Source organism: Gimesia sp. (assembly GCF_048260065.1).
Classification (GTDB): domain Bacteria; phylum Planctomycetota; class Planctomycetia; order Planctomycetales; family Planctomycetaceae; genus Gimesia.
On sequence record NZ_JBLXHC010000026.1, the window covers coordinates 1 to 56790 of the forward strand.

Below are 56790 nucleotides of genomic sequence, written 5' to 3' on the forward strand. Positions count from 1 at the left end.
TGTTCTGAACCGCCGTGTACGGAACCGTACGCACGGTGGTGTGGGAGGACGGGGGAGCAATCCCCCTCCTACCCGATGCCCGCAGAGTAGAGCTTCGTTCGCCAGTCGTCAGATTAGTGACAAAGCGGATAACCCTTACTGTTTGACAGTGGATGAAGAAGCCTGTCTGCAGTGGTCGATTTTGATTAAAGAGAAACAGGCGTTGTTTTCCTGCAGTTTCCCTGTTGTTGAAATCGGGTGTGCTTATTGTGTCAGTCAATCAGAATCAGAATGACGAATCCAGTATCGGCTGGATGATCTCACTCACATTCTGGATCCTGTTATTCGTTTCCGCCAGCCTGTTTGCGGCGGTGGTGCTGGCGCCCCGTTATCTGGCTTATCTGAACTTGCGCAATGAGTATCTGACCAACCAGGTGCAGCTGGTTTCGCTGGAAAATCAAGTGGAATATCTGAAAGAGATCGCTCACTCACTGGAGAATGATCCGGAATTCCGTTCTGAAGTGGCCCGAGTCGAATTTGATGCTACCAGTCCCGGGGAAGAACGTATTGCCGTCGAGCCGGACCATGCGCTGGATGTTCCCCAGTGGAATCCCAACCAGAAAGCGTCTGTCACCAGCCGTGCCTGGTATATTCCCATGCTGGGGGTGCTCAGTGATAATCAGAAGGTACGGTCTTCGATCCTGTTGACGGCGGCAGTGATCATCGTACTGGCGTTTACGTTTCTGCACGAATCCCAGACGCCTCAGCTGGAAACGGTGACCCGATCCACGCGAAACCTGTTCGCGGTACTGCTATCGCGTTATCGCGTCCCTGAAGAAGACCCGGACGAAGAAGAGTACTGATTGTGCCGGCTTTGATCGTTGAGGCGGATTGTAGCGTTCTGTTCGATTGTGCCGTGTGGTCTCCTGATGATAGTCCTGCCCATTCTGCTCAACAGCCTTGTTCTTCGGGTTGTGTCTGCAATAGCTGCCTGCAGGGGGGAATCTTACTTAAAGCAGCTTGACAAAAACAAAATCATTCTGGCTGATGTAAGTATCCAGACGATTTGAATTAGTAGTCACATTTAAGCCTGTACCCGGGTTTGCTGCAGCGTCTTTCGGTCCCTCAAAGATTGAGGTGATACCAGGCAGGACGCACCCGAAAACAGGACGTGCTTCAGAAGATTCATCAATGAGGATAGCGCGGTATGATCAAGGAGTTGGACAGTACGATCTCTCTGGTGACAGAATTGAGATTAAGACGCTGGGCCCGGACACACTATGTCACAGCCGATCAGCGGAAAGAAACTTGGAATCCTGTCGTATTAGATGAAATGAACATAAAGGATCAGGAAATGTCTGAATCAGAAGAGAACAGTATGAACGTCCGTGTTTCGTCGATGTTCGTACCCCTGGCTCCTGCTGTCAACAGACGTCTGGATGAAGCACACGTTGAAGCCTCCGCACCGCATATCATCAAAATGCACGATGTGGCCGCCCGTCGTCGCGATCATCTGGTTGAAGATCTGATGGCTGAATAACTCTCAGCAAAAAACAAAGCCTGGTATGATCTGTTACTTTCTGGGGCCGACATAGTCGTTCACGAAGGCATCCAGAAGTAACACATCCAGGCGATCCATCTGCTCTGACTTTTCATCACCGGTCTGCAGAGGCGGTTCATAGTCGGCGGCTGATGTGATGCGAATCCGTTTCGGCTCGATCCCTTTCTGAATCAGGTACAGCATCACGTTCCGTCCCCGCTGGTAGGTCAGAACCAGTTTGTCGTGATAAGGGGCATCTGCCGGCAGTGGTTTGATCGAGGTGTGGGACCGCAGTTCGATTTTGTTTGGTTTCCCTGCCAGCTCGGGAATCATCTGGTCCAGTTTTTCCCGGCGCTTGGGATCCAGGTCGATCTCGATCTGGTTGTAATACAGGGTGCGTCCCACCTGGACCGGCACCCCTTCGCGTGTTCGATAGACGCGGACATCATCTCCTTCCAGGGAGCGGGTTTTGATCCCCCCGCGACCGCGCTCGGGACTGTCTGTGTAGGCCCCCAGCATACTCATCTGTTCAACCAGCGAGTTCATGGGGAAATATTTACCCGGCGGCGAGATCGGACCGGTCCGATACCCCGTATATGACTGAATGGATTCCAGGATCGCCCGGTATTTTTCATCATTCACGATTTCGCTCAACGAAACCAGCATGATGAAGAAGGTGAGCAGCAGTGACATCATATCACCGTAAGTCACCACCCACTCCGGGACTCCCGGTGGGCCATCGTCTTCCATGACAATCTGCTCCTGGAGCGGTTTTATAAAGTAGGTTAACAATCGGCAGATTCTGCCGCTCGGTTTTGAGCAACCGATTCTCCTGTTAACAGAATCGACAGAGAAGCCGACGAAACTTACCCGGTTTTTTCAAACCAGCCGACTTCAACCGGTTTTTTAAGCCGGGTGAATGTCAATGACGGGGCCCTGACTATAATCTCCACAGGCACAAAAAGTGCCTGAGTTCATTGACGAATACAATAAATATCTACAACATTAGGGTTTAAGCAGGAACGGTCAAGTCAGCGCAATCATGTCAGACGAAGTTCTGAGCTTCGGGTCAAAGAAAAGGAAGTGGTCAAAGGATGTCGAGCCCCCTCATCGTGCAGCAGTCCGAGTTTATCGCGTTATGTGATCAAATCCTGGACGCGGGCATCGTTGCATTCGATACCGAATTTGTATCAGAGTTCACCTATCGGCCTGAACTCTCGCTGCTGCAATTTGCCGTCAATGGTCAGGCTGTCGCCGTCGACCCTTACGAAATTGAAGATTTGTCCCCCTGGTGGGACATCATGACAAATGATACGACAACCGTTGTCGTGCATGGCGGTCGTGAAGAAGTTCGTTTCTGTCGCCATTTCTCCGGGAAGAAGCCTCAAAAGCTGATCGATCTGCAGATCGCGGAAGGCCTGCGCTCGCGGAGTTTTCCCATCTCGTACACCGCGCTGGTGGCGCGTGTGCTGAATGAAAAAGCGGGCAGTAAAGAGACCCGAACCGACTGGCGACGACGCCCGCTGACTCAACAGCAGATCAAGTATGCTCTGGATGACGTCAAGTTCGTGCTCAAGATCTGGAAAATCCAGGAAAAAGAGTTGATGGAACTGGGAAGGCTCGACTGGGCCGAAGCCGAGTTTCAACGGATGATTGACGAAGTGGATTCCGAATTCCACCGGGAGAACTGGCGTCGCGTTTCCGGGTTGCACAAACTGAAACCGCGCGAGCTGGCGATTGTACGTGAACTGTACGACTGGCGCGATGAAGTGGCTCAGGAAAAGAACCAGCCGGCACGCAGAATTCTCCGCGATGATCTGTTAATCGAACTCGCACGCCGCAAACCAGCTACGCCTCAGGATCTGACGGCGACCCGGGACCTGAACCGTAAGAATATGTTCAAGCTGGCCCCCGAAGTGGTACAGCGAATTGCGAAAGCACAACAGACACCCAACGATCAGCTGCCGCAGTTGATGGAAAATCCGAATACACAACAGAACCAGGACGAACAGGTCATCGGTAAACTGTTGGGGATCGCGCTGGCAAACCGTTGTGCCGAGATGAATGTCTCACAGACACTCGTAGGGACATCTGCCGACTTGCGGCACCTGGTTCGCTACCACGTTTACAAAGAAATTACAGACGAACGTCCGCGGCTGATGGCAGGCTGGCGTGCAGAGGTCTGCGGTGATCTGTTAACCGATGTCCTTGATGGGAAAATATCAATGCGGGTGGCTGATCCGGAATCGGATCATCCGCTGCATTTCGAACGACTCAGCTGAAAGCAATAAAATGCTCTCGGTGCAAGACAGGGAGGTTTTCGATGAAGTCTGTTGCAGGGTTGGCAATATTACTGGTTTGGGCAGCAGTGTGTACGGCGGCAGAGCCGGCTCCCGAAGAAGACTATGAACTCATCTCCGGGATCTGGGTCCGCAACGATCACGATGCTAAAGGATCGCCGCTGCGAGTCGAACAGGAGTTAACCCGCGATCTCTCAAAAGTCACCGTCTACGACAGACTGGGACGACGCGTGCATCACCATCAGGCAAAGTACCGTCTGCAGCGCATGGAAGATGCCCGCCTCTTCATCTATTACGATCTTGAAGTTCTGGAAGGCCCGAACAAAGGCAGGAAATCACCGGCACCGCAGTCCTTTATTTATCGCGTCAAGGACGACCGGTTTATCCAGGTCGAAGGCATCCTCAATGATGACAAATTATCCCCAAAGTTGATGATCTGGTGGAAGAACAAACCGGTCAATCCGCCGCGCGAAAGCTGATGGAGTAACAAATCGTTACTCTAAACCAGCGATGATTTTGCCCGCCAGCGTTTTCCGGTCTTCCGGCTTTGATGCGGTCATCAGGGATTCATAATCCTTCTGGACAGCGGAGGCTTTCTCAGGTGCCTGCTTCTGCAGTTCTTCAAAGTCGGCACGCAGCACATCCAGTCCACTTCCGCCTTCGCCGGTATCAGCGACAACCTGCAGATTCGATTTGAAGGAAGCAATGATGGCTGCGGAGGAAGGAACCTCTGGTTCTGCCTCGCCGGAACAGCCTGTCATCACAGGGAACATCAGTGCCAGACCCGTCAGGAGCGCAAAGAGTGATTTCATGTATCTTGCTTTCAATTATCAGATAAGGGATCAGCCTTGTGTGGAAAAACAGCATGAGAGTCGAAACTCCCATGCTGCTCATTGAATCTTAAAACACTTTTCAGACAGTGTGCTCTAGACTGTGTCCAGTTTTACTATAGCGTTTCCAGGGTTATCAGGCCCGGGTAGATTAGATTGAGAGACGCTATACTGAAACGTAGTGTGCTCTAGAACTCGCCCAGAACGTTTCCGTCCTGAATCGCACCCAGATTCTGCCAGGTTGTATTATCAATGTTGGCACTGATGAACCGGGTGGCACCGTCGCCCATCAGGACATGCGCACCACCGACGTGACGGCTGCGGGCAGGGAACAGGCCAGGGGCATCATTCGTTCCACAGCTGGAGCAGGTCACACAGTTCGGGTAGATCGAGTTCGGGTTGAGCAGTGTGTTGAACACGGTCAGACCGCCGTTACCGTAAACCCAGTTGGAACCAGTGTCGCCACGAGGTGCAGGAGAAGCCGGGGGCGAATTCTTTTTCGCCAGGCAGGATGCACCCCAGTTTTTGACATCGTTGTAGTTAGGGAAGGAGCTGGCAGTACTTCCTCTTGAACCAGCGCGGATGGTATCCCCTTCACCAATCAGGGAAGCATCGTTGTTACCGTCACCCTTCATCAGTTCGCCGGCTGCAATGATATTGGAACTGCCGTCCGTGAGATCACGGATGCGAATCGCTTTACGATAGTTGAACATCCCCACCTGGTGCTGCAGGTTTTGGGGAGTGGTGTTGGTCGAGGGACCAAAGCCAAACCAGAAGATCGAGGGACCGGCACAGACGGCATAGTTGTTCCCTGGACCGGATCCATACCCGCCACCATTCTGAATGCTACTCGGATCAGAGGGACACAGGAAGGCCGGAATGACGGCTCGCTTGACTGTATCATTGGGTGCCTGGTTAGGGGCCAGTGAGAAGTTGAACTGGTTGTAAATATTCGCCTGGTCCATGAAGGGGAGCAACATGGTCTGGGCTGAGAACGAAAAGTACGAATAGTTACCATACCCGTAAGTAGAGTCATTCTGTTTTTCGAAGTTTGCACGTGGGAAAATACCATGGGTTTCATGATAGTTGTGCATCGCTAACCCGAGTTGTTTCAGGTTATTTTTACACGCACTGCGACGGGCAGCTTCACGAGCCTGTTGAACTGCAGGCAGTAACAGGGCAATGAGGATTGCAATAATGGCAATCACAACCAGAAGTTCAATCAGGGTGAAACCCCGATTTCGACGTGACGTAACTTGAGCGTTCATGACAGGCTCTCTCCAGTTTGCAGGATTAGACGCAGGATAATTTCGGGTTTTGTGAGCGAGCAAGACCCGGCAGGATTACTTAAAAAAATTTCAGGGGGGGATCCAGGTAGGAATCAGTTTTACTGTCGCTCAACAAGTAATTTTAGCATCCGCTAAAACCAGAGGACAGCAGTTAATTTCAAAAAACGTTGATCCAACGTGGGGTCCAGATTCTAGCAATTTTGAAGAAACGGAGAAATGCAATAATTAGGGTTGTTTATTTATCAACCGCTCTGCCTCTTCCAGGTGCTTTTCAAACTTTTCCTGCTCTCTGCTTTTCTCGACGCGCGCATTATCCAGCATGGGATACAGATGGTCCCGCGTAGCCCAGTACAACTGCTGCTTCACCGGGAATTCTGATGTAACAGTCGCTTCCAGTTTTTTGATGATGGGATCGATTCTGGTGTGGACACTCTGCTTGAATGACTCCCATTCCGCATCGCTGGCTCCCTTTTTCTGGAGTTCCAGAAATTCCAGATGAACGGCTTTGATCTTTTTGTATTCCAGATTGCGTCCCTCCATCACCAGTAGTGTATAACCGACAACCAGCGCCAGCACTGCCAGTACGATCATGAAAGGAAATCGTTTTTTACGGGCAGGGAGGGGAGATTCTGTATCCATTTTTTTTAACCGGGGAAAGTTTCAAAAGGATATGATTAATGCGGTAAAGACAAACGCGATTTGTACAAAGCTTTATCCTTACTTCTTATTCATCAGTCGTTCCGCTTCCTTCAGGCACGTTTCAAATTTTTCCTGATCGCGAGAGGGTTCCGGCCCCGGGTTTTCCAGCATCTTAGGGAGATAGTCGCGACCTGCCCAAAGCAGTTGCTGCAGCGCAGGGTAGTCTGAACCGGCGGTATTATCCAGCTCTTTTACGATAGGGCCCAGTTCGGTATCGGCTTTGGTTTTCAGAGCCGCGTATTCACCAGGACCGGCCTGCTTAGACTGTAATGCCTTGAATTCCTGGTAGAAGGCCTGGAACTTGGCAAGTTCTTCTTTACCACTGGGAGAAAACAAATCACCCAGGGGAACAAAAAACAGGACTGCGACTAACGCGACAACGCCTACGACTCCGCCTAATATTTTGGGATCCATCAATGGTCCCAGAGCTTCCAGCGGGTTTGAACGCTGGACCTGAATTTTCGGCTTCGCTCGTGCCGCCGGTGGCACTGCTGCGGCGACAGGAGTGGCAGGCGCAGCTGGCATTGGTACCGGTGCCGCTGCAGGAGTCGCCGCTGGTTTCGCTTCTGATTCAGCAGCAGACGTGTCTGCTTCTACTTCCGGTTCTGCTGCCTTCGGTACAGGCTTTTTCAGTTGCAGCGCTTCAATCTGCCAGGCTTCAAACCATTCCCCTTTGCGGCCCAGCTTCAGCAGGTCTGTCGGTTCAACACGTTGCTGTTCGGCCCACATCTTGATCTTGTGTGCTTCAATCGGACCGTAACCCATGCCTCCCAGTTTGCAGTACCACTTCTGTTTCGAACGGACTTTCAGAATCGGTGGCGGGGGAGGCTCTGGCGCCTTCTCTGGTTCAACCGCTTCTTCTTTCGATTCAGTCTGCTGCTCTTCAGCAGCTTCACCTGAGGCTGGTACCAGTTCTTCGACCGAATCCTCTTCCGAGTCAATCACGTCCAGATCAGTGCCGGACGAACTCAGGAAGACCACTGTTCGCGCGGGAACCCACTCTGGTTCAGCAGAAGATTTGACTTCGTCGTTCGGCGCCAGCTCACCATCAAACAGCATGTGCATCAGGTCGTCAGCTGACATCGGACCCAGTTCATGGTTCAGAACGCGACAATACCACTGAATCTTCTGATGCTTGCTCCGCACCGCTTCCAGAGTCGCAAACCGGGGCAACTGGGATTCCAGCTCACTCGAAAGTTTGTCTTCTTCTTCGACGATCGAAAAACCATCCAGGTTGGGAACATCAGGTTCCGGCTCAACGCCAAATGAGGAATCTACGATGGAAAAATCATCGAGTGAAGGGATTTCACCACTGGAAGAGGAATCGAACAGACCTCCCATCTCCTCAGCAGGGAACCAGTTTCCGGTTTCACCACTGCGGATTTCCATATGAGGAGACAGTTCACCCTGTTGTGCCATGGTAAACAGTTCTTCAAATGTAATTGGTCCTTCGGTTTCCGTCGAACGTTTAAAGTACCAGCTGTCGCGTGCCATTTTGAGCTAACAATCTTCGTACGCATGTTTTGAGAGGGTGTATTCAAATTTGAGCAGGGGCACACATTGACAGGCGCGCCCTGCCTCTTATTTTAGCGGTCAGGGTAGGGCACATACCTATCGTTTTCCACCGTATTTTTCCAAAAACCGGCAAAAACCAGCCAGAACCATGCGGATCGGTCTAATCTGACCGGGCAGCACTCAGATTCCCCACAGAGAATCGCAGAATGTGGGTCGAAGTTGAGTCCCGCAGTGCCGATCACTCACACTCGAACCAGGCAATCCGGAGCGTAACTGAGGTTTACGCTGTCGCTGGAGTGGAACCGCGTTTCCAACTGAGCAGACTCATGAAGAACAGAAAGAGGACACAAAAACAGCAGGCACCTGCGAACCAGTCACCGAATCGGGTGTAGAGACTGCTGCGGTTATCCAAGGGAACCTCATCGATGACCACGGCGTTCAGCGATTTGTTCCAGCGTCCGGTTTTCGGGTTCACCAGTGTGCTTCGTTTCTGATTATCCCAGTCGAGGAATAAATCGGGTTCGCGAATCATACCATCACCATCGATGACCGCCGAGATCCCCGTGTTTACGGCGCGGACCATGGGGGTCCGATTTTCCACACAACGGAACGCAGCAGTAATCAGATGCTGATCCAGTTCGCTCGAACCGTGAAACCAGCCGTCATTGGTCAGATTCACCAGGCAGTCCACAGGTTTGGCTGACTCGGAAGTGGCCGCTGGTTTCAGCATCGTACGAACCAGGTGAGGTACGGTATCTTCAAAACAGATCAGCGGTGCGAAGTTCCAGTTCTTGTATTCGAAGTTGGCAACATGTTTACCCGGGTCAATTCCAAACCCGGCACCATAGGGAGAGAACACCTGCAGGAAAGGCAGGGTGTCTTTCAGAGGCATGTATTCACCAAAGGGAACACGATGAATTTTATCGTAACGACCGTGGATGCCATAATCTGGACGAACGAAGACGGCGGAGTTGTATTGTTCTATTTTTTCATCACCGGCGGCGATGACATCCACGCCGATCACCAAAGCCGCATTCGCTTCCTGGCTCATATTCCCCAGGACTTTGTGTACCGATCGATCTTTCCATTTATCCAGTGGTATCGCCGAAGCGACTTCATCCAGTTCTTCCGTCGTCTTTCCGTTGCTTTCCAGTAGCGGCCAGCGGAACATTGTTTCCGGCCAGACGACCAGGTCGGGCTGATCACGTACCGCGGCGCCCATCAGTTCCAGATGCTTCAGATAGATCGACCGCCATTCATTCGGATTGTGTTTCACTGTTGAAGGAAAATTCGCCTGAATTAAAGCGGTACGCGGACCATCCTGAAATTCTGCCTGCGAACGACGAACATAACCGTAGCCGAGAACGGCAAAGAACAGGCTTAAGCAAACTGCAGTCTGCAGGACCTGCTTTCCGCCGATCTCATTCAGTTTCTGATCATCTTCCGTCAGTTTCATCGGAAACAGTTTCAGGCGGATCAACAGTGAGTTGGGTAGCAGGCAGGCAAAACAGGCTGCCATCATTACCACAATAAAACTGACGCCATACGCGCCGGTGAGATCACTGATCTGAATCAGTTCGATCCAGCGATATTGTGTGTGGCCGATGTAGTACCAGGAAAACCCGGTCAGCATGTAAGCGCGGATGTATTCCAGCCCCACCCAGACAACCGGGGCGGCGACAGGCAGGGGGACACGAAACTGATGGACGGCAATCCGCGACAGTAAAACAAACACGGGAAAATAGCAGGCGACATAAATCGCCAGCGCAATCCAGGCGATATACATGGTCGGGTCCCCCAGTCGCATCCACTGAAACGCGGATACCGTGAACAGCAGCCCGCCGGAATAGATGGCCGTGTACATCAACCGTGTTCGACGCGGGATGCGGACCAGCAGCAACATGGGGATCAGGCAGACCCAGCCCAGCGGACCAAAGTCGACTGGTGTGAAACTCGCCCACATCAGGACGGCTGTCAGTAATGAAACAAAAAATGCGCCTCGCGCCGGAGCCGGAGAAGTTCGTGCCGTATTGATGATATTCTGCACGTCCTCACCCAGAGGCTGGTTTTTTGATTCATTCGGCTTTGAGGGTAATTGATCAGACACAGGATGTGGTTCTACAGATTCATCAGAGTGAGATTGTTCGAAGGTTGATGTCGTTAAGCTCATGATTTCCATCCTTGGAATTCGGTGACTGCCGACTGAGGTTTTCAAAATCCTCTCAGTCAGGGAAACATCCTGTTTCCTCGAAACCGGTCCGGTTTTTTATTCGTACGATGTAACTTACTACGTCAATTTTTTGATCCTGAATGGGGGTAATGACGGAGATTACCCACCTTCGTAGTCTGATTGGCGTGATTTTTAATGAAATCAGCGATTTAAGAGTAGATCAATCAGGGCGGAAACTCGCGTTGCTACCATAAAAAGACGTCAACTTTTAAACCCGCCTGATAATGTTGATTTCCCGTGGGGAATAACGCGACCGAATTTGCTTTCACTGTTGAGTTCAAATCGGCGGAACCCATTGTTATTAAAGGGGAAACGACCGCTTCGCCTGTCTCCCATTCCAGTTGCGCCGGCTGATATGTGGGCCGATTTCCGCTGGTGTGAAAGTCGTGATTGAGTCGCGCCTGTATAACATGAGGCTGGGGAGCAGGAGCGCCCATGAACTGACGGATCGCAGTTCGGACGAATAATTCGAAGCAAACCATGCTGCTGACAGGGTTTCCGGGTAATCCAAAGATGTAGCAGGGATTCCCTTCCGCCCGTTCCAGAAGACCGAACCAGAGCGGTTTTCCCGGTTTCAGGTTCACCATATGAAAGACCTGTTTGACTCCTGCCTGCTCCAGTTCGGAGGGAACCAGATCCAGTTCACCTGCAGAGACCCCTCCCGACAGCAGCAGAAAATCGCTCTTTAAGCCTTCCTGAATTTTGGATCGCAGATGGCTTCGTTCATCGCGGGCAATGCCCAGTGGTTGTGGTTTTGCATCCGCCTGCAGAATCTGTGTGTGCAGCATGACCTCATTCGAGTTGCGAATCTGTCCCGGCTGCGGACTCTCTTCAGGAGCCACAAGTTCATCTCCTGTTGCCAGGATCGCGACCGTGGGAGCAGGTCTGACCATCACAGTCGGGCTGCCGGTCTCTGCCAGGGCACCAATTTCCTGCGGTCGCAGCAGGGTACCGGCAGCGAGCACAGGGGCACCCGCTTCGAGCACGGATGCCTTGGGAAGCATGTTTTTTCCCGGCGAAACCGTGCCTGTGTCGATCTTTACCGCGCGTGCTGCTTCATCAATCTGGCAATGTTCAATCTGCACGACGGCATCGGCCCCTTCAGGCAGTGGAGCCCCCGTCATGATCTGTGATGTCTGTCCTGACTGCAGCGCCATTGATGGGACAGAGCCGGCGTAAATGACTTCCTGGATCTGCAGTGTGGCTTTCCCATTCTGAAAGTCACTGCTTTTCACGGCAAACCCGTCCATCAGTGCTTTATCGAAGGGGGGGACGTTGAGATCACTGACCGTGTCTTCTGCCAGTATGCAATGCCAGGCATCGAATAACGATCGCTGTTCGGGAGGGGCGGGTTTCACGGTTTTCAGGATCAGTTGAAATGCTTCTTGAGCTGACAGCATGCGCGTGCTCCCTCTCCTGTTTTAAGAATTGCTGAGTTGTTCTGCCGGCATCTGCAGGAAGTTTTTCAGTAACGTCAGACCATCCAGAGTCAGAAAACTTTCGGGATGAAACTGAACGCCATGAACTGAGAAATCACGATGCTTCAGTCCCATGACTTCTTTGGGGTGCCCCTCTTCTTCCACCCAGGCACAGATTTCCAGTTCGTCGGGACACGAATCTTCCGGCACAATCAGGCTGTGATAACGGGTAGCCTGAAAGGGAGAGGGGAGATTCTGAAAAACGCCCGTTCCATTGTGGTGGACCAGGGAGACTTTTCCATGCATCAGCCGCGGAGCACGCACCACCTGCGCGCCAAAGACTTCCGCGATACACTGATGTCCCAGGCAGACGCCTAGAATCGGGATCTTACCGGCAAAATGGGCGATGATCTCTTTCGAAAGACCGGCTTCACTCGGGGTACACGGACCCGGGGAGATGATTATTTTTTCCGGTGCAGCCGCTTCGATTTCCGCAATGGTGGTCTGGTCGTTCCGCACCACCTCCATCTTCAGGCTGGAATCAATTTCGCCGAACCGTTGTACCAGATTATAGGTAAATGAATCGTAGTTATCGAGAACGAATATCACGTTACACCTTATCAATAAAGTATTTACAGTTTCACCGCAGTCGTATTCCGGCCCCTTCCAAGACTGGTCTTCCAGTCACATCGAGGACACAGATGCCAAATCGAGGCAGGCAAACGGTTTGACCGCCGTTCATCATAATCAACTATCTGGGGAAAAGCGACTTGAGTCAGCGGTTTCATTTCAACCTGTCATTCCGCGGCTTCCTCAGAGAATTAGACAAGCTGCTAACTGCTTTGTTCTTAAGAATTTTGATGTTGACGAGAAATGGCCAAAATTGTTATGACCCCACTCCTTAAGTGCTCAAGTCATTTAAGAGTCTGTTTTTATGTATATTGTTTCTGGCGGTGCTGACCAGCTGTCAGAGTGAGAACCTTTGAGGGTTAATGTTGAACTCCATACCGAAATCGAAATGGCTGCGGAACCATTCCGTCACGCGTCGCCAGCTCTTTTGGATGGTGGTATTTTTGCCGATCTTTTGCGCGATCTACTACCTGTCTTTCTGGCTGCGCTTCGAAGGTTCTCTCAACATCGATGGTGTTCTGGGTGAAAATGGATTTCGTATGTTTCGTGCCACGGTCCTCTGGGCGGTCGGGCTGAAAACATTCACCTTCTGGGGTACCGGCGTTTATAAAATTCGCAGTCGTTACATCACGACGCGTGACGTCTTTAATCTGGCCAGAGCAGCGACCATCAGTTCTGCTGCTCTGGTGATGGTTGACTATCTTGTCTTTCCACAGTTCATGCTGCCCCGTTCCGTATTTCTGATCGACTGGGGTTCTACCATCCTGGTCGTCTGTGGCTTTTGCGCCGTGATTCGCATGGTGCAGGACAGTGGCCGTATTCTGCGTCAGCAGGAAAACTGCAAACCGACATTTATTTTAGGTGCCAATGAATCTGGTGCCGCTTTACTGCGAATGATTGAACGCAATAAAAACTCCAGCCTGCGGGTTGTCGGTTTTCTGGATGATCACACCAGTCGCATAGGTACGCGGATCAATAATGTTCCCGTTCTCGGCTCACTGCAGGAAATGTGTTCCCTGGCGGAAAAATACGAAGTGTCGGATATCCTGTTGCCCGCGGATGAATTTCCGGGCAAAACGATTCGACAACTGGTCGAAGCAGGAAACTCTGCTGAGATTCGCGTGCAGGTGTTGCCCAGCTATCAGCAACTGCTCTCAGGCAAAGTCGAAATGAAACCCCGCCCGGTCTGTATTGAAGACCTGCTGGGTAGAGAACCGGTGCAACTTGACATGCCCAACATCCGCAACTGGATGGATGATCGCGTGTTGATGGTTACCGGGAGTGCAGGAAGTATCGGCTCTGAGATCTGCCGTCAGCTCCTGCAGTTTTCTCCACGGAGACTGATACTCGTCGATCGTTCCGAGAACAGTCAGTTCTATCTGGAACGCGAATTGAACAAACTGGGATATGCCGGTCGATTTGATGTCGTCATCGCCGATATCAACGACTCCAAACGAATACGGGCCGTCATGCAGGAATTTCGGCCCGATATTCTGTTTCATGCCGCCGCCTACAAACATGTTCCGCTGATGGAGAGCAATCCCGGCGAAGCGGTAAAGAATATTGCCCTGGCAACAAAGCGTCTGGCAGACCTGGCTGAGGAATTCGAAGTCGGTTCCTTCGTGATGATCTCTTCTGACAAAGCCGTGAACCCTACCAATGTCATGGGAGCCAACAAACGCATTGCCGAACTGTATGTGCAATCTCTGGCGGCTCGTTCGAAATGTCATTTTGTGACCGTCCGCTTTGGAAACGTGCTGGGCTCTGCCGGCAGTGTCGTGCCGATCTTCACACAGCAGATTCAGAATGGCGGCCCGATTACCGTGACCGACGAACGCATGCAGCGGTTCTTCATGACCATTCCGGAAGCCTCTCAGCTGGTGATTCAGGCAGGCGCCATGGGACGCGGCGGAGAGATCTTTGTGCTCGACATGGGTGAGCCGGTCCGCATCACCGACCTGGCAGCCGACCTCGTGCACCTTTCCGGACTCAAACTGGGCGAAGACATTGAAATCGAATTTACCGGGCTCAGGCCGGGTGAAAAACTTTACGAAGAACTGCATGTCGACGGCGAAAAGCATCTGCCCACATGCCATCCCAAAATTATGGTTGCCGAAAAAGTCACCTTCAGCGAACAGTTCATTCTGGAAGCGTTTGAGAGACTATCGCAACTCACGGAACAGACTTCACCGCTGATCCTGGCTGAGATCCAACGCATCCTGCCGGAGTTTCAGCCTTCTTCGAACAAGCCTGCACCTGCATCGGTAAAACGCGCTGCGTAATTGCCGGACCTGTTCTGTTCGAATCGAGCCCCTCGTCTGTTTTTCAGCCTGCGCTTTTCTTCACCGACTGAATCTGTTAGTTATAAGATGAAGAGAAGTGATCGTTTTATGGGAAATATTCCGTCTTCCACAGAAACGAAGGTTGGTTATGAACAGTGCGCTACGGTTTTTAATCCCGCTGACTCTGCTGACGATCAGCATCACTGGTTGCAGTAACAGTCCTGATTCCGGCTCCTCTCCGTCAGGCTCGGAAGAGACTTCAGGCAGGCTGTTCGGTGCCTCCTTTCAAACCATGAATAACCCGTTCTTTGTCGATCTGGGTGAAGGTTTGAAAAAAGAACTCGCAGCGAACGGCGACCGATTGGTCATCCTCGATGCGCAGTTCAACTCGCTCAAACAGAAGAACGATCTCTCCGATCTGATCCTGCAGAACGTCGCCGGCATTTTTGTGAATCCGGTTAACTGGGAAGGCCTCAAAGGATCTTTGCTCGAAGCCAGCCGAAAAAAAGTGCCCATCATCATCGTTGATGCGCCGGTGAAAAAAGCGGATGAAGATCTGATTGTCTGCACCGTGGCTTCCGATAATGTTCTCGCCGGCGAACTGGCCGCTCAGGCACTCGCGAAAGTGAATCCCAAAGCCAGACTGGTTGTACTGCATCTGTCGGTCAACAAAGCCTGTATCGATCGGGTCGAAGGGTTCAAAACCGAAATGGAAAAACATCCGGAGATGAAAATTCTGGATGTCCAGGAAGCCCAGGGAACAACCGAAGGGGCGCGCCCGGTGATGCGCGACTTGATCGGCCGCTACCCCGATCTGGATGCTGTCTTTGCGATCAACGATCCGAACGCGCTCGGCGTCATTTCGGCACTCGACTCGGCCAACAAGCTGGATCAGGTGACGATTGTCACCGTCGATGGTTCGCAGGCCGGGATCAAAGCAATCCAGGCGGGCAAGCTGCATTCCACCTCGGCCCAGTTTCCCCATGAGATCGGCAAGATCGCTGCGGAAAAAATGCTGGCGCACCTCAAAGGAGAACCGGTCGACAAAGATGTCAAAGTACGCGTGGAACTGATCACAGCCGAAAATGCGGAGCAGTATCTGGAGCCTCAGTAAATCATGTCTGTCGCCAGCGCCGCGCCACTCCTTCGACTTCAGGGGATTACCAGACGCTTCGGAAACGTAACGGCTCTGGATGATGTGAGTTTCTCTGTAGCAGCAGGTGAGATTCATACCCTGCTGGGAGAAAACGGCGCCGGCAAAAGTACGCTGATCAAAATTCTGGGAGGTATCTACCAGCCCGATGCCGGCGAGATCTGGTCGGGTGAAAAACAGGTGCAGCTCCGGCAGGTCACAGACGCCGATCAACTCAAAATCCTCTTGATTCACCAGGAACTCTCGCTGGCTCCCAATCTCACCGTAGCAGAAAATATTTTCCTCGGTCGTGAACCGGTCCGGTTTGGGTTACTGCAACGAAAAGAAATGAATCGACGTGCCGCAGCATTACTCTCGCGACTGGGACTCACCGAAATCAGGGATGTCACAGCCGTCGTATCGCAGCTCAGCACGGCGCATCAGCAACTGGTAGAAATCGCCCGGGCACTCTCGCAGGAGGCGCGGGTTTTAATTCTGGACGAGCCGACATCGTCATTGTCAGAAACGGAAGTCGAAGCCCTCTTTACCACGCTGCGTCAACTGAAAGCACAGGGGGTTGGCATCATTTATATTTCGCATCGCATGGAAGAGATCACGCGCCTCTCAGATCGGATCACCGTGTTGCGCGATGGCAGGACGGTCGGTACTGCCAGGGCTGGAGAGATTGAACCGGCCACGCTGATTGAATGGATGGTGGGCCGCGACATCAAAGAGCATTTTCCCCGCCCCCCTTATGAGCCGGGTGAAATCGCATTGAAAGTAGAGGGGCTCGGTTCGGCTTACGTGCACAATGTCTCGTTCGAAGTCCGTTATGGGGAAGTGCTGGGACTGTCGGGCCTCGTCGGAGCAGGCCGCACCGAACTGGCCCGCGCCCTGTTCGGCGTCGATCGTATTCTTGAGGGGACGATCTCTATCGATGGAAAAACCGTGCAAATTCACAGCCCCCGGGATGCTTTGAGGCAGGGACTGGTTCTGGTTCCCGAAGATCGAAAACACCAGGGGCTCATCACAGAACAGTCAGTGGCGTTTAATATCACACTTCCCTGGCTGAAAAAATGGATTCACGGCTTACGCTTTAATGAAAAGAGTCGCAGAGAAATTGTCGGGCGCACCATCAATGGATTTGGTGTGCGACTGTCCGATCCCGAACAGCCTGTTCGCGATCTTTCGGGGGGCAATCAGCAGAAAGTTCTCGTCGGTCGCTGGATGGAAGAGCCACCGAAAATCTTAATCCTCGATGAACCCACGCGAGGCATTGATGTCGGCGCACGCGAAGACCTGTATCGACTGATTGGTGAACTGGTCAGGCAGGGGATGGCGCTGATTCTGATCTCATCTGACCTGGATGAGGTTCTGAATATTTCGCATCAGGTCGGCACCTTTCAATCAGGACGACTGACGGGCGTTTATCCTGCAGAGAGTATCACCGCAGCACAGATCATGCAGAAACTGACAGGAGAGGAAGCGTGAAGGTAGTCAGACAAATGGTGCCCCTGCTGGTGGCAATTGTGATTTTACTCCTGCTGTTTCGCATCTGGGTTCCCACATTTTTAACTCCGGAAAACATGCTGGACCTGACGCAGCAGATCTCCGTTAATACAATCCTCGCGCTGGGGATGACGCTGGTGATCCTGATTGGCGGGATTGATCTCTCTGTCGGCGCCATGGTGGCACTGGTGGGAACGACGACCGTGTATTGTCTCTCCACCATTTCCGGAGACACGCAGAATGTCTTTTACCTGGTGCTCTCGATCCTGGCCGGTCTGGGAGTGGCGGCGATTTTTGGAACCTTTCATGGCATCGCGGCTGCAAAAACGGCAATGCCTCCTTTCATTATTACGCTGGCCTCCATGCTGATTGCCCGCGGTTGTGCACTGCGTTTTAACAGCGGCTTGCCAATTCCAATTGGAGATCAGCAGACGATTTTACTGGCGATTGGCAATGGGCGACTTTTTGGCGTAGTGCCCGTTCCTGTCGTGGTCATGCTGACCCTGTTTGTTGTGATGGCGCTGCTTCTGCACCGTACCCGTTTTGGCCAGCATGTTTATGCGCTGGGAGGTAATCGTGAAGCAGCCTTGTATGCAGGCATTCCCGTGGTTCGGGTGGAAGTGACGGTCTACCTGATCTGCTCGCTGCTGGCGGGGGTCGCGGGCATGATTCACACTTCCCAACTGTACTCTGCGGAGCCTGGTTCAGGAGAAATGTTTGAGCTGACGGCCATCGCAGCTGTGGTTGTAGGGGGTACCAGCTTTACCGGCGGCAGGGGAACCATTTTTGGCACCTTGATTGGCGCTGTTATTATCGGTATACTTGATAAAGGTCTTAATCAGGCTGGCATTCATTATTCACTGCAATACATAGTAAAAGGGGCAGTGATTCTCATTGCCGTTTATATTGATGTGCGACGCAATCGATCGACGGTTTAAGTGAGAATCATTTCTTTGTGTGGGTTGTAGTGAATACGCAGGCAGAGAAGTCTGCGAAAAGGTTGTCATTTTTTATGACGAGTGCAAAGTCGTGAGCTAGACTTGCTGTGTACGGATGGGCTGGGACTGCCCTGAAGTACCTGTTATTGTGTTTTGCCCCTTACACAAAGATCGTCGCCATGATTACTTCAAAACCACACTATATTCGCCGTTACCTCATCACGGTTGTCATACTTGTTCTCATCACACCATTTCTGATTTATGGTGCCCACAAAAGCGTGGAAAGTATGAGTATTGCCCCTGAAAAGTGGGCGCCCGACTCCATGCAGTCCAGAAAGAATTACGATCAGTTCTCCAAAGATTTTGAGAGTAACGATCTGATTCTCATCAGCTGGCCCGGTTGTACCGTCGATGATCCGCGTTTGATCGAATTTGAAAAGCAGATCAACAGCCCGCGCGAAACCGATTTCGGCGAAACACACGAAACACTGTTCGACCGCATTGTCAGTGGTGCGGGAACGTTGAATTCGCTGACCTCACCCCCGCTCAAACTGCCGCGCGATGAAGCGCTGGAGCGGTTGAAGGGCGTGCTCGTCGGAAAAAATCTCAAAGACAGTTGTGCCGTCATTATTTTAACTTATCGGGGTAATGAATTACGGTCGCAGTCCATTAATCATGTACTGGATGTGGCAGAAGAAGTCTGCCAGCTCCCCCGTGAAGACTTTCATATCACCGGACCTCCCGTGGACGGAGTTGCCATCGATCAGGCAAGTATCCACAGCGTTAACGTATTTGGTGCATTATCAGCCATACTGGCTACGCTGCTCTGCTGGTTCTGTATTCGCTCCTGGATGTTGACGGGTACGATCCTGCTGGCCGGGCTCTTCGGTCAGGGACTGGTACTGGCGATGATTTATTACATGGGTTATTCGCTGGATGCGGTTTTGATTATCACTCCCACGCTGATTTTTGTACTGACCATTTCAGCCGGCGTACATCTGGTCAACTATTATTATGACGAATTATTTGCTGAGAATGCAAAATCAAAATCAGACGCAGAAACCGCGGTCCGCAACGGATTTTCCAAAGGCTGGTATCCCTGTCTGCTGGCCGCTGTGACAACAGCGATCGGCCTGGGCTCACTGATGGTCAGTCAGATCAGCCCGATTGCATTGTTCGGCCTGATCGCTTCTGTCGGATTACTGATTACACTGGGCGTACTGCTGCTGTTGCTCCCCGGAGCCATGCAGCTCTGGCCGCCGCAACAGATTTTGAAAATGAACCGCGAAGGAATTACTGCCCATTCGCCGCGGTACTTCAACCGTATTTCCTCGTTACTGGAAAATATTCCCCGTCTGCTCGAACGATATTCGGCTCCGGTGTTTCTATCACTGGTGCTGCTGATGGTGTTCTCAGCTTACGGGTTGCTCTCAATTCGCTCGTCAGTCGATGTGCCCTCCCTGTTTCCCAAGGGAAGCCAGGTACTCAGCGATTACAAGTTTAACGAAGATCGCATGGGACCGCTGATTCCGGTCGAAGTGATTCTCGAATTCGACAAAGACTGTAAAAAGACATTCCTGCAGCGTTTGCGGATCATCGACGAGATTGAACAGACCATCAATGACATCGATGGTTATACCGGTACCATGTCGGCAGCGACATTTGGACCTAATCCTGTCGAACATAATGGTTTCGAATCGATCTTCCGAAAAGTGGTGACGAATAAAAAATTACAGGAGAACCGCGAAGCGGTAATCAGTTCGGTTTATCTGTCGGACAACGGCGGAAGAGAGTCATGGCGCATCAGTGCCCGTGTGCCTGCTTTGGGACAGGTTGATTACGGAGCAGCGCTGGCTCGACTGAAGACGACATTACAGCCTGCATTGCAGGAGTACGAAGAAGACGGCGTACATCTGACGGCGTACTACACCGGAATCATGCCGCTGATTCACACCGTACAACAGTTGATTTTACAGGACCTGACCTGGAGCTTCCTGACGGCATTCGTGCTGGTGGCGCTGATGATTATCATCGTACAGCGCAGCATTTTGACCGGTTTACTCAGCATGCTGCCGAACATTTTCCCGATCGTTGTCGTATTCGGGATAATGGGCTGGCTGGATATTCCCCTCGATATTGGTGCCGTCATGACGGCCAGTGTCGCGCTGGGAATTGCCATCGATGATACACTGCATTTCCTGTCATGGTACCGTCGTGAAAAAGGATTGAACCAGAGCAGCGAGCAGGCCGTTCGATCCGCCATGAAGCACTGCGGTCGCGCGATGATTCACACCACGTTTATCTGTGGGATGGGACTACTGGTCTTTGCCTTCAGCGATTTCATTCCGACACAACGGTTTGCCTGGATGATGCTGGCTCTGCTGACGACTGCGTTGATTGGTGATTTACTCTTCCTGCCGGCAATGCTGGTGCAGCCATTCGTAAAACATCTGCAGTTTGCCCGGGAGCGATTCCCCAAAGGGATGGAAATCAGAACAACCTCATATTCTACAGAGTGAATTCGGAGTTCCGTATCAGAGTGCGTCCAGACTTGCATGCTGTCCCATTTTATGCAGCATTTCGTGACGTTCCTGAATGCGTTTGACTAGTTCAATCCGTTGCTTTTCGTGGCGTTTTTCAATACGGCGTTGTGCCTGATAGAACGCACGTAACAGGGATTTCTGATCCAGATTGCCGTCCTTGAATTTTGAGGTCAGTTCTTTCACTGCCTCTGTTTCCAGGCCGTTCTTCAGGATATCGTCTTCCAGGGAGAGAAAGATTCTTGCACTGCCCGGATCTCCCTGGCGTGCGGTTCGACCCGTCAACTGGCGATCAATCCGCGCCGATTCATGCAGCTCAGAACAGATCACATGCAGTCCACCCTGTTCGGCGACCCCTTCACCCGGGATGATGTCCGTTCCGCGTCCCGCCATATTCGTGGCAACGGTAATGCGGCCCGGCTGTCCGGCCTCTTTGATGATGGCGGCTTCATTCTCATGATTTAACGCATGCAGGACTTCATGCTCCAGTCCGGCCTGCAGCAGCAGAGCAGAGAGTTCGTTCGACAGGTTCACCGAACGCGTTCCAATCAGGACTGGTCTGCCCTGACGATGCATTTCTGCCGTCTCCTCGACAATGGCGTTCCATTTTTCTTCCGCTGTCAGAAAAATCCGTTCCGGATACATTTCACGCCGTGAGGGACGATTCGTGGGAATACTGATGACGGGAGTCGAGAAGACTTTTTTCAATTCGCTGGCTGCGGATTCGGCGGTGCCTGTCATTCCTGCCATGCGGGGATAACGGGCAAACAGTTCCTGCACGGTGGTCTGGGCTCCGACTTTGGTGGGGGTTGTGACTTCCAGTCCTTCTTTCGCTTCAATCGCCTGGTGGATCCCGTTCTGCCACATCCGGCCTTCCGCGATGCGACCTGTGAATTCATCGACGATGGAAACTTTTCCATCCCGGACAACGTATTCGCGTCCTTTGTGAAAGTAGTTCTGTACGCGCAGTGCCCGTTCGGAAGCCAGGTAGGCTGTCCCGGTATCCAGTGAAACAGGAGCGTCTTCCTGCATCAGCATTTCCCGCACGAGACGACGACCTGCTTCTGTCAGTTCCATTCCCTTCTGGGGGCCATGATCGATGTAGTGTTCGTTTTCCGCCAATCGCGATGCCTGTGCAGCACCCCATTGGCAGACGCGTTTCATCTGCTGTTCTTCTCGGGTGTCCTGCTGGCCGATAATCAAAGGCGTACGCGCTTCATCAATCAGGATACTGTCGGCTTCGTCGATAATGACCATATAAGGAGCACGGGGATTCACCAGCAGTTTGGCGGTTTTATCGTTCTGTCGGCCGAACAATTGCTGGCGGCGTGTATTGATTGACTGTTTCTGGCCTGGAATACTCAGCAGATCACGCAGATAGTCAAACCCGAATTCCCGCGCCGTGCCATAAGTAATGTCACAATCATAGGCTTCACGGCGGGCAGACGGAGAAGAATCTGCAGTCACCACACCCACGGTCATCCCCAGTGAGTGATACACGGGGCTCAACCACGCAGCATCGCGTTCAGCCAGATAATCATTCGCCGTGGCGATATGCATGCCCGCTTCGGGTAAAGCATTCAGGCAAAGTGCCAGGGCAGCTGTCAGGGTTTTTCCTTCCCCGGTCTGCATCTCGGCGATCGTACCTTCATGCATGGCGATCGCACCCAGGTATTGTACCGGGTAGGGGGTAATTCCCAGGTGACGCTGTGTCTGGACGCTGACGATGGCAAACGCTTCCGGCAGGAGATTCGTCAGCGATTCACCACTCTGAACCCGGTAACGCAGAGAATGCCATTCATCAAATAACTGGGAATCGGTCTGCGAATGGTAATCGTCCCGCAGCGCCTGGATCTGGTCGATGATATCCCACCAGAGCGACGGAACTTCATTTTCGCCTGTCAGCAGAAAACCACGAATTCGATTTGTCAGTGAGGTGATAAAGTTCGCCACGATGACTGTTGTAATCCCGACAATAGTAAAGAAAGTTTGGTTTTGATTATATTAACTGAATCGCATTACTGATTCGATCCTTTTTATCCCACTGGCGGGATTCAGTCCCTGAAAACGGTTGCCTGTTGCTTTTTGGCAACCGCTTTATCAAGCGAATGTGGTGTTCAGGCAACAATTTAGGGATTTGAAGTGCGAATTCAGTTCGATTTGAGTGAATTACAGAAAAACGCATCTTTCATGCCGCTGGACAGGGAGGAAATCGCAGAGCAGTGCTTGAGAAAGGGGGAGAGCGAGATGTCGCCAGTCTGGCAACCCCAGCGAAGAGTCGATGATACCGGCAGGAGGTTCAGTGACGTCGCTGCTTTGGGCGGGATCTTATTTGGGGGCCTTGGACTTCCGCTGACGGTCTTCCAGCCGTTTCCCGTTTTTGGTGGTGGGGGCGCTGACCAGCGGATTTTCTGCGCCGTCCAGGGGCTGTCCCGGTTTGATCTCAGCCAGTCGCTGTTGGGCCCGTGCTCCATATTCGTCGGAGAGTTCGAAGCCGACAAACTGTCGTTCCAGTTTCTTCGCGACCGCCAGAGTCGTGCCACTCCCCGAAAACGGATCCAGGACGACTTCCTCGGGATGAGAACAGGCGCGAATGATGCGTCCCAGCAGCTGTTCGGGCATCTGACAGCCATGCCAGCCTTGTCGCTCTTTGAATGTTCCATTGATCCGCGGGAAGTACCACGTATCTTCTTCCGCCTGGAAACTCTCAGGAATGTCCTGAGGTCTTAAGATCCAGGTATCGTCGGGCAGGCGGCCTTTCGGGTTGGCGCGTTTATCGCCGTAGACCAGTTGTCGCGCAGAGGGGACACGGATGGCCGGATCGTCTGCGTTGAAAGTAAACTGTTTCGAATCTTTCACCATATAAAACAGGTGCGCATGAGAGCGGCTGAATTTATTTTTACAGTTCACACCAAACGTGTAATACCAGATCACCCAGCTGCGGCAGGTCAGGCCCAGTTCGCGCTGCATCATGACTTTCAGCTCAGCGGCATACTCATCTCCAATGGCCAGCCAGAAGGTACCGTCGGGCTTCAACAGCCTCACGACTTCTTTCAGCCAGAGTTGGCACCAGTCCAGATACTGCTCACTCTCCAGACGGTCTTCGTACTGATCGTATTCGTAACCGATATTGAACGGAGGATCGGCAAATGCCAGGTCGATCGACTCCGCTTCCAGTTCCTGCATGCCTGTGATGCAGTCCTGAATATGTATCTGATTGAATTTGGTCATAGGGTAACAGTCGCGGCCGAGAGGAAAGCGGGGAAATCAGTTCTTTCTGCGAATGCGTTTGTAACGAACATTACAGCCAATCGCAATGGTTTCCGTCGTTTCCGGCTGTTTCCCGTTTAAGGCTGCTTCGATTGCTGCGGAAACGTAGTCCTGTTTGACTTTGCTGGCGTCGGTGGAATCGTCCATCGCGCCCATATAGACAATCTTGCGATCTTTGTTCAGCACAAAAAACTCTGGCGTGCGTGTCGCTCCGAACTCCTGACCGATTTTCTGGCTCTGATCAAACAGATAGGGAAACACGAATTTCTTTTCTGTCGCCTGCTCTTTCATTTTTTCCAGGCTGTCCGCGGGTACCAGATTCACGTTCACGGCGATCACCGCGACGGGGGAATCTTTCGCAGAATATTTTTGCGCCAGCTGGTTCAGACGGCCTTCATAATCCACTGCATACGGGCAGCTGTTACAGGTAAAGGCGATGACCAGAACTTTTTTATCCTGAAACGAATCACTCGAGTACGATTTTCCGTCCGTTGCCGGCAGCTCGTCCCACGTAGGCGCTTTGTCACCCACGTCCAGCACGGGATTATATTTTCCAGCCCTCAGTGGAGACTCACTGGTAATGAAACAGCAGGCCGCGACAGCCAGCAGGAGTAATAATTGTCGTGAAGCAGACATCAGTTCAACCTCAAAAATAGTTTGAGAAAAAATCCGTCATCGTTTTACCAGGGAACATCAAAGCGAATGCGTTCCGCCAGCTCTTTCAACAGGTTGGCATGGTCACGGTGTACGAGCAGACCTTCACTTAACGAACGCTGGGTCTGTTCCCATTCCAGTTCGCCCGGCAGGCGGACCGGTTCATTTTCATTGACCGTGTTCAACTGGTGAATGGCTTTGATGGCGGAATCAAGCTCGGCATCAAACTGTTCTTCTTCGACAAACTGTTTCAGATCGATGACGTAGAAGAAGTGTTCCGAGCCTTCGATTTCCGGCGGCTTGGTTTTGTTGATGGGCATTTTACCGCCCGCCAGTGCGCCGGTCAGGATCGAGCTGATCATGGCCAGACCATATCCACGTGGACCTGCAGCGGGCAACAGCGTTTTCACCGCAGAGGAATCCGTGGTTTCTTTGCCTTCACTGTCCAGAGCGTAACCAGGCGGAACAGGCAGCCCGTACATGGTCTGTGTTTCCAGTTTGCCCCAGGAGGTTTTGGCACATGCCATATCCAGAACAAAGGGAGCCCCTTCGCGTGTCGGCACGCCCCAGGCGATCGCATTATTGGCGGTGGCGGCCTGTGTACTTCCGTGGGCGGCTACAGTGGCTCTGCCTGTGTTCGTGGTGCAATAACCGATCATGCCTGCGCGAACCGCCATCAGAACATAGACGGCGGCGGCGCCAAAGTGATGGCTGTTCTTGACGACAACGGTTCCGGTTCCGACTTCCCCGGCTTTTTTAATCGCCAGTTCCATGGCCCGGGTCGCTGCGACGTGCCCCATCGATTTGCTGCCGTCCAGGACGGCGATGGCCGGCGTTTCTTTGAGGGTCAGGATCTGCGCCCGGGGATCGATGTCACCCATGTCCATCGAGTCAAGATAGCGTTCGGCGGTGCGACTGCCGTGCGAGTGAATGCCGCGCAGGTCGGCTTCAATCAACCGGTCGGCAGCGATTTCCGCTTCGACCTCGAACATTCCCATGCGGACAAACAGCTTGATCAGAAGTTCTTTGAGAGGCTCCAGAGGAATCTGAACTTCCTGGGATCGATCCTGAGGCGGTGCAAAATGATCCGACGACATAATAGTGACTCTTTAAGTAGGGGGCAGTAACCGCGTGCTTCCTTAAGAACGCGGGAGGGAAATTGTACGTTCATCATATAATAACCGTCCGCCAATTCCAGCCTGATTGTACTGCAGCCCTGCGTGGCTGTGAGAATTTTAATATTCTGTAAAACCGTGTGAGCCTGCACAGGGCATACAGATCATCATCAGCCTTCAGGGTTTTCTGCTCTGCCGAGTCTATTTCGTCATATTGACATCAAATGTATTCTCGCCTTCACTGATGGCGAAGGTTAATTCGCTTTTTTGCGGGTCGCGATATTTCTGGGGGATATTTTTATGCTCTTTTTTGGTCGAAACCGGGATGGCGTCCTGGGGGGGCGCTTCAGGAGGAGGCAGGATCGATACAGCATAGGTTCCTGTTTTTAAGGGTTCTAAAATCTCGTACTCTCCTTCCCCTGTGAGATCTGCCGACGCTCCGACACCCAGTTCGGAGGAATAAAATGATATGACTCCCTCTGCGAGAGGGGTCCCTTCATAACTCACTTTGCCTTTGACCTGGCCTGTAGGAATTTCCGGCTCTCCGCCGCAACCTGCCATCAAAAAAACGAATCCGGAGAGTACGCAGCAATATTTGAAACTCAACTTCATGGTTCATACCTTAGTCATTGATGTCTGATGTGATTCAACGGGAGGCGTTGCCATCTGAATGCGCAGGACGTCGAAGAAAGACGCCTGTGCCATTCAATGGTGTGCCAAATGCAAGCAGCCTGTCACAAGAGCGTTCCAGGTCTGCAGGGGAATTCCCGTCAGACTGGAAGACGCTCTGGTTAAATGTGATGCGCTCTAGAATTCTCCAATCACCTGTCCGTCACTTCGTGCACAGAGTTGTCTCAGTGTCAGGAAGTCGAGATTCTCGGAAACAAAACGGACGCCTCCATCAGCCAGCAGGACATGAATACCGCCGGTGTGATAGGAATTGAGAATCGTATTTCCGGAGTAGGCACTGTTTGAACGGGGAACGGTACTGCCGCCCGCCTGTCCGGATTTGGCGTTGATCGAAAAGGCAACCGTGGTTACCCCTGCCACGTGATGCGCGCCGGTTCGCGCCACAACATCACCTGAAGAAGACCAGCCGCGCCAGCCGCCATGATAGTTGGTACGCCAGTCATTTCCCGAAACACTTCCCGACTGTTCCGCAACGATGATCGTATTGGATGTGCCATCTGTCACATCGCGGAAACGATAGTTCTTGCCGGGGACCAGTAATCCGTTATTGCAGTACACGCCGTAATCAGCGCCTGTCGAGCAGACACCACTGGTACCTGCGGGGTCTGGAGTCGCGCCACTGATGCCGACATAGTCATGACATTGTAACCGATCGTAATTGCACATGCTGCCTGATGGGTTATTCGGATCCAGTGGACTGGAAGGACATTGAAAAACAGGAATCTTGATTCCCACGATGACCATATTCGTATTCGTGGCCTGTTGACCGTAGCTGCTTGATGAATTACAGCCGGATGCCCAGTGTCCGGAAACATTCAACTGATTGAAAAGGGGTGCCTGATCCATACTGGGAAGCAAACCGTAGCGCCAGTTGGGACGATTGCCGGGGAGGGCGCCTACGGGAAACGCACTGTAGGTTTCATGATAATTATGTAATGCCAGGCCGATCTGTTTCATATTATTTTTACAGGTGCTCCGTCTTGCTGCTTCCCGGGCCTGTTGGACGGCGGGAAGTAACAGAGCAATCAGAATGGCAATAATCGCGATGACGACCAGCAGTTCAATTAATGTAAATCCTCGTTTCGGTTGGTTTGGCGGGTTCATTCAGGTGCCTCTTCAGTAATTAAGGGGATTTCAAGGGAGGGAATAAAAACGTTAGTATGGACAGGGAACGGAGGGCATTCAGCGGAGTTCCCTGGCCTCATCGGTGTGTCTGCAGGAGATTTCAAGGGTGGCCCAGAAACAGGGGATGGATCTGGGATCAGGTGGGTTAAGATTGTTACTTAAATAATGTTAAGAATATAAACACCGATTTATGTTCTCGCAATGACAATTTGGAGCATGCGCGTAGTTTTCGGTGTTTTATAGAAAGAATATTCCGTAAGTTCTATTTTAGTAGTATGTTACGAAAATTGGTCCTGGCGAGACTACATTCTGAGGGATCAGATGAGCTCTGGTTTCGATCCCATGCGCACCGGCCTGGTTTTGAGAGGGGAAGTCATTTGGCAGACAGATCGACGCGAATGATTTCTCTGTCGTTGCGGGCGAACACACTTTTCATGGCGAATGCAGGATGCGACCAGATCGTCATGCGTCGCTGGACCCGCCTGGTCGGTTCGATCAGTCTGGCCCGGCTCAGTTCTTCGTATCCTTCGGGCGTCAGATTCGCAATGATCAGGTCTCCCTGTTCGTTGTGCAGAAAGTAACGGTCTTCGTGGGGAATGATAAACGCGTTCCACCAGCGGCCTTTTCCGGTTGCCTGTTCTGTTTCCCACAGTCGGTTACCATTTTTCGCATCCAGGCCTCTTAACTGCCCGTAGCTGTCGACGCCGTAAATATTCTTGCCGTTGAAGACAGGCGTCATCATGATCGGGTGCAGCCCGTCGGTATTGATTTCACTGTCACTCTTGCCTGCCCAGACAATTTTTGCCCGATTGCCGTCCGGCGAAACTTCGATCATACGCGGACCGTTATAAAAGCTGGCGACAAACAACCGGTTTCCGACTTTGCGCGGCGTGGCGATCGTCAGGCCGTAACGTACTCCATAGGGAACCTCCCAGATCAGCTTCCCGTTTTCGGGATTGAGCGCTGATACCGCTGTCGGATGCCAGACGATCAGTTCGCGCTGGCCGCCAAATTCAAAGATAACCGGAGGCGCGTATCCGACGGCGGGGTCTTCCAGTGAACGCCAGAGCTCTTTGCCGGTCTTCCTGTCAAAACTGACGACGAGTGAATTCTGCTGACCTCCCACCAGAGTAATCAACTGGTCTCCGTCCACCAGCGGTGAAGCGACCATCCCCCAGGTGGGGAGTTGCGTTCCATACTCGGTCACAAAATTCTTGCCCCAGAGCACGCTTCCCTTTTTCGCATCCAGGCAGAGCAGATGTCCCTGCGCACCGACCGTATAAACTCGACCATCGTGAATCACTGGTGTTGAACGGGGGCCGGCGGGATAGCTGACCGAGTATTCGACGGGATACTCATGTTTCCAAATGATTTTCCCGGACTCTGCATCGAGACATAATACGCGTTCAAAACTGACGCGCTGTTTGAATATGCGATCGGTCACAAACACACACCAGCGCGCATCGACTTCTGCGACCGCTGGTCCTGCGTAACCTTCTCCGATGCGGGTTGACCAGACGCGAGGCAGCACGCCGGTCGTGGGAAGCGTTTTGACGATTCCGGTTTCCCGCCAGACCAGATCGTGTTCCGGTCCTCCCCATTGAGGCCAGTCGTCACTGAAAGCCTGCTGCGATACAAAACTGAAACTGAGGACAAACGCGAGCAGGCTGCGTGTGATAGTCATAATTACCTCAACGGAGAACAGATTGATTTATTTCACTTCGTGGACGAGGAGCATGTCATGTCCCTGCGCAGTCCAGTCGGTCCCGGAGATCAGGACGATCTGGCTTCCGGTTGACAGGAACCCATGTTTTTTGCCGTAACTGGCGATGTACTTCAGGATTTTGGACGGCGACTTATCGACCACATCGGTCAACAGCGAAGTGACGCCCCAGTACAAAGTCATGCGTCGCGCCGTTGCCGGGCGATCGGTCAGCGCGACGGTCGGGACGGTTCGCCTCTGTTTCGATAACGCCATCGCGGTTTTGCCTTCATGCGTGCAGGTCACCATCAGATCGGCGTCCAGTTTTTCCGCAGTGATCCCTGCGCCCATCGTGACGGCTTCCGTCACTTCGCGGGCATACAGGCGACGATTGCTGGTCGTATCTTCGGAATGTAGATTGGAAGACAGAATGCGGGCCGCCTCTCGCACGATGCGGCTCATCATCTCGACTGCTGCCAGTGGACTCACGCCAACCGCTGTTTCGCCCGAAAGCATGACGGCATCGCTACCGTCCAGCACCGCATTGGCCACATCACTGGCTTCGGCACGGGTTGGGAATGTGTTGAACTGCATGCTGTCCAGCATCTGTGTCGCTGTGATCACAGGGATGCGATATTGATTGCAGAGATGAATGATCCGTTTCTGGATGACGGGCACGCGTTCGATATCGACTTCGACGCCCAGATCGCCACGGGCTACCATGACGGCATCGGTCAGCTTCAGAATCTGTTCGATATCACTGACCGCTTCGATTTTTTCAATCTTCGCGACGATATGGGGCTCATCGACCGGATTCAGTTTTTCAATCTCATTTTTCAGCTGAGTAATATCGTCGGCGGAGCGCACAAAACTAAGGCCGATGTAATCCAGACCATGTTCGACGGCCCAGGCCAGGTCTTTCAAATCCTTCTTTGTGAGACAAGGCGTACTCAACTGCACGCCGGGCAGATTGACTCCCTGTTTGCTGCGGATGATGCCTTCCCGTTCCACCACACATTCGACGTATTCATCATCCAGAGATTTCTCCACGACCCGCATTGCCACCATGCCGTCCGCCAGCAGAACGGGATCGCCCACGCGCAGGTCGCTGATCAACGATTCGTAAGTACACGTCAATTCCTGGGGATTGTCAGATTCCATTCCCTGAATGAAGCGGAATCGCATGTCCTGTCGACACGTGATTTCATCACCGGGCAGCACACCCAGTCGGATCTTGGGACCAGAGAGGTCGCCTAAAATGCCGATGGGCTTTTCCAGTTCCTCTGAGATCTCGTGAATATTTTTTACAATCTCCGCCAGCCATTCATGCTTACCGTGAGCGAAGTTCAGCCGAAACAGATCCACTCCCGCAATCACCAGTTTCTTGAGCATTTCCCGAGAATCGGAAGCGGGACCGACTGTTGCGATAATTTTCGTTTTTACGAGTGGATGTTCCGCGTAGTGTTTGTCGTTCATCATGAACCTTAAAAAGAATTGAGAGAAAGCAGATCGTAGCGTGCGCATGGATCTGCTTTAAAGCAGCTGAGTTCAGTTATTTCCATCTGTCTGAAACCATTTCTGATTCACCTGATTGACTGGTTCTCCCGGTCTGGCGATCTGGAAATTCCCTTTCAGGCTGACTGTCGTCGGGCGAATGCAGGTTTTATCGTTGCAGGCCTGGTACTTGACGTTGAGTTCCAGTTGCTCTGCTTTCCCTCCTGCTGCAGCGGGAATTGTCAATGTGCCCCGAATGATGGCCTGTTTCTCGTAAACCTGCAGCGGTTCATCGAAGCCTTCCACCGTAAATGCGTGGCCGGCCGGATATTTGATTTGAGACAGTTTCACCTGCTGAGTTGATTTTACGGTGAACGTGGTTGGTACCATGAAATCGGGCTTGGCGGGATTCGCATTTATGTGCCAGCCTTCATCGATTTTGAGTACAATCGCCACCTGGCAGGTTTTTCCCGCGGGCAGCTTATCAACGGAAAGATATGCCTTTGCGGTTACCAGATTTTTCTTGGGAGTAACCTGACCCAAACCAGCGAGTGCGAGTAACTCCAGCCCGGGTGTGACGCTGGCCAACTGCTCGGAGTTTGCTTCAAACTGCTGCAGCGACCCTTGTGCAAAACTCGTTTCTGTTGCGGGAATCATCAACGTCGATTGTTTCTGATCAGCGGGTGTTTCCAGGAACTCTCCCACTGCCTGCACCAGCTGGGCACAGCGGTCGGGATAGCGTTTAATCACGCGTCCAAACAGCTGCAGCGTCTGGTCTGCGTGCTGTCGATATTTCGGATCGCCGGTCAGCTGCGATAACTGAATCAGGTTCCGTGTGCTGATACTGTTGCCGGAAGGGATCGCGGCGTCGTATGCATTCTTGGTCCGGGCAATTAACTGTTCGTGATCATGTGTCGTGAAGAAGAAGCCATGTTCTTTCTGATCCCAGAACAGTTTGATCTGCAGGTCAGTCAATGCCTGTGCCTGATCGAGCCACTGCTGCTTGCCGGTCGCTTCATAGAGAGCGAGCAGTCCCTGGACCAGAAAGGCATAGTCATCCAGATACGCATTCAACCGGGCCTGGCCGGCGCGATAGCTGCGATACAGGTGCCCCTGATCGTCGCGCATCTGATCCAGTATGAACTGTGCCGCTTTTTCGGCGGCGGCTGTGTAGTCAGGACGTTTCAGAATGCGACCTGTGTTGGCCATGCCGGTGATCATCAGACCGTTCCAGCTGGTCAGGATTTTGTCGTCTTTCAACAGGGACTTTCGTTGATTGCGAACCGCATGCAGTTTCTCACGCATCGTCGCCAGTTGTGATTCCAGCGCTGCCGGAGTCATCTTCTGTTTTTCGGCGAGTGCTTTGAGAGTCGTCACGCGATGCAGTACGTAACCATGTTCAAAGCGAACCGGTTCGTTCAAGCCATAAAATTCAGCGAACAGGGGATAGCCGTCTCCCAGAATCTTTTTCAGTTCTTCCTGAGACCAGGCATAATGTTCGCCTTCCACGCCGTCGGTTTCTGCATCCAGAGCGGAATAGAAGCCTCCCTGGGGATCGGTCAGCTCGCGCAAGACAAAATCGATGATGCCTTCCGCGACCTGTTTGTATTGTGCGTTGCCTGTCTGTGCGTAAGCGTTCGCATACAGCGATGCCAGCTGCCCGTTGTCGTACAGCATTTTTTCGAAGTGAGGCACATGCCAGTAGCGATCGGTACTGTAACGATGAAAGCCGCCTCCCAGATGATCGTAGATGCCGCCATTCGCCATTGCGTCGAGCGTCTGGTAAAGCACCTTTGCTGATTCCGCCGACGTACTTTCAGCGACCGGCGATTCAATGTCGTACTGCAGTAAGACCAGCTTGGACGACGTGGGGAACTTGGGTCCATTCGGACTGACTTCCGAAAAGTCAATGCCGCCATACTCGGGATCAAAACTGGCATTGATGGATCGCACACCCGCTTTGACCAGTCTATCTTCGATCGGAATGGCTTCGCCAGCCCCTTCTTCTTTCTGCAGCCGGGCGACTTCTTTGGCGATGATCGTGGCACTCTGCTCTACCTTGGCTTTATCGCCGCTCCACAGTTCATTTACTTTTGCGAGGACGCGGGGAAAGCTCATCTGGCCTCCCTGATCGGTCGGCGGGAAGTAGGTGCCCCCTGCAAAAGGCTCGCGATCGGGAGTTAAAAACATCGAAAGCGGCCAGCCTCCATTATCAGGCGCACCAATCAGATGAAAGTAAACGCTTAAGGAGGTCATATAGATGTCGTCGATGTCCGGCCGTTCTTCGCGATCGACTTTGATGTTCACAAAGTTCTCGTTCATATACTTCGCGATTTCGGGGTTCTCAAAAACCAGCCGTTCCATCACGTGGCACCAGTAACAGCTGCTGTAACCCACCGACAGAAAAATGATTTTGTTTTCCTGCTTCGCTTTTTCAAAGGCTTCCGGTCCCCAGGGATACCAGTCGACAGGATTGTGCTGGTGCAACAACAGGTACGGGCTGGTCTCTTTGGAAAGACGGTTGGTAAACATGGCTTTGTTTTTCGTCTTTGCTGATTCGGTTGCTTTGGTTTTCGAATCTTCGCCGGCCGGCTTTTCACTGGCAGACAGGTTCGCTGGTTTCCAGTTGGAAACAAAGAATAAGATGGTCAGCAGCAGAACAATCCACCATTTCATATTTTTATGCAAATCCATTTTATGATTCCTTTGGGGGGGCGGGCAGATCTCTCGAGACCCGATTTATTTTTCAGACGGCGCCAGCCAGCAGTTATTTGTCTGATCCGGCGGTGGGTAACATTATCTTATCCAATACCCGTCCAGTCGACTATTTAATAATAGCATAAGAATAGAAATTCAGCACATCACAGCGGCAATGTCTGATGCCAGATGACCGGTTCAGGCCGGGACCGGGATCTGTTGAAGAATCTGGCGAATAATCTCCGTGGCACGGCTTCTCTGGCTTTCACGCACCAGGGACCGGGTGATCACGCGATGTGCTAACACCGGTACTGCCAACTGTTTGATGTCATCGGGGATGACGTAATCTCGCCCTTCGGTAAATGCTTTTCCCTGAACCGCATGCGAAAACGTAATGGCGCCGCGGGTGCTCACGCCCAATGTCAATTCGGGGTGGTTGCGGGTTGTATCTACGATTTCCAATATATAGTCCGTAAGGGAATCATCGACCCGGACATTTCGCACTGCCTGTTGCATTTCACGCAGTTGTTTCACCGACAGGACGGATTGCAGAGTTTCCACCGGCTCACCATTGCGATGCTGAATCAGAACTTCACGTTCGATGGCCCGATCGGGATACCCGATATCAATACACATCATGAAGCGGTCGAGCTGGTTTTCCGGCAGGGGATAGGTGCCTTCGAACTCGTAAGGGTTTTGTGTCGCCAGTACGAAGAACGGAGGTTGCAGAGTAATCGTCTGGCCTTCCACGCTGACCTGGCCTTCATTCATCGCTTCCAGCAGCGCACTCTGGGTACGGGGAGGCGTCCGGTTGATTTCGTCTGCCAGCAATATATTGGAGAAGATCGGTCCTTTACGGAACTCGAACTCACCCAGACTCGGCAGAAAGACATTGGACCCCAGAATATCAGAGGGGAGCATATCCGGAGTGAACTGCACTCGTGTGTAGTTACAGTCAAGACTTTTAGCAATCGCTTTCGCGAGTGATGTCTTCCCCACCCCGGGTGCATCTTCAATCAGAATATGGCCTTCCGCCAGCAGAGTCACAATCGCCAGTTGTACAACGTCCGGCTTTCCTATGAGGACGCTGGAGATATTGTCATGCAGTGTCTTGACCAGGCTGGCAGTTTCTTGCTGGGAGCTGACTTCCATTAAAGATCCATTTTCTGATGAGCGTTGATGTTGATACAACGGTGAGCACAGTCGGGGTATCAACGTTCAGAAATACAGGATTCCTACATTGATTTCAACTGACAGTCTAACGGGTTTCGAGGGGATATGGAATTATATAAAAACAGAGAAAATATTTCTGTACAATTCTCTGACTGAGTTTCATTATAGAGAAGCCGATTGTAAAGAAAACCAAATTTTGATAACAATCACTTCTGGTAGCAATCATTTATGAAATTCAGGAGCTTTGTCTGTGTGTTCAGTCCTTTTCAGTGGCTGACAAAGCGAATGCCCCTTCATTTCGATGTCATTATAAATTTCAATACATCAGGATAATACTGCATGACGGGCCCCAATCAGTCGATCGACCAGTTCGCCTCTCTCACACGACGGTCTTTTCTACAGTCAGGAGGCATAAGCCTGGCTGGTCTGAGTCTGCTGGATCATCTGGTGCTTCAGGAACTGGTGGCAGCTCCTGCCGACCAGAAGATCGAAAACTTGAATCGCTTCCCGCGGATGGTGCAGGAATATTTTGTTGATCGCGTTCGGGAACAGGAAGCCAAAACGATTCAGCGTCTTGACGCGTTAAAAACCAAAGCAGACGCGGAAGCCTATGTCACCTCCGTACAGAAACGCATTCGTGAATCGTTCGGCCCGGAACCCGAACGCACGCCGCTCAATGCACGGGTCACGAAAACGACCGATCGCGATACTTACACAATTGAAAATGTGATCTTCGAAAGCCGTCCCGGATTTCTGGTCACCGCGAATCTGTACGTTCCCAAAGGGATCACCAAACCCGTGCCCGGCGTCGTGGGGACCTGCGGTCATTCGCATAACGGGAAAGCAGAGACCGCATATCAGTCATTCTCACAAGGGCTCGCGCGTAAGGGATACGTCGTTTTAATTTACGATCCCATCGGACAGGGAGAACGGGTCCAGTACAGTGGCGATGATCTTAAATCCACAGTGGGGGTCGGAGTACGCGAACATCTGCATGGCGGCAACCAGCAGTTTCTGGTCGGGGAAAATCTGGCAATGTGGCGCGCCTGGGACGGGGTTCGTGCGCTCGATTATCTGCTGACCCGCAAAGAAGTCGATCCGGATCAGGTCGGTGTCACCGGCAATTCGGGAGGCGGCACCTTGACCACCTGGCTGTGTGGCGTGGAGCCCCGCTGGGCGATGGCAGCTCCCAGTTGTTTCGTCACCACATTCCGTCGCAACATGGAGAATGAACTCCCCGCGGATACAGAACAGTGTCCACCCAAAGCGCTGGCGCTGGAACTGGATCACGCCGACTTCCTGGCGGCACAGGCACCGAAACCGGTTCGCATTCTCAGTAAAGAACGAGACTATTTTGATGTGCGGGGTGCGCGGGAAGCGTATCTGCGGCTGAAGCGGCTCTACAAACTGCTGGGTCACGAAGACAATGTCTCGATGTTCGTAGGTCCTACCTATCATGGTTACTCGCAGGAAAATCGCGAAGCCATGTATGAATGGTTTAACCAGGCAACCGGCGTTTCCAGTGAATCCAAAGAACCGAAGCTGGTTATTGAGAAAGATGAAACTCTCTGGTGTACCCCGAAAGGTTCTGTCGCAGACATCGGTTCTAAACCCATTCACGTTTATACGGCAGAACTGTCAAAGTCACTGGCGGCGCAGCGCAAGCCACTGTCGGGTGCTGCCCTGCAGTCGGCAGTCGCGGAAACATTGCGTTTAAAAAATATCGAAGGGACACCCGATTATCGGATTCTCAGAAACCGGGGCGGCAAAAACTATCCGCTGAAAAATTTCATCGCTTATGCGGTGGAAACAGAACCGGGCATTCAGGCCATCGTATACCGTGTGTCTGACGAGAAACTTTATTCCCGTCCGCCTCAAGACGCCGGCAAACAGGCCACCCTGTATATCTCCCATGTCTCTTCCGATGCAGAACTGCGGGAAGAACCTCTGCTGAAAACTGCCAGTGAGGACAAAAAACGCATTTTATATACCTGTGATGTGCGCGGCGTGGGAGAATCGATGCCGGACACAACTAACCCGAATTCTTTCTTTACGCCGTACGGCAGTGATTACTTTTATGCAGCCCATTCCGTCATGCTGGATGACCCGTATGTCGGACAGAAGACGTTTGACGTCCTCAGGGTTCTCGACTGGATGGCAGCCAACGGGCATACCGATATCCATCTGATCGGGCGCGGCTGGGGCGCACTGCCGGCGACGTTTGCCGCCCTGTTCTCACCACATGTGAAACAGGTGACGTTAAAGAATGCACTGACCTCTTTCAGCGACATTGCTGAAACCGAGCATTACGATTGGCCGCTTTCCACACTGGTGCCGAACGTATTGACTGTCTTTGATATGCCAGACTGTTACGCTGAACTGAAGTCGGGTAAAGGCCTTACGCAAATCGCTCCCTGGGGGGCAAAAGGTGCTGACAGCTGAGAACTCCTGCCAGCAGCCTTGCATCTACCCGGGTACGCCCGTCACAATAGTAGTAGTCGACACCGGCGGGCTTCATTCTTTTCTTTGAATCAGAAACTGGCATCATTGTGAGCAGCGACCCTAAGATGGAAACTTCCGATCTGGAATCGGTGGAACAATTACATCAGGCCTATCAGCGACTCCTGCAGGAAGTGAACCGGGTGATTATCGGCCAGCAGCAGGTGGTCGAAGAATTATTGATCTCACTGCTGGCAGGCGGACACAGTCTGCTGGTCGGCGTGCCCGGCCTTGCCAAAACGTTGATCGTGCATACGCTGGCGGATACTCTCAATCTTTCTTTTAACCGCGTTCAATTCACACCCGATCTCATGCCGGCCGACATTACCGGTACCGATGTGATTCAGGAAGATAAGAGTACGGGCAATCGCGATTTCAAATTTCTGCCCGGCCCGATTTTTTCGAATGTGGTCCTCGCAGACGAAATCAACCGCACGCCTCCCAAAACGCAGGCCGCTCTGCTGGAAGCGATGCAGGAACACCAGGTGACGGCCGGCGGACGAAAACACAAACTGCCGAAACCGTTTTTTGTGCTGGCGACCCAAAATCCGATTGAGCAGGAAGGAACCTATCCTCTGCCGGAAGCACAGCTCGACCGTTTCATGTTTGAAATCAAAGTCGAGTATCCCAGTGAAGAAGAGGAGTTTGCGATCGTCAGACAGACCACCTCTGATGATTCCTACTCGGTAGAGAAAGTCCTGAATCTGGAGGAACTGTTGTCCTTTCAGTCACTCGTGCGCAAAGTCCCCGTTGCCGATCATGTGATTCGTTATGCAATGCAGTTTGCCCGCATGACGCGTATCATTCCCGGCAGTGAGTCACAGGCAGAAGATGTACCCGACTTTATTCGCGAGTTTGTCAGCTGGGGTGCCGGCCCCCGTGCCAGCCAGAATCTGGTACTCGGCGCAAAAGCTCGCGCGATTCTGCATGGTCGGATGTATGTGAGCACCGAAGATATTCGTGCTGTCGCACATCCCGTGCTCAGGCATCGCATCATCACCAACTTCAATGCCGAAGCCGAGGGGATGACTCCCGATAAAATCGTGGATCGACTGATTCAACTCATCCCGGTCGATTCCTCGCAGGAAAAACTTGATGGACGATTACCGCAAGTATTTAGATCCACAGACGCTCGCTAAGGTTCAGAATCTGGATCTGGCGGCGCGACAGATTGTGGAAGGCTATGTTTCCGGGGCGCACAAGAGCCCCTTTCATGGATTTTCCGCCGAATTTGCGCAGCATCGGGAATACGCGACCGGCGATGACCTGCGCTACGTCGACTGGAAAGTGTACGCCAAATCGGATCGTTATTACCTGAAGCAGTATGAAGCCGAAACCAATTTTACCTGCTATCTGCTGCTCGACTGCAGCGAGTCCATGCGTTACCGTTCCGAGGGAACCGCGCTCTCCAAATGGGAATATGCACGACTGGTGGCAGCGGCATTATCTTATGTCGTGATCAAACAGCAGGATGCCGCGGGGCTGTGTACGGTGAACGATCACGTGGTTGATTTTCTCAGGCCCGCCAGTCAGCCAACGCATCTGAAGCAGATTTATTACACGCTGGAACACACAGAAGCAGCAGGCGAATCAGGGCTGGGCAGGGTCTTTCACGAACTGGCAGAACGCATCAACCGTCGCAGCCTGATCATTATTATCAGTGATCTGTTTGATGATCTTGATTCAGTCATGCTGGGGTTAAAACATTTTCGGCATCGTAAACATGATGTCAGCCTGCTGCAGGTGATTGACCCGGCGGAGCAGGACTTCCCTTTTCAGGAACCGGTCCTCTTTCGCGGACTGGAAAATCTGCCGGAACAGATGGCAGAACCACGCTCGCTCAAAAAAGCCTATCAGGCCGAGTTTGAAAAATTTCTGAAAGCAGCCCAGCGCGGCTGTCGCGATCTGAACATGGATTACGGTCTGGTTCGTACCGATCAGTCTCTGGATATGGCACTCTCAACATTCCTCTCACACCGTCAGTCACGTGTGGGTTCTTAAGTTGTATTGATTCGAAATTTCATGAATGCATTGTCTTATCAGCCTCTGTTTGCATTTGGTTTTGCCAGTCCCTGGCTGCTGATGGGACTGCTGGCGGCTGGTATTCCCATTCTGATTCATCTGCTGCATAAGCGAAAGTTTATCGAAACCGAATGGGCGGCGATGAAGTTCCTGCTGGCGGCGACCAGAAAATATTCCCGGCGGGTGCGGTTCGAGCAGCTGTTGATTCTGCTGGTCCGCTGTCTGATTCTGCTCCTGCTGGCAGTGGCGTTTTCGCGTCCCTACTGGTCGCTGCAAGGCGCTTTTTTTGAAGCCTCCGCGCCCGTGCATCGAATTCTGGTCGTCGATACTTCCTTCAGTATGCGCTGGCAGGGCGAAGAAAATCCCTTGTTTGAACAGGCCCGGGAAATCGCGCGGTCGATTGTCTCCTCTTCCCGACAGGGAGATGCGTTTCAACTGATCCAGATTTCCAGCGCTTCGCCACAAAAGCTGATCTCCCGCCCCTCGCGACAGCAGGCATACGTACTCGAGGAAATTTCGAAACTGCAGCCAACCCAGGAATTCGGGAATGCCGGACAGGCACTGCAGGGAGCGCTGGAATTTCTCGGACAGGCCCAGGAACTGGCGCAAAAAGAAGTCATTGTCATCAGCGATTTTCAGGCAGAGAGCTGGGCGCCCCAGCAGACCGAGCAGGGGAATTCACGGATCGTATCTCTGATGGAAGCGTTGTCAAAAAAAGCGACACTGATTCTCAAAGATGTCGGTGCAACGGAAGAATCGAATCTTGCCATCGTGGATTTCAACAGCAAGTCGGTCTTTGCCACGTTGAATCAGCCGGTTCGACTGAGCGTCACCCTGCATAATTATGGTCTTCTGAACCAGGATGCCGTCAATCTGCAGTTGTATGTCGATCAGCAATTGGTCAATCAGAAACAGGTGGATCTGCCAGCAAACTCCGACACGCAGGCTGAGTTTACGCATCAGTTTACCCGGGTTGGTGACCATCGACTCGAAGTTCGACTGGCCGAGGATCGACTGCCGCTGGATAACCATCGCTGGAAAGTCATGCCGGTCAAAAAAGAAATCAACGTGCTGCTGGTCAATGGCAGACGTTCGACGGAAGCGATGGGCCGCGCCACCGATTTTCTGGAACTGGCACTCTCTCCTTCATTGCAGGAGCAACCCTGGCAGGGAATTATCAAACCGCATGTAATCAATGAAGGCGAACTGGCGACCACCGAATTGAGCCTGTACGACGCGGTCGTGATTTGTGATGTGGCGCTGTTTACCGATCACGAACGCGATCTCTTGAAACACTATGTCAGTCGCGGCGGCGGATTGATTTTCAGCCTCGGTGAGCAGGTGAACGTCAAGAATTATAACCAGACGATCTTTCAACCGGAGCAGGGGCTGTTATCCCTGAAATTACTGGACCGTCGTGGCGACGCCCGCAAGCATACCACACTGTTTGAATTTGATCCCCTGCAGTATCAGCATCCCGTCATCGAAATCTTCAAGGGAAATCCTGATGCCGGCCTGGAGACCACACACATCTACGAATACTTTCAAACGGAGCTTCCCCCCGATCCCGGTACACGGCTGATTTTGAATTATGACACAAATGATCCCGCGATTATTGAGGGTTCCATCGGGCGGGGAAAAGTGGTTCTGATTACCACTTCGCTTGATCGGCTCTGGGGTACGTGGGCGATCTGGCCCAGTTTTCCTCCGATGGTGAATGAACTCGTGTTGTATGTTGCGACCGGCAAATGGGGTAGTCGCGAGGCCCTGGTGGGACAGCCTCTGGAAATCCTGACTCAGGAAAATCAGCTCACGCTGACTCCCCAGATGGTCGCGCCTGACCAGGAAAAGTATCCGCTCAGAAGTGTCCTCGACAGTAAAGATGAGGCGCGCACCATTACGTTTTCACAGACACTGCTCTCGGGAATCTATGAACTCGACTGGGGATCGGCTGCCACCGAAAATACCCTGTATGCAGTGAATGTGACGCCTCAGGAAAGTAATTTGAACCATATCGGGCCACAGGTCATTCCACCGCAGTATTTTCGTCGTCCCGAAGGTGCGGAAAACCAGTTGGCGGAAATTCCGGAAGAACGCAGCACACAGGCAGGACTGGCAGAAAACCTGTTGCTGACTGTGCTGGCTCTGATCGTAGTCGAACAGTTGTTGCTCTGGCGATTTTCTGCCGGCGCATTGACGTTTCTGGCGGTGATGCTGATCTCTGTCCTCAGCCTGTTTTTCCTGCGCTGACAGACAGGGAGTCTGTGATTTTCTCATCCCCTGTGATATACTGGCCCGTCCGAAAAGTTGATTCGTATCCTGAATATGAGGAAATGCAGTCCGTAATGAGCCTGAATAAGAAGCAGAAAAAACAGATCGACGTGGCCCGTCAGAAAATCCAGAAATTGCGACAGCGATTGACCGGCGCCAAAGCGCAGATGGATGACCCCCAGGAAGTCAAAAATCTCGAACAGGAAATCGCCGCCCAGGAAGAACTGATCAAAAAAGTTCAGGAAGAATCCTGAACCGGTCTCCTGCTCAATCTCAATCCGTTTAAAACTGCGCCTGAAAGATTAAAGCGGGCACATCAGATAATAAGACCAATGCAGTGTCTGGTTCACATCCTCCCACAGTGATTGTGGTACATCCCAAAGAACGCAAGAGTAAATGCACCGTGCAACCTTTGCGCAGCAACGAAGATTTTGTCTTCTGGAAGTTCCCCCGTAAGGAAGCCGACCGCATCCAGGGATATGTGCGTCTGGGACTGGATGGTCCACTGATCAGTCCTGCGGATGCCGATTCCGGTCTACTCGTTCTGGATGGCACCTGGAGACTGGCTGAGAAAATGGAGCCCGATTACCGGGAACTGCCCGTTCGCAGCCTGCCGGAATGGAAAACGGCTTATCCGCGTGTCTCCAAGCAGTTTGAGGATCCGTCGACCGGACTTGCCACCATCGAAGCGATCTATATCGCTTATTACCTGATGGGCCTGGAGACAACCGGTCTGCTGGATGGTTATTACTGGGCAGATCGTTTTCTGGAACTGAATCGCGATCAACTGAATTAATACGCAAAGCGCTCAGGTGAGTGACTCGGCCAGCGGTTCTTCCTGAGCGGGGGTATGATACTTCATAATAATGTTACGGAGCTTTTCCCGGTTGACCGGTTTGGTTGCGTAATCCGTACAGCCGGCTTCGATACATTTTTGCCGATCCCCGTTCATGGCATGCGCGGTCAAAGCAATGATGGGGGTTTCAATTCCCAGTTCGCGCAGTTTTCTGGAGGCACCATATCCATCCAGAACCGGCATCGACATATCCATTAAAATAATATCAAACGGTTTCCCCTGTTGCTCGGCGTCCAATGCCCGCCTGACTGCGATGTCGCCATTTTCAGCCAGTACGACGTGGGCTTTTTCCTTTTTCAGTAACGTCGAAATCAGACGCTGGTTATCCTCACCATCTTCCGCCAGCAGTACCGAACAGGTTCCGCTCTTCAACGTTTCTGAATGCTGTTCACCCTGTCCCAGGACTTGCTGGATGACGCGAACTTTTTTGAAATCAACCAGAGGCTGTTCATGCAACTCCAGAGGTTCCGGGTTCCCAATTCCTATTGTCAGTGTGAAGACGGTTCCTTCTCCGGGCACGCTTTCACAAGTCAGATTGCCCCCCAGCATCTCGGCCAGACGTTTGCTGATCGCCAGCCCCAGACCTGTTCCACCAAACTTGCGCGTGGTAGAAGAGTCTGCCTGCACGAAAGGCTGATAGAGCAAATCCATCTGCTCGGCCGTTATGCCGATACCCGTATCTCGGATTTTAAATTGCAGCAGAGGTCCCTCTGAAGTGGAGTTCAGATACGATGTTTCCACCAGAACTTTTCCACCTTCCGGTGTGAATTTAATCGCATTACCAATCAGGTTGATCAGAATCTGTTTGAGCCTTGTCGGGTCGCTCTGAATTTCTACAGGAATCTTGCCTTCAAATGACAGTTTGAAGTATAGCTCCCGGTTTTCTGCCCGGACTTTCATCAGCGACTGAATTTCTTTCAGATTTTCCAGGAGCGAAAATTGAATGGTTTCGATGCTCAGGTTTCCCGACTCTATTTTGGAGAGATCAAGAATATCGTTGATCAGTTCCAGCAGATAATTTCCGTTGCGTTTAATTACATCCAGCAATTGGATACTGCCCGGGCGTCCCCAGCTTTCTTCTATCAGTAAATCGGTATATCCGAGGACGGCTGTCATCGGCGTCCGGATTTCGTGACTCATATTTGCCAGAAATTCACTCTTGGCACGTGATGCAGCTTCTGCATCGATATTGGCCTGTTTCAATCGCTCGGCTTTTTCTTCCAGTTCAAGGCGGGTCAGCTCCAGGTTTTCTGTCCGGTCCTGCAGTTCATTCAAAGCCAGGTCCCGCACTTGTGAAACCCGTTTATATTGTTTTGCAATCAGGCCGACATCGCTGTTTTCGTCCAGTTCTTCTCCCAGATCCGAATCTCCTTTGATATGCAGTTCCATCAGATTCAATAATTCATACATTTCAGTCGTGGCACCATGTTCTGCCATATTCAGTCCCAGTTGCTCTTCATCCTCCGTCGCCCGCAGCCGGACAAAATGACTGATGACCCGTAATGTGACCCAGCAGAAAGAGAAACACCAGATGAAGCAGACGGCGCAACCCAGTAGCTGAACCAGAAACTGTTCCAGTCGGGAATGCGACAGGAGTTCGGCAGGAATAAACAATGCGACAGCCAGTGTGCCCCAGACGCCTGCAAAACCATGAACGGGAATGACGCCGATCGTGTCATCGAGCTGGAATCGTTCCAGAACCCAGACACCCGCTTCCATGACAATCGCAGCGATGATTCCAATCACCACGGCTGCTGCCGGCGAAACCGCGTCACAGCTGGCACTGCTGGCGACCAGACCGGCCAGCAGACCATTGAGAATGTTTTCGATTTCGATTTGTTTACGCTGAAAGAATTGCCAGACCAGCATGGTGATGGCACCACAGGCGGAAGCCAGAAAGGTATTGATAAAGATTTGCGGTACATGCGAAGTGAAACCAAATTCACTTCCGCCATTAAATCCAAACCAGCCCATCCAGAGAATAAAAACCCCGGTGGTCGCCAGCGTGAGATTATGACCTCGCAATTTTTTGGAATTGGTCTGGTCATCGAATTTTCCAATGCGGGGCCCGATAATCATGATCGAGGCCAATGCAGCCCATGCTCCCAGAGAATGGACGACTGTTGAACCGCTGAAATCCCGGAATCCCAGTGACTCCAGCCAGCCAGGTGCCTTGCCGGCAAAATGGCTGGTCCAGGCCCAGTGTCCAAACACGGGATAGATGATCCCTCCCAGAACGATCGAGAGAATCAAATAAGCGGTAAAACGCATCCGCTCAGCCGAGGCACCGGAAGCAATGGTGGCAGCTGTTGCGCATAACATCAGCTGAAACAGGAAAAATGCGGATAGAAATATATCGGAACCAGAATTCGTGAACGGAAAATGTGTGGTTCCGATCAACCCACCGGTTGTCGTTCCAAACATCAGGCCGAATCCAAATATCCAATACAGGATCCCGACAATACTTACGTCGACAACATTCTTGATGGCGACGTGAATACTGTTCTTGGAGCGGGAAAGCCCCGATTCCAGACAGCAGAAACCAGCCTGCATAAACAGGACGAAGATGCTGCAGACTAAAATCCAGAGAATGTCAATTTGTTGATTGAGTTCCATGGCTTTGACTCATATATCTGACGATTTGCTGTAGTGATAGTGCGAAACAGATCACAAAACACTGTTTCCGGCAGGAAAGCTTATGTTTTTTTCTGTCAACATGTGCCCGGGATCAACAAAATCTCATTACCTGTTCATCAAATGGCATGGTCTGCGTGGAATCCCTTTATCTTCAAGGAGGGAAACGTTTTATCTTGTATAGATGAACGAATAAGAGCAGTAAAAAACCTCCTTTCTCAAAAGTGATTTATAAATCACCACTTAAAGTCATTCGTCTGTGAAGGACCAGTCCGTCAGGATCGTTTTAATCTGTCGAATCGGACTGATTGTTCTGACGGGAAATAATGACAGGGAATATTGCCTCAGTTCAAAACAGAAGTCGTAGATAGAAACTCGAACTCCTTACCGTACAAAAATGTCTGGTTTGGTGCTGATGCCTTTCAAATCCCGCTTCCATTCCCGTAAATCATCGTATGTACCGGTCTGATTCCAGATCGGTAACGTTTCAAAGCCGGTTCTGGCACTTTCTGGTCTGGCTTGCTTGATTATTCTGCTGTGCTTGTTAACGTTGGGAAGATTTGCGCAGAGAAAGGTCTCAGAGCCAGAAGATAATGTACATTTGCTGTGAAGGTGATCCGAGAAAGTGCCCAGACGAGACGACATTCATAAAATTTTGATCATTGGTTCCGGTCCGATTGTGATCGGCCAGGCTTGTGAATTTGACTATTCGGGAACCCAGGCCTGTAAGGCTCTGCGAGAAGATGGTTATGAGGTCGTGCTGGTGAACTCGAACCCGGCCACAATCATGACCGATCCGGAAACAGCACATCGTACTTATATTGAACCGATCACCTGGCAGTACATTCAAAAAGTCATCGAGATCGAAAAGCCCGATGCCCTGCTGCCGACACTCGGCGGACAGACCGGCTTGAACGCGGCGATGGATCTCGCCCGACGCGGTATTCTCGATCAACTGGGTGTGGAACTCATCGGTGCCAATGAAGCGGTCATTGCCAAAGCCGAAAGTCGCGATCAATTCAAGGAAGCGATGACCAAAATCGGTCTCGACTGTCCCCGCAGTTCCGTCGTGCATAACATGGAAGAAGCCAACGCAGCCATGAAGGACATCGGTCTGCCGATCATCATCCGCGCCAGCTACACGCTGGGTGGAACAGGCGGCGGCGTCGCTTACAACCGGGAAGAGTTCGAAGAGAAAGTCCGCAGCGGTCTGGCGCTGTCTCCCGTCAATGAAGTTCTACTGGAAGAATCCATCCTCGGCTGGAAAGAGTACGAGATGGAAGTGATGCGCGATCAGGCTGACAACGTGGTCATCATCTGCGCCATCGAAAACTTCGACCCCATGGGCGTGCATACCGGTGACTCCATCACCGTTGCACCGGCACAAACACTGACCGATAAAGAATACCAGCGGATGCGCGATGCCACCATCGCCTGTATGCGTGAGATCGGCGTGGAAACGGGAGGCTCCAATGTGCAGTTTGCCATCAATCCCGATACCGGCCGCATGACGATCATCGAAATGAACCCCCGCGTCAGTCGTTCCAGTGCCCTGGCTTCGAAAGCAACCGGTTTCCCGATTGCAAAAATCGCCGCCAAACTGGCCGTCGGTTATCGACTCGATGAAATTCGTAACGACATCACCCGCGAAACGTTTGCCTGTTTCGAACCAACCATCGACTACGTCGTCACCAAAATTCCCCGCTGGACATTCGAAAAATTCCCGGATGCCGACCCGGTCCTGACCGTGCAGATGAAATCGGTGGGAGAGACGATGTCCATCGGCCGTACGTTCAAAGAGTCCCTGCAGAAAGCGCTGCGAGGTCTCGAAATCGGTCACTTCGGACTAGGGGGCGGCAACAAGGATCTGTGGGGAACAGCCAAGCAACCTTCCAAGGACATCATCCAGTCCAAACTTTCGGTGCCCAATGACGAGCGTATTTTCTATGTCCGTTATGCCTTCAAGCAGGGAATGACGACCGAGCAGATTCATGAACTCAGCGACATCGATCCCTGGTTCCTCAACCACATCCGGCAGCTGGTCGAACTGGAAGATCAGATCCGCAAGCTATCCCGACTGGAAGACATGGACTACGCGGCCATGAAACAGGCCAAGCAGGCCGGTTATTCCGATAAGCAGCTGGCCTTCTGGCTCGACTCCACTGAGATGGATGTCCGCCAGTATCGCAAGGGGCTCGGCATTGAAGCCACATTCAAGCAGGTCGATACCTGTGCCGCCGAGTTCGAAGCCTTTACTCCCTACTTCTATTCGACCTACGAGGAAGAAGACGAAACTCCAGCTAATCCCGATCACAAACGCCGCATCATGATTCTGGGCGGCGGACCGAACCGCATCGGGCAGGGGATTGAATTCGATTACTGTTGCTGTCAGGCCTCCTTTGCTTTGCAGGAACTGGGCATTGAAAGCATCATGGTCAACTCGAACCCCGAAACCGTTTCGACCGACTATGACACCTCGGACCATCTGTTCTTCGAACCGTTGACCACCGAAGACGTCCTGAATATCTGCGACCGCATGAAACCCGATGGCGTGATCGTGCAGTTCGGCGGACAGACACCGCTCAACCTGGCGCGGGGTCTTGAAGCGGCCGGCGTCAACATTATCGGCACCAGCCCTGAAATGATCGATGCCGCCGAAGACCGCGAACGCTTCCAGGCCATTCTCGAAAAGCTCGAGTTGCATCAGCCTCCAAACGGCATTGCCACGGATACCGAAAGCGCACGCAACGTTGCCAGCAAAATCAGCTACCCCATCCTCGTTCGCCCCAGCTACGTGCTCGGCGGCCGGGCCATGGAAATCTGCTACGATGAAGAATCACTCGTGCGTTACATGAACGAAGCCGTCAATGCTTCTCCCGATCACCCGGTCCTCGTCGACCGCTTCCTGGAAGATGCCATCGAAGTCGACGTCGACGCCATCTCGGACGGAATCACGACACTCGTGGGGGGCGTGATGGAACACATTGAAGAAGCAGGCGTGCATTCCGGCGACTCTGCCTGTGTACTTCCGCCACACTCGCTTCCCGAGTCCGTCATCAACGAAATCAAACGCGCGACACATGCCCTGGCACGCGAACTCAAAGTTAAAGGATTGATGAATATCCAGTTCGCCGTCAAGCAGACGGGCGACGATTACAAAGTCTACATCCTGGAAGTGAATCCTCGTGCGAGTCGTACATCACCATTCGTTTCGAAAGCAACCGGAATTTCGCTGCCCCGCATCGCCGCGAAAGTGATGGCCGGTGTTTCTCTGCTGGAACAGGGTGTTACGAAAGAACCCGCACCGAAGCATACGTCCGTTAAAGAGAGTGTCTTCCCGTTCTCCCGCTTCCTCGGCGTCGATATTATCCTCGGCCCTGAAATGCGTTCGACCGGAGAAGTCATGGGGATCTCAGATGGTTTCGCGATGGCATTTGCGAAGAGTCAGCTCGCTGCCAGCACCAGTCTGCCGTCCGAAGGGACCGTCTTTATCAGTATGGCCGATGTCTATAAAGACATGATCATCGAACCGGCTCGACGACTGATCGACCTGGGATTCAAAATCGTTTCGACATCCGGTACCGCCCGTGTGCTGAAAGAAGCGGGTCTCGAAGTCGCGACCGTCAAGAAGCTGAAAGAAGGACGCCCCAACCTGCTGGACATGATGGCCAACCAGGAAGTGCAGTTCATCTTCAACACACCCAGCGGAAAAGGCTCACGAACCGACGAAGGTAAAATCCGTTCGGCGTCCGTCTCGTACGGCGTCACTTGTGTCACCACGATCCCCGGTTGTCTGGCGGTCGTCAAAGCACTGGAAGCACTTGCTGAAGATGCCACTCCTCAGGTCCGCGCCCTGCAGGACTGGATGGCGGAAATCTGATCTCTGCGGTTGATACTTTTGCTCATCCCAGCTTCGTCAGTTCTTGCAGAGTTAAATGGGTGCTTTCAATCGTGGTGCGCTTTTTATAGATTTTATTGACATAATCTCTTGTATAGCACCAGGAACAATGCATACTGATATACATTGTTTCTGCTATTGAGGATGTCTGTGAAATGACTACAACAAATCTGGATGCACTGAAACCGCTGGCTGATGAGTTAGTCCAGTTCGTGAACTCACCCGCATTTCTTTCCGGTGAAACGCGTGATGATTCTCAGACTTTCGATCTGGGGAAATGCACTGTTTCCTGGCAGGTTGTTGATTCGACAGTGTTTGCAAAGTGTATCCACTCGCCGGACGAGAAATCGCCAACAGAATGCTTTGAGGAACAGATTCTGAGTGAAATTGCGGGGGTCTTTACAAGCATCAATGGTTATTGTAACTGCGATCCCGAAGTTCTGGAAATTTCCTGGCCTGCAGGGGACTTGATTGAAAAGCAAATTATTAACTCCTCGAGAACTCGCGCATTGGCACAAGAAATCGCAGACGATCCTACGGGAAAGGTCGATTTGGAAACAGCCATCGATGCGATTTTTCAATGCATCTCAAATCATCTGGGAGCCATCATGGATACCAGATTGCTGACGCGCAGTAAGCGTTTTGCACCACTCGAAGTATTGTTCCACGCCTACTGTGCAGGGCTGTTTCCTTTTGGCTGGGATCCGGAAACGAATACCATTCTTTGCGTGCGGCCTTCGTCATCTGCTTAGACAATTGATTTTATACCCCTCTCAACTGGCTTCCAGTTTGATCAGCATATTCGGTTAAAACTATGTTTTCCATTGATCTACAAGAACTTGAGTTACTGTTGGATGAAGTGATCTCAGTAGTCGAGTCACCTGATTTTTTATCGGGAACAGACGCTCCCGAATTTCAAGAGTTTCCATTTGGCGACTTTGATTCATTCTGGTGTGTCAGCAGTATTCAAGACTATCTCTACAGCCTTGAGCGTGACAGAACAGAGTGGCCTTCAACTCCTGGTGCGGGACTTCCCAAGGATAAATATCCGGAACATTACCAGGACTATTTTGAAGAGCAGGCAGAAGAGGAATATGAATCTCCCTACTATACATTGACAGAAGATGTTCAGTCTGACTTCCGGGATAATTTTCTGTTTATTGACCGCTTCAGCCCTCCGGAAATTTCTGCTGCCATCGAAAAACGAAACCGGAAAATCGATTCATTTTTAAACGAGTCTGAAGCGGTCGTACGTCTCGCGGAGCAGATTCACGATGCAGACGAATCGAGTAATGATTCCTCTCAACACCGGGAACGACTGAAAACAGATATCGCCCGTCATCTGGAAAGCATCATGCAATACCGCGCATTGACGCTCGACCGGCGCTACCTGATTACCGAGTTACTCCTGAAAACTTACCAGGCAGGTTTGTTTCCCTGTGGCTGGAACTGGGGATGCGATACCCTCTTTTGTCTCCGCCCGGAATGAAACTCTGACTCATCTTCCCTGTTGACAGACCTCACCGGTTCCGCTTCTTGCGTTTGGCATAGCTGTCGCGCCGTTTCTCGGAATGAAACACAAAGTAACCGTCGATCTCGTGTACTTCGGTCCCGCCGAAAATGCTGGTCAGTTTCTTCTGGTACCACAGTCGCCGACGTGTGACCATCACCATCTTGCCGCCAATCTTCAACCGGTTGAAGCCCTTCATGATGAAGTTCTTGGCGACCGAAAAGTCTTCATGGTAAGGCGGGTTGGAAAGAATCCAGTCGAAGTCGGTCTCCCCATGATCGCGCAACCCATCACTCTGGAGAACGGTCACGCCGGCAACACCATTGCGCTCCGCATTCGCTTGTGAGATGCGGACCGCGTCTGGATCGATGTCGGTCATCACCACATTTTCCGCACCGACGATTTTTGCAGCCAGGATTCCTACCACGCCACATCCGCAGCCCAGGTCCAGCACCCGCTCACCGGGTGAAAAACTGACCGTCCCGAGCATCGCCTCCGTCCCCCGATCGAGTCCCTTGGGAGAAAACAGCGCAGGCGTCGTTTCAAAACTGAACTGCTGACTATGATAGGTAATAGAAAAAACCATGCTGATTCGATAAGTCTGGTGATAGAAAGGGTTTTCTGTTAAGAATCCAGATTCACAGGAACTCAGTGATTGTCTGGAGTCATTGTGAAGGTTACGTTATGAACTGTATCTCCAAGGGAACCATACACTTCCGGCAAGAATTTATCCACGACAAGTATCAGTTTTCCTGTCAGACAAGTTTAATTTCACAGCGCTGATACCTGTGTGCTCAAGGATCCGGCGAATGGAAAAAGTCACTCCGTCACATTTTAAGCCCGGTTTAACCACCTGGATTCTTACGAGTCTGGTGCTGGGGGTAATGTGTGGACTTTTTTTTGGTGACTTGTGTTCTCCCCTGAAAGCGGTTGGCGACGTCTTCATTGGCCTGTTGCAGATGACGGTTCTGCCTTATATCACGCTCTCGCTGATTTTGAATCTCGGCCGCATCTCAATCAGACAGACCCGCAACATGGCGTTTACCGTCATCATCCTGCTGTTGATTCTCTGGTGTATTGGCCTGTTTTCTGTCTGCATCATGTCGCTCTCCTTTCCCTTCTGGCAGAAAGGTGCGTTCTTCAGTACCAGTATCATTGATGGGCCCAAAACCGAGAGCCTGTATGACCTGTTCATTCCCTCAAATCCATTTTTCTCACTCGCCAATAATGCCGTCCCGGCGGTAGTGCTGTTTTCGATTGGCATGGGTATCGCGATCAGCGGCATTCCCAAACGCGAACGACTGCTCGAACCACTGACTGTCGCTGTCGACGCCTTGATGCGACTCAACCGGATGATCGTTCATATTTCACCGATCGGTATTTTTGCCATCGTCTCTTATGCCATGGGCACACTTCCGTTTGAAAAGTTCGGGCTCCTGCAGGCTTACCTCATCACCTTTTCCGCCGCCACGCTCCTCTTGGCGATTGGCATTCTGCCGATGCTGATTTCGGTCTGCACCCCGGTACGCTATTGGGATGCTCTCAAAGTTTCGCAGACTGCCGTCATTGCCTCGTTCGTGCTGGGCAGTACGTTTGCCGTTTTACCTCTCATCGTTGAAGCGGCCCGGGAAATTCTCGATCGTTATCACCTGGAAAAATACGAGACCGGCGGCTCGCCCGATGTTCTCATTCCCCTCGTCTTTCCCTTTCCCGACCTCGGGCGAATTGTCGGATTGATCTTCATTCCGTTTTCCGCCTGGTTCTACGGTGCCAGTATGATGCCGGAAGAATACCCCCGCTTTCTTTCACTGGGCATGGCCGGTTCTTTCGCTAAACCAGCCGTCACCATTCCCTGGCTGCTCGATCTGATGCACATTCCGCACGACATCTTCCAGCTTTACCTGGCGGTCGGGATCTACACCACGAGATTAGGAGATGCTCTACGTTCCGTCTACCTGTTCTCATTTGCCATCCTGGCTGCCGCTTCGCTTTCCGGCACCCTCAAAATTCAGTGGAAGCGTTTCATTACATGGTCGCTGTTTTCATTGTGTGTCGCAGGGGTTGTCATTGGCGGCATCCATGCGGTGCTCAATTTTACCTTCAAAGACATTTATCAATCCAAGGCGCTCATCGCCGATCGCCAACTGCTCTTTCCAGGTGTGAAAGAGGTCATCCTGAAAGAATCCGTCAAGAATCCTGATCCGATTCAGACGGGAGAAACCCGCATTGATCGAATCCGCCGTCGGGGAACCATTCGACTGGGTTTCGACGCCAAACGGCTCCCCTTTTCCTATTTTAATGATCGCGGACAACTGGTCGGCCTCGATATCGATATGGCTCATCGACTGGCGCTCGACCTGGGAGTGGATATCGAATTCGTCCCCTTCACACCCCAGACACTCGTCAGTCAGTTGAATCAGGATCACTTCGATCTGGCGATGTCCGGCCTCGAAGGGACCATCGAACGAGCGACCGCGTTCCCGGTCGCCGATTCTTACATGGACGTCACGCTGGCACTGGTGCTGCCCGACTTCCGCAAAGTCGATTTCCTGGAATTTGATACGTTACGTCATTCCGCAGATCTGAAAATCGCGGTTGTCGCCAACAGTTTCTACGATGAAAAAGCGCATGAGTTCTTTCCCAATGCCACTTTTATCTCCATTAATTCCGAAGAAGATTTCTTCGAAGGGAACGCCGGCCACGCCGATCTGCTGGTGACCAGCGCCGAAACCGGAGCCGCCTGGACGCTACTGTATCCGAAGTTCTCCGTAATCAATCCCTTCAAGAAAAATGTCCGCGTCCCCATGTATTACCTGGGGGCTCACGACATTGAGTTCGAAGAGTTCATGGAAGTCTGGCTGGAACTCAAAAAGAAAGAAGGCGTCTTTGACACGCTCTACAAATACTGGATTCTCGGCGAAACCATCAACCCCGCACCGCCACGCTGGTCAATTATCCGTAACGTCCTGCACTGGGTGGATTAACGAGAATCGCAGTAGGCCTCTTTGAGATCGGGTAGGCCCGAATACAATTCGGGCCGAGCGCAGCGAGCAGGAAACTGTCAGAGAAAACGTTGTAAAAGTGTAACCCTGCGAATTTTAATCTCCGCTTCGTCTCTTTCGTGGTAGAAAAATTTGTCACCCCTGTTCAATTTCTGCTACACTTGATCGACAAATGAATCTGTTTCTTTCGCCTGGAATAGGCAGCGAGGAATGAAGTATGGTCGGTCATCCGTCAGTCACAATATTATTGCTGTTACTTTGCCTCTGCTCACCGTCACAGGTTCCTGCAGAAGAACCGGCCGACGAGCAACAGCGCGAACTGAACCCGGAAGAATCGCAGCAGACACTCGCTTTCCTGGCGAAGCAGCTCACCGCGAATTTTGATGCCATTCATACCTGGCAGGGAACTTATCTATACAGCAGAGAATCTTTATTCCATCGGAGCAGGTTTGAGCCCCCCGTCTGGAAGACGACTTACTGTCTGTTCCCCTTCTGGCTGGATCAAAGGCAGGATCAACTGCGTGTCAATTATACTCAGACAGAAAAGCCTGATGAACTCGATCAACTGCAACCACCAATCAAAGTCGGGAGCCCGTTGAACGCACAATGGATTATGGTCAAAGGGGAAGAGTGCCTGGAACTGAGCGAGAAACGCTTCGGCTCCGTTTATGGGTTTCCCGATGAGATTCAGAAACAGATCGGCGGAGGCAGAATTCTGTACCGAAAGTGGAAATCCGAATTAGAACGGGACGGCCGATTCTTTGATCCCAGAAAAAAGGTACTGGGAACTGCCGCCGGCAGCTTTGCCCGCACCCCCGAAATGTACGCCAAAGTACTCAGTGGCGCAGAGGGAAGAGAAAAACAGGAGAAGTTTTCCAAACGGGTAACCATCAAAGAAAGAAAACTGAAAGACGGGAATAAACAGTTGATTGTTAAAATCGAGTACAATCCAGCGAAGCCCAATGGCACTCCCAGATTCAGACAAGTGACTTACGACTCCCGGTTTAGTTTTAATCCAGTGAAATATGAGAGTTTATACGGTACTGACCCAGATCGGATCCAGACATTCTCTTATAAAAACGTCGACGGCATTTCTCTGCCTGAAAAAGTTGTCTTAGAAGACTTCAAGCCCATGCCATCCGGTAAGAGTGAACTGACCTCACGACTCACTTATACGTTGATCGATTCAAAACTGAATCAACCGATTGACCAGGACCAGTTTAAAATCAAATCATTCAACCTGCATTACGGCGAACGCATGCTGGACAGAACGAAAAACAGTGCCTTCATTCAAGGCACCGAGGGACTCGTACCCGCAGAAGAATTTCAATACAAAAAATAAGACAAAGAACCATTCGCTTTCAGTGACCTGGAAACAGCGGCCGTTTGAAGTCAGCCATAAAAACTGTTCGTGTCATTTCGTGTTTTTCGTGGTAGAAAAAATCGTAGTCCATTTTTACTTCGGATACACGCCCACACGTTTCGCCCAGGCTTCCCACTTCTGTGCCAGATCATCTACGATGGCCCGCCTGCGCTCCGCCAGGTTATTCAGTTCCGTGCGGTCAGTCTTCACATCGTAGAGTTCCCACTTCTGTGGCTGATAGCCTTTCGCCGGCGAAACGCCGCGCCCCACCAGTTTCCAGTTCCCGGCTCTGACGAACGCATTACTTTCATGCTCGATGAAAATCGGCTCGGTCCGGTTCAGTGGTTCTCCCTGCATTACCGGTCGCAGTGAAATGCCATCCAGCGCGGGGATTGAATTCCCGTTGAAAGTCTCCGGATACTTCGCCTCTGCCACATCAATCAGTGTCGGCATCAGGTCGATCAGCTGGGCTGGCTCCGTAATCCAGCGTTTTTCAGGCTTGATCCCGGCTGGCCAGTGCATAATGAACGGAGTCGATGTACCCCCTTCGTGCGCGAAATGTTTATACAGTCGGAACGGCGTGTTCGACGCATTCGCCCATGCTTTACCGTAACTGTTGCTGTGATCGAGATTCCGTTTTTCGACATCGTAGAATTCACCGCGTCCCAGTATGCCCCCTTCGGCGCAGCCACCATTGTCCGAAAGAAACAGGATCAGCGTGTTTTCATACTGCCCGCTTGCTTTCAGGGAACTGACCAGTTTGCCGATATTCTGATCCACGCGATCGACCATCGCCGCATAGATGGCCATCTTCAGATCCATCTCATCCTGTTTTTTCTCACTCAGAGTTTCCCAGGCGGGAACCTCGCTGTCGCGGGGAGAGAGTGTTGTATCTGCCGGCAGCAGTCCCAGTTCTTTCTGTTTCGCGAGACGCTGTTTGCGGAGTTCGTCCCAGCCGATCTTATATTTTCCTCGATATTTTCTGATCTCTTCTTCATGCGCCTGCAAAGGCCAATGTGGTGCGGTGTAGGCCAGGTACAGAAAGAAGGGTTTGTCTTGTGATGCATTGGCCTGTTGATTTTCGCTGAGAAAACGAATGGCATAATCGGTGTAGGCATCGGTGGTGTAAAAAGGACGGTCTGTCGTGCTGTCAGGGGGTTCGATGTCTTCATTTCCGAATGTCATGCCCCGCGGTGCGACTGGGTGAAAGAACCGGGTTGCCCCCGAGACACAGCCGAAATATTTTTCGAACCCGCGTTGGAGTGGCCAGCGATCTTTAGCATTAAAGCCCAGATGCCATTTGCCCGTCATCAGGGTCGCATAGCCTGCCGGCTTCAATACTTCCGCCAGGGTAACGCAGTTACGGTTCAGATAGCCCTGATACGCGGGAGGTTTGGAATAGCCGCGGGTATCTCCGGGCGGGTTGGTCATCCAGCCAATTCCCGTCTGATGGGGATGCAGGCCCGTCATCAACGTGGCCCGTGTAGGGCAGCAGCGACCCGAATTATAAAACTGCGAGAACCGCACACCTCCGGCCGCCAGGGCATCGATGTGAGGCGTTTCAATTTCGCCACCATAACAGCCGATATCCGAGAAGCCCATATCATCGACCATGATCAGAATGATATTAGGTTTTTCAGCGGCCTGCGCGGTGAAAGTAGCCAGACAGACAACCAGAGCAGCAAAGATTATCCGAACCATATACAGCACTCCCTACTTCTCAGAAATTCATCCGTTACTCGGAGCAGTTGTCACAGACAACAGGAAACTATCAGAACACGATTGCAGACTGGAAAGACGTTACCGACCTCTGTTGAATCCTGTAACGTAGTTTCTTTCAATAATTCGAAGCTCACACGGTCAGTTTCCTGCTCGCTGCGCTCGGCCCGAATTATATTCGGGCCCACCTATGAAGAACGTCTTGTCAAGTGATTTTATTCTTTGCGCATGGATCCCTTTCTGAGACACAATCAAGCGGTACGCT

Annotated in this window: 42 protein-coding genes; 21 read left to right on the plus strand and 21 right to left on the minus strand. The window is 51.9% G+C overall.

The features are described from left to right. The 3 genes from ACN0YN_RS28915 to ACN0YN_RS28925 form a co-directional block, all read left to right on the plus strand. The coding region (locus ACN0YN_RS28915; protein WP_417388372.1) for a hypothetical protein at positions 1 to 274 on the plus strand (274 nt) is incomplete at its 5' end. Further along, on the plus strand, positions 249 to 842 hold the full coding sequence (locus ACN0YN_RS28920) for a hypothetical protein (RefSeq protein ID WP_417388373.1): 594 nt from the start codon (positions 249 to 251) through the stop codon (positions 840 to 842). The genes ACN0YN_RS28915 and ACN0YN_RS28920, both read left to right, overlap by 26 nt. Before the next feature lie 344 nt (positions 843 to 1186). Then, complete coding sequence (locus tag ACN0YN_RS28925) at positions 1187 to 1519, plus strand: hypothetical protein (RefSeq protein ID WP_417388374.1); 333 nt, start codon at positions 1187 to 1189, stop codon at positions 1517 to 1519. A gap of 33 nt (positions 1520 to 1552) precedes the next feature. Here ACN0YN_RS28925 and ACN0YN_RS28930 read toward each other — a convergent pair whose 3' ends face one another. Continuing rightward, positions 1553 to 2269, minus strand: a complete 717-nt coding sequence (locus ACN0YN_RS28930) for an OmpA/MotB family protein (protein WP_417388375.1) — start codon at positions 2267 to 2269, stop codon at positions 1553 to 1555. Between the two features lie 344 nt (positions 2270 to 2613). Here ACN0YN_RS28930 and ACN0YN_RS28935 point away from each other — a divergent pair, with 344 nt between their 5' ends. Next, positions 2614 to 3801: a ribonuclease D gene (locus ACN0YN_RS28935; RefSeq protein ID WP_417388376.1), complete on the plus strand. Its 1188-nt coding sequence runs from the start codon at positions 2614 to 2616 to the stop codon at positions 3799 to 3801. A gap of 41 nt (positions 3802 to 3842) precedes the next feature. Beyond that, positions 3843 to 4298 carry a hypothetical protein gene (locus ACN0YN_RS28940; protein ID WP_417388377.1) on the plus strand — a complete coding sequence of 152 codons (456 nt, stop codon included), beginning with the start codon at positions 3843 to 3845 and terminating at the stop codon, positions 4296 to 4298. Positions 4299 to 4313: 15 nt separating this feature from the next. Here ACN0YN_RS28940 and ACN0YN_RS28945 read toward each other — a convergent pair whose 3' ends face one another. The 7 genes from ACN0YN_RS28945 to ACN0YN_RS28975 all read right to left on the minus strand — a co-directional run bounded on the left by ACN0YN_RS28945 (position 4314) and on the right by ACN0YN_RS28975 (position 12409). Further along, positions 4314 to 4631, minus strand: coding sequence for a hypothetical protein (locus ACN0YN_RS28945; RefSeq protein ID WP_417388378.1), 318 nt, complete (start codon positions 4629 to 4631; stop codon positions 4314 to 4316). 206 nt (positions 4632 to 4837) lie between these two features. Further along, positions 4838 to 5917: a DUF1559 domain-containing protein gene (locus ACN0YN_RS28950; protein ID WP_417388379.1), complete on the minus strand. Its 1080-nt coding sequence runs from the start codon at positions 5915 to 5917 to the stop codon at positions 4838 to 4840. 246 nt (positions 5918 to 6163) lie between these two features. Beyond that, positions 6164 to 6577: a hypothetical protein gene (locus ACN0YN_RS28955; RefSeq protein ID WP_417388380.1), complete on the minus strand. Its 414-nt coding sequence runs from the start codon at positions 6575 to 6577 to the stop codon at positions 6164 to 6166. A 78-nt stretch (positions 6578 to 6655) separates the two neighbouring features. After that, positions 6656 to 8131, minus strand: coding sequence for a DUF4339 domain-containing protein (locus tag ACN0YN_RS28960; protein ID WP_417388381.1), 1476 nt, complete (start codon positions 8129 to 8131; stop codon positions 6656 to 6658). Between the two features lie 301 nt (positions 8132 to 8432). Next, the gene (gene lnt / locus ACN0YN_RS28965; RefSeq protein ID WP_417388382.1) at positions 8433 to 10322 is read right to left on the minus strand and encodes an apolipoprotein N-acyltransferase; all 1890 of its coding nucleotides are present in this window, start codon (positions 10320 to 10322) and stop codon (positions 8433 to 8435) included. A gap of 245 nt (positions 10323 to 10567) precedes the next feature. Further along, a complete protein-coding gene (gene glp / locus ACN0YN_RS28970; protein WP_417388383.1) occupies positions 10568 to 11782 on the minus strand; it encodes a gephyrin-like molybdotransferase Glp in 1215 nt (404 codons plus the stop codon). A gap of 21 nt (positions 11783 to 11803) precedes the next feature. Beyond that, positions 11804 to 12409: an anthranilate synthase component II gene (locus ACN0YN_RS28975; RefSeq protein ID WP_417388384.1), complete on the minus strand. Its 606-nt coding sequence runs from the start codon at positions 12407 to 12409 to the stop codon at positions 11804 to 11806. A 464-nt stretch (positions 12410 to 12873) separates the two neighbouring features. Between ACN0YN_RS28975 and ACN0YN_RS28980 the strand changes: the two genes are divergently transcribed. The 5 genes from ACN0YN_RS28980 (at position 12874) to ACN0YN_RS29000 (ending at position 20810) form a co-directional block, all read left to right on the plus strand. Next, a complete protein-coding gene (locus ACN0YN_RS28980; RefSeq protein WP_417388385.1) occupies positions 12874 to 14712 on the plus strand; it encodes a polysaccharide biosynthesis protein in 1839 nt (612 codons plus the stop codon). Positions 14713 to 14860: 148 nt separating this feature from the next. Further along, positions 14861 to 15826, plus strand: a complete 966-nt coding sequence (locus tag ACN0YN_RS28985; protein WP_417388386.1) for a sugar ABC transporter substrate-binding protein — start codon at positions 14861 to 14863, stop codon at positions 15824 to 15826. 3 nt (positions 15827 to 15829) lie between these two features. Further along, the gene (locus tag ACN0YN_RS28990; protein ID WP_417388387.1) at positions 15830 to 17335 is read left to right on the plus strand and encodes a sugar ABC transporter ATP-binding protein; all 1506 of its coding nucleotides are present in this window, start codon (positions 15830 to 15832) and stop codon (positions 17333 to 17335) included. After that, positions 17332 to 18291, plus strand: a complete 960-nt coding sequence (locus tag ACN0YN_RS28995) for an ABC transporter permease (RefSeq protein WP_417388388.1) — start codon at positions 17332 to 17334, stop codon at positions 18289 to 18291. Before ACN0YN_RS28990 ends, ACN0YN_RS28995 begins: the two co-directional genes overlap by 4 nt. A gap of 179 nt (positions 18292 to 18470) precedes the next feature. After that, the gene (locus ACN0YN_RS29000) at positions 18471 to 20810 is read left to right on the plus strand and encodes an efflux RND transporter permease subunit (protein ID WP_417388389.1); all 2340 of its coding nucleotides are present in this window, start codon (positions 18471 to 18473) and stop codon (positions 20808 to 20810) included. A gap of 15 nt (positions 20811 to 20825) precedes the next feature. On the opposite strand, the gene ACN0YN_RS29005 is transcribed toward ACN0YN_RS29000, so the two are convergent. The 10 genes from ACN0YN_RS29005 to ACN0YN_RS29050 form a co-directional block, all read right to left on the minus strand. Then, entirely contained in the window at positions 20826 to 22784 is a 1959-nt protein-coding gene (locus tag ACN0YN_RS29005) for a preprotein translocase subunit SecA (protein ID WP_417388390.1), read from the minus strand. 375 nt (positions 22785 to 23159) lie between these two features. Further along, on the minus strand, positions 23160 to 24062 hold the full coding sequence (locus ACN0YN_RS29010; RefSeq protein WP_417388391.1) for a DNA-methyltransferase: 903 nt from the start codon (positions 24060 to 24062) through the stop codon (positions 23160 to 23162). 36 nt (positions 24063 to 24098) lie between these two features. Further along, a complete protein-coding gene (locus ACN0YN_RS29015) occupies positions 24099 to 24737 on the minus strand; it encodes a thioredoxin family protein (RefSeq protein WP_417388392.1) in 639 nt (212 codons plus the stop codon). 44 nt (positions 24738 to 24781) lie between these two features. Beyond that, positions 24782 to 25852 carry an Ldh family oxidoreductase gene (locus ACN0YN_RS29020; RefSeq protein ID WP_417388393.1) on the minus strand — a complete coding sequence of 357 codons (1071 nt, stop codon included), beginning with the start codon at positions 25850 to 25852 and terminating at the stop codon, positions 24782 to 24784. Between the two features lie 219 nt (positions 25853 to 26071). Next, complete coding sequence (locus tag ACN0YN_RS29025) at positions 26072 to 26482, minus strand: hypothetical protein (RefSeq protein WP_417388394.1); 411 nt, start codon at positions 26480 to 26482, stop codon at positions 26072 to 26074. A gap of 195 nt (positions 26483 to 26677) precedes the next feature. Beyond that, the gene (locus tag ACN0YN_RS29030) at positions 26678 to 27664 is read right to left on the minus strand and encodes a DUF1559 domain-containing protein (RefSeq protein ID WP_417388395.1); all 987 of its coding nucleotides are present in this window, start codon (positions 27662 to 27664) and stop codon (positions 26678 to 26680) included. A gap of 394 nt (positions 27665 to 28058) precedes the next feature. Further along, the gene (locus tag ACN0YN_RS29035) at positions 28059 to 29369 is read right to left on the minus strand and encodes a PQQ-binding-like beta-propeller repeat protein (RefSeq protein ID WP_417388396.1); all 1311 of its coding nucleotides are present in this window, start codon (positions 29367 to 29369) and stop codon (positions 28059 to 28061) included. Between the two features lie 27 nt (positions 29370 to 29396). Further along, on the minus strand, positions 29397 to 30866 hold the full coding sequence (gene pyk, locus ACN0YN_RS29040; RefSeq protein WP_417388397.1) for a pyruvate kinase: 1470 nt from the start codon (positions 30864 to 30866) through the stop codon (positions 29397 to 29399). A 69-nt stretch (positions 30867 to 30935) separates the two neighbouring features. After that, positions 30936 to 33575: a DUF255 domain-containing protein gene (locus ACN0YN_RS29045; protein WP_417388398.1), complete on the minus strand. Its 2640-nt coding sequence runs from the start codon at positions 33573 to 33575 to the stop codon at positions 30936 to 30938. Positions 33576 to 33776: 201 nt separating this feature from the next. After that, positions 33777 to 34730 carry an AAA family ATPase gene (locus ACN0YN_RS29050; protein WP_417388399.1) on the minus strand — a complete coding sequence of 318 codons (954 nt, stop codon included), beginning with the start codon at positions 34728 to 34730 and terminating at the stop codon, positions 33777 to 33779. 360 nt (positions 34731 to 35090) lie between these two features. Here ACN0YN_RS29050 and ACN0YN_RS29055 point away from each other — a divergent pair, with 360 nt between their 5' ends. The 6 genes from ACN0YN_RS29055 to ACN0YN_RS29080 all read left to right on the plus strand — a co-directional run bounded on the left by ACN0YN_RS29055 (position 35091) and on the right by ACN0YN_RS29080 (position 42339). Continuing rightward, on the plus strand, positions 35091 to 37193 hold the full coding sequence (locus tag ACN0YN_RS29055) for an alpha/beta hydrolase family protein (protein WP_417388400.1): 2103 nt from the start codon (positions 35091 to 35093) through the stop codon (positions 37191 to 37193). Between the two features lie 125 nt (positions 37194 to 37318). Further along, on the plus strand, positions 37319 to 38389 hold the full coding sequence (locus ACN0YN_RS29060) for an AAA family ATPase (protein WP_417388413.1): 1071 nt from the start codon (positions 37319 to 37321) through the stop codon (positions 38387 to 38389). Beyond that, a complete protein-coding gene (locus tag ACN0YN_RS29065; RefSeq protein ID WP_417388401.1) occupies positions 38346 to 39251 on the plus strand; it encodes a DUF58 domain-containing protein in 906 nt (301 codons plus the stop codon). Before ACN0YN_RS29060 ends, ACN0YN_RS29065 begins: the two co-directional genes overlap by 44 nt. Before the next feature lie 21 nt (positions 39252 to 39272). Beyond that, positions 39273 to 41522, plus strand: a complete 2250-nt coding sequence (locus ACN0YN_RS29070; protein ID WP_417388402.1) for a BatA domain-containing protein — start codon at positions 39273 to 39275, stop codon at positions 41520 to 41522. A gap of 83 nt (positions 41523 to 41605) precedes the next feature. Then, positions 41606 to 41797, plus strand: a complete 192-nt coding sequence (locus tag ACN0YN_RS29075; RefSeq protein ID WP_417388403.1) for a hypothetical protein — start codon at positions 41606 to 41608, stop codon at positions 41795 to 41797. 83 nt (positions 41798 to 41880) lie between these two features. Further along, entirely contained in the window at positions 41881 to 42339 is a 459-nt protein-coding gene (locus tag ACN0YN_RS29080) for a DTW domain-containing protein (RefSeq protein WP_417388404.1), read from the plus strand. Between the two features lie 12 nt (positions 42340 to 42351). On the opposite strand, the gene amt is transcribed toward ACN0YN_RS29080, so the two are convergent. Continuing rightward, positions 42352 to 45015 carry an ammonium transporter gene (amt, locus tag ACN0YN_RS29085; RefSeq protein ID WP_417388405.1) on the minus strand — a complete coding sequence of 888 codons (2664 nt, stop codon included), beginning with the start codon at positions 45013 to 45015 and terminating at the stop codon, positions 42352 to 42354. Positions 45016 to 45658: 643 nt separating this feature from the next. Here amt and carB point away from each other — a divergent pair. The 3 genes from carB to ACN0YN_RS29100 all read left to right on the plus strand — a co-directional run bounded on the left by carB (position 45659) and on the right by ACN0YN_RS29100 (position 50420). Beyond that, on the plus strand, positions 45659 to 48913 hold the full coding sequence (gene carB / locus ACN0YN_RS29090; protein ID WP_417388406.1) for a carbamoyl-phosphate synthase large subunit: 3255 nt from the start codon (positions 45659 to 45661) through the stop codon (positions 48911 to 48913). 173 nt (positions 48914 to 49086) lie between these two features. Continuing rightward, entirely contained in the window at positions 49087 to 49683 is a 597-nt protein-coding gene (locus ACN0YN_RS29095; RefSeq protein WP_417388407.1) for a hypothetical protein, read from the plus strand. Positions 49684 to 49745: 62 nt separating this feature from the next. Then, complete coding sequence (locus tag ACN0YN_RS29100; protein WP_417388408.1) at positions 49746 to 50420, plus strand: hypothetical protein; 675 nt, start codon at positions 49746 to 49748, stop codon at positions 50418 to 50420. A gap of 31 nt (positions 50421 to 50451) precedes the next feature. Here the strand turns inward: ACN0YN_RS29100 and ACN0YN_RS29105 are convergent, their stop codons facing one another. After that, on the minus strand, positions 50452 to 51027 hold the full coding sequence (locus ACN0YN_RS29105) for a class I SAM-dependent methyltransferase (RefSeq protein WP_417388409.1): 576 nt from the start codon (positions 51025 to 51027) through the stop codon (positions 50452 to 50454). Between the two features lie 223 nt (positions 51028 to 51250). On the opposite strand from ACN0YN_RS29105, the gene ACN0YN_RS29110 reads away from it, so the two are divergent. Both ACN0YN_RS29110 and ACN0YN_RS29115 read left to right on the plus strand, forming a co-directional pair. After that, a complete protein-coding gene (locus ACN0YN_RS29110; RefSeq protein WP_417388410.1) occupies positions 51251 to 53425 on the plus strand; it encodes a cation:dicarboxylate symporter family transporter in 2175 nt (724 codons plus the stop codon). Between the two features lie 235 nt (positions 53426 to 53660). Further along, positions 53661 to 54785 carry a hypothetical protein gene (locus ACN0YN_RS29115; RefSeq protein ID WP_417388411.1) on the plus strand — a complete coding sequence of 375 codons (1125 nt, stop codon included), beginning with the start codon at positions 53661 to 53663 and terminating at the stop codon, positions 54783 to 54785. A 114-nt stretch (positions 54786 to 54899) separates the two neighbouring features. Here the strand turns inward: ACN0YN_RS29115 and ACN0YN_RS29120 are convergent, their stop codons facing one another. After that, on the minus strand, positions 54900 to 56507 hold the full coding sequence (locus ACN0YN_RS29120) for an arylsulfatase (RefSeq protein ID WP_417388412.1): 1608 nt from the start codon (positions 56505 to 56507) through the stop codon (positions 54900 to 54902). Positions 56508 to 56790: the final 283 nt, after the last annotated feature.

Excerpts from the sequence above, each read along its gene's own strand:
- ACN0YN_RS29000 (WP_417388389.1), top strand. The coding sequence starts at position 18,471 with ATGATTACTTCAAAACCACACTATATTCGCCGTTACCTCATCACGGTT.
- ACN0YN_RS29095 (WP_417388407.1), top strand. The coding sequence starts at position 49,087 with ATGACTACAACAAATCTGGATGCACTGAAACCGCTGGCTGATGAGTTA.
- lnt (WP_417388382.1), bottom strand. The coding sequence starts at position 10,322 with ATGAGCTTAACGACATCAACCTTCGAACAATCTCACTCTGATGAATCT.
- pyk (WP_417388397.1), bottom strand. The coding sequence starts at position 30,866 with ATGATGAACGACAAACACTACGCGGAACATCCACTCGTAAAAACGAAA.
- ACN0YN_RS28950 (WP_417388379.1), bottom strand. The coding sequence starts at position 5,917 with ATGAACGCTCAAGTTACGTCACGTCGAAATCGGGGTTTCACCCTGATT.
- ACN0YN_RS29065 (WP_417388401.1), top strand. The coding sequence starts at position 38,346 with ATGGACGATTACCGCAAGTATTTAGATCCACAGACGCTCGCTAAGGTT.
- ACN0YN_RS28960 (WP_417388381.1), bottom strand. The coding sequence starts at position 8,131 with ATGGCACGCGACAGCTGGTACTTTAAACGTTCGACGGAAACCGAAGGA.
- ACN0YN_RS28935 (WP_417388376.1), top strand. The coding sequence starts at position 2,614 with ATGTCGAGCCCCCTCATCGTGCAGCAGTCCGAGTTTATCGCGTTATGT.
- ACN0YN_RS29060 (WP_417388413.1), top strand. The coding sequence starts at position 37,319 with ATGGAAACTTCCGATCTGGAATCGGTGGAACAATTACATCAGGCCTAT.
- ACN0YN_RS29050 (WP_417388399.1), bottom strand. The coding sequence starts at position 34,730 with ATGGAAGTCAGCTCCCAGCAAGAAACTGCCAGCCTGGTCAAGACACTG.
- amt (WP_417388405.1), bottom strand. The coding sequence starts at position 45,015 with ATGGAACTCAATCAACAAATTGACATTCTCTGGATTTTAGTCTGCAGC.
- ACN0YN_RS29100 (WP_417388408.1), top strand. The coding sequence starts at position 49,746 with ATGTTTTCCATTGATCTACAAGAACTTGAGTTACTGTTGGATGAAGTG.
- ACN0YN_RS29025 (WP_417388394.1), bottom strand. The coding sequence starts at position 26,482 with ATGAAGTTGAGTTTCAAATATTGCTGCGTACTCTCCGGATTCGTTTTT.
- glp (WP_417388383.1), bottom strand. The coding sequence starts at position 11,782 with ATGCTGTCAGCTCAAGAAGCATTTCAACTGATCCTGAAAACCGTGAAA.
- ACN0YN_RS29075 (WP_417388403.1), top strand. The coding sequence starts at position 41,606 with ATGCAGTCCGTAATGAGCCTGAATAAGAAGCAGAAAAAACAGATCGAC.
- ACN0YN_RS29045 (WP_417388398.1), bottom strand. The coding sequence starts at position 33,575 with ATGGATTTGCATAAAAATATGAAATGGTGGATTGTTCTGCTGCTGACC.
- ACN0YN_RS29110 (WP_417388410.1), top strand. The coding sequence starts at position 51,251 with ATGGAAAAAGTCACTCCGTCACATTTTAAGCCCGGTTTAACCACCTGG.
- ACN0YN_RS28940 (WP_417388377.1), top strand. The coding sequence starts at position 3,843 with ATGAAGTCTGTTGCAGGGTTGGCAATATTACTGGTTTGGGCAGCAGTG.
- ACN0YN_RS29055 (WP_417388400.1), top strand. The coding sequence starts at position 35,091 with ATGACGGGCCCCAATCAGTCGATCGACCAGTTCGCCTCTCTCACACGA.
- ACN0YN_RS29020 (WP_417388393.1), bottom strand. The coding sequence starts at position 25,852 with ATGTCGTCGGATCATTTTGCACCGCCTCAGGATCGATCCCAGGAAGTT.
- ACN0YN_RS28925 (WP_417388374.1), top strand. The coding sequence starts at position 1,187 with ATGATCAAGGAGTTGGACAGTACGATCTCTCTGGTGACAGAATTGAGA.
- ACN0YN_RS28985 (WP_417388386.1), top strand. The coding sequence starts at position 14,861 with ATGAACAGTGCGCTACGGTTTTTAATCCCGCTGACTCTGCTGACGATC.
- ACN0YN_RS28990 (WP_417388387.1), top strand. The coding sequence starts at position 15,830 with ATGTCTGTCGCCAGCGCCGCGCCACTCCTTCGACTTCAGGGGATTACC.
- ACN0YN_RS29120 (WP_417388412.1), bottom strand. The coding sequence starts at position 56,507 with ATGGTTCGGATAATCTTTGCTGCTCTGGTTGTCTGTCTGGCTACTTTC.
- ACN0YN_RS29105 (WP_417388409.1), bottom strand. The coding sequence starts at position 51,027 with ATGGTTTTTTCTATTACCTATCATAGTCAGCAGTTCAGTTTTGAAACG.
- ACN0YN_RS28945 (WP_417388378.1), bottom strand. The coding sequence starts at position 4,631 with ATGAAATCACTCTTTGCGCTCCTGACGGGTCTGGCACTGATGTTCCCT.
- ACN0YN_RS29115 (WP_417388411.1), top strand. The coding sequence starts at position 53,661 with ATGGTCGGTCATCCGTCAGTCACAATATTATTGCTGTTACTTTGCCTC.
- ACN0YN_RS28955 (WP_417388380.1), bottom strand. The coding sequence starts at position 6,577 with ATGGATACAGAATCTCCCCTCCCTGCCCGTAAAAAACGATTTCCTTTC.
- ACN0YN_RS28930 (WP_417388375.1), bottom strand. The coding sequence starts at position 2,269 with ATGGAAGACGATGGCCCACCGGGAGTCCCGGAGTGGGTGGTGACTTAC.
- ACN0YN_RS29010 (WP_417388391.1), bottom strand. The coding sequence starts at position 24,062 with ATGACCAAATTCAATCAGATACATATTCAGGACTGCATCACAGGCATG.
- ACN0YN_RS29015 (WP_417388392.1), bottom strand. The coding sequence starts at position 24,737 with ATGTCTGCTTCACGACAATTATTACTCCTGCTGGCTGTCGCGGCCTGC.
- ACN0YN_RS29070 (WP_417388402.1), top strand. The coding sequence starts at position 39,273 with ATGAATGCATTGTCTTATCAGCCTCTGTTTGCATTTGGTTTTGCCAGT.
- ACN0YN_RS29035 (WP_417388396.1), bottom strand. The coding sequence starts at position 29,369 with ATGACTATCACACGCAGCCTGCTCGCGTTTGTCCTCAGTTTCAGTTTT.
- ACN0YN_RS29030 (WP_417388395.1), bottom strand. The coding sequence starts at position 27,664 with ATGAACCCGCCAAACCAACCGAAACGAGGATTTACATTAATTGAACTG.